This window comes from Micromonospora sp. NPDC005553 (genome assembly GCF_042871765.1).
Lineage (GTDB): Bacteria > Actinomycetota > Actinomycetes > Mycobacteriales > Micromonosporaceae > Micromonospora.
This window is the reverse complement of record NZ_JBIAJD010000002.1, coordinates 446280-503950: the sequence shown is the minus strand read 5'-3', so window position 1 is coordinate 503950 and position 57671 is coordinate 446280. Positions and strand designations below refer to the sequence as shown.

46 protein-coding genes and 1 tRNA gene (2 of these 47 cut by a window edge) are annotated in these 57671 nt (G+C 69.9%); 31 read left to right on the top strand and 16 right to left on the bottom strand.

The window, feature by feature from the left end:
* The 15 genes from ACFYPG_RS09630 to ACFYPG_RS09560 form a co-directional block, all read left to right on the top strand.
* Positions 1 to 124: the final stretch of an NADH-quinone oxidoreductase subunit A gene (locus tag ACFYPG_RS09630; protein WP_074316036.1), read on the top strand. Its footprint begins 242 nt before the window's first position; only the last 124 of its 366 coding nucleotides appear in the window; the start codon falls outside the window, past its left edge; the stop codon is at positions 122 to 124.
* Positions 125 to 138: 14 nt separating this feature from the next.
* Positions 139 to 816 carry a NuoB/complex I 20 kDa subunit family protein gene (locus tag ACFYPG_RS09625; protein WP_387351324.1) on the top strand — a complete coding sequence of 226 codons (678 nt, stop codon included), beginning with the start codon at positions 139 to 141 and terminating at the stop codon, positions 814 to 816.
* Positions 813 to 1550, top strand: coding sequence for an NADH-quinone oxidoreductase subunit C (locus ACFYPG_RS09620; RefSeq protein WP_355004846.1), 738 nt, complete (start codon positions 813 to 815; stop codon positions 1548 to 1550). Before ACFYPG_RS09625 ends, ACFYPG_RS09620 begins: the two co-directional genes overlap by 4 nt.
* Positions 1547 to 2872 carry an NADH-quinone oxidoreductase subunit D gene (locus ACFYPG_RS09615; RefSeq protein ID WP_387351322.1) on the top strand — a complete coding sequence of 442 codons (1326 nt, stop codon included), beginning with the start codon at positions 1547 to 1549 and terminating at the stop codon, positions 2870 to 2872. Before ACFYPG_RS09620 ends, ACFYPG_RS09615 begins: the two co-directional genes overlap by 4 nt.
* Before the next feature lie 52 nt (positions 2873 to 2924).
* A complete protein-coding gene (gene nuoE / locus ACFYPG_RS09610) occupies positions 2925 to 4088 on the top strand; it encodes an NADH-quinone oxidoreductase subunit NuoE (protein ID WP_387351321.1) in 1164 nt (387 codons plus the stop codon).
* Entirely contained in the window at positions 4085 to 5401 is a 1317-nt protein-coding gene (gene nuoF, locus ACFYPG_RS09605) for an NADH-quinone oxidoreductase subunit NuoF (RefSeq protein WP_238668747.1), read from the top strand. Before nuoE ends, nuoF begins: the two co-directional genes overlap by 4 nt.
* Positions 5401 to 7908, top strand: coding sequence for an NADH-quinone oxidoreductase subunit G (locus ACFYPG_RS09600; protein WP_355004849.1), 2508 nt, complete (start codon positions 5401 to 5403; stop codon positions 7906 to 7908). Before nuoF ends, ACFYPG_RS09600 begins: the two co-directional genes overlap by 1 nt.
* Positions 7905 to 9257: an NADH-quinone oxidoreductase subunit NuoH gene (gene nuoH, locus ACFYPG_RS09595; RefSeq protein WP_355004850.1), complete on the top strand. Its 1353-nt coding sequence runs from the start codon at positions 7905 to 7907 to the stop codon at positions 9255 to 9257. Before ACFYPG_RS09600 ends, nuoH begins: the two co-directional genes overlap by 4 nt.
* A 1-nt stretch (position 9258) precedes the next feature.
* Positions 9259 to 9900: an NADH-quinone oxidoreductase subunit NuoI gene (nuoI, locus tag ACFYPG_RS09590; protein WP_355004851.1), complete on the top strand. Its 642-nt coding sequence runs from the start codon at positions 9259 to 9261 to the stop codon at positions 9898 to 9900.
* Positions 9897 to 10667, top strand: coding sequence for an NADH-quinone oxidoreductase subunit J (locus ACFYPG_RS09585; RefSeq protein ID WP_355004852.1), 771 nt, complete (start codon positions 9897 to 9899; stop codon positions 10665 to 10667). The genes nuoI and ACFYPG_RS09585 overlap by 4 nt, the downstream gene beginning before the upstream one ends.
* Positions 10667 to 10984, top strand: coding sequence for an NADH-quinone oxidoreductase subunit NuoK (gene nuoK / locus ACFYPG_RS09580; RefSeq protein ID WP_355004853.1), 318 nt, complete (start codon positions 10667 to 10669; stop codon positions 10982 to 10984). Before ACFYPG_RS09585 ends, nuoK begins: the two co-directional genes overlap by 1 nt.
* 12 nt (positions 10985 to 10996) lie before the next feature.
* Positions 10997 to 12922, top strand: coding sequence for an NADH-quinone oxidoreductase subunit L (nuoL, locus tag ACFYPG_RS09575; RefSeq protein ID WP_355004854.1), 1926 nt, complete (start codon positions 10997 to 10999; stop codon positions 12920 to 12922).
* Between the two features lie 64 nt (positions 12923 to 12986).
* Complete coding sequence (locus tag ACFYPG_RS09570) at positions 12987 to 14522, top strand: NADH-quinone oxidoreductase subunit M (RefSeq protein ID WP_355004855.1); 1536 nt, start codon at positions 12987 to 12989, stop codon at positions 14520 to 14522.
* Entirely contained in the window at positions 14519 to 16072 is a 1554-nt protein-coding gene (gene nuoN, locus ACFYPG_RS09565) for an NADH-quinone oxidoreductase subunit NuoN (protein ID WP_355004856.1), read from the top strand. Before ACFYPG_RS09570 ends, nuoN begins: the two co-directional genes overlap by 4 nt.
* 90 nt (positions 16073 to 16162) lie before the next feature.
* Positions 16163 to 17248: a polyprenyl synthetase family protein gene (locus ACFYPG_RS09560; RefSeq protein ID WP_355004857.1), complete on the top strand. Its 1086-nt coding sequence runs from the start codon at positions 16163 to 16165 to the stop codon at positions 17246 to 17248.
* On the opposite strand, the gene ACFYPG_RS09555 is transcribed toward ACFYPG_RS09560, so the two are convergent.
* Entirely contained in the window at positions 17224 to 18453 is a 1230-nt protein-coding gene (locus ACFYPG_RS09555; RefSeq protein WP_387351316.1) for an MFS transporter, read from the bottom strand. The two genes, ACFYPG_RS09560 and ACFYPG_RS09555, sit on opposite strands and share 25 nt — an antisense overlap.
* Before the next feature lie 154 nt (positions 18454 to 18607).
* Between ACFYPG_RS09555 and ACFYPG_RS09550 the strand changes: the two genes are divergently transcribed.
* Positions 18608 to 19390 carry an IclR family transcriptional regulator gene (locus ACFYPG_RS09550; protein ID WP_238679885.1) on the top strand — a complete coding sequence of 261 codons (783 nt, stop codon included), beginning with the start codon at positions 18608 to 18610 and terminating at the stop codon, positions 19388 to 19390.
* 91 nt (positions 19391 to 19481) lie between these two features.
* On the opposite strand, the gene ACFYPG_RS09545 is transcribed toward ACFYPG_RS09550, so the two are convergent.
* Positions 19482 to 21608: a PhoX family protein gene (locus ACFYPG_RS09545; protein ID WP_387351315.1), complete on the bottom strand. Its 2127-nt coding sequence runs from the start codon at positions 21606 to 21608 to the stop codon at positions 19482 to 19484.
* Between the two features lie 215 nt (positions 21609 to 21823).
* Here ACFYPG_RS09545 and ACFYPG_RS09540 point away from each other — a divergent pair, with 215 nt between their 5' ends.
* Together ACFYPG_RS09540 and ACFYPG_RS09535 are read left to right on the top strand one after the other, a co-directional pair.
* Positions 21824 to 22339 (top strand): sigma-70 family RNA polymerase sigma factor, encoded by a 516-nt coding sequence (locus ACFYPG_RS09540; protein WP_051708644.1) that lies wholly within the window; start codon positions 21824 to 21826, stop codon positions 22337 to 22339.
* The gene (locus ACFYPG_RS09535; protein ID WP_387351313.1) at positions 22336 to 23043 is read left to right on the top strand and encodes an anti-sigma factor family protein; all 708 of its coding nucleotides are present in this window, start codon (positions 22336 to 22338) and stop codon (positions 23041 to 23043) included. The genes ACFYPG_RS09540 and ACFYPG_RS09535 overlap by 4 nt, the downstream gene beginning before the upstream one ends.
* Before the next feature lie 96 nt (positions 23044 to 23139).
* On the opposite strand, the gene rarD is transcribed toward ACFYPG_RS09535, so the two are convergent.
* The 4 genes from rarD to eccE form a co-directional block, all read right to left on the bottom strand.
* Positions 23140 to 24057, bottom strand: coding sequence for an EamA family transporter RarD (gene rarD / locus ACFYPG_RS09530; RefSeq protein WP_355004861.1), 918 nt, complete (start codon positions 24055 to 24057; stop codon positions 23140 to 23142).
* On the bottom strand, positions 24054 to 24551 hold the full coding sequence (locus ACFYPG_RS09525; protein WP_387351312.1) for a GNAT family N-acetyltransferase: 498 nt from the start codon (positions 24549 to 24551) through the stop codon (positions 24054 to 24056). Before ACFYPG_RS09525 ends, rarD begins: the two co-directional genes overlap by 4 nt.
* A gap of 128 nt (positions 24552 to 24679) precedes the next feature.
* Positions 24680 to 25066: a phage holin family protein gene (locus ACFYPG_RS09520; RefSeq protein WP_091395522.1), complete on the bottom strand. Its 387-nt coding sequence runs from the start codon at positions 25064 to 25066 to the stop codon at positions 24680 to 24682.
* Between the two features lie 62 nt (positions 25067 to 25128).
* Positions 25129 to 27090: a type VII secretion protein EccE gene (gene eccE / locus ACFYPG_RS09515; RefSeq protein WP_387351311.1), complete on the bottom strand. Its 1962-nt coding sequence runs from the start codon at positions 27088 to 27090 to the stop codon at positions 25129 to 25131.
* Positions 27091 to 27382: 292 nt separating this feature from the next.
* On the opposite strand from eccE, the gene ACFYPG_RS09510 reads away from it, so the two are divergent.
* Entirely contained in the window at positions 27383 to 27703 is a 321-nt protein-coding gene (locus ACFYPG_RS09510; RefSeq protein WP_387351310.1) for a WXG100 family type VII secretion target, read from the top strand.
* Positions 27704 to 27724: 21 nt separating this feature from the next.
* Positions 27725 to 28018, top strand: a complete 294-nt coding sequence (locus ACFYPG_RS09505) for a WXG100 family type VII secretion target (RefSeq protein ID WP_355004864.1) — start codon at positions 27725 to 27727, stop codon at positions 28016 to 28018.
* A gap of 106 nt (positions 28019 to 28124) precedes the next feature.
* Here ACFYPG_RS09505 and mycP read toward each other — a convergent pair whose 3' ends face one another.
* Complete coding sequence (mycP, locus tag ACFYPG_RS09500) at positions 28125 to 29351, bottom strand: type VII secretion-associated serine protease mycosin (RefSeq protein ID WP_387351309.1); 1227 nt, start codon at positions 29349 to 29351, stop codon at positions 28125 to 28127.
* Positions 29352 to 29503: 152 nt separating this feature from the next.
* Here mycP and ACFYPG_RS09495 point away from each other — a divergent pair, with 152 nt between their 5' ends.
* Both ACFYPG_RS09495 and ACFYPG_RS09490 read left to right on the top strand, forming a co-directional pair.
* Positions 29504 to 32371, top strand: a complete 2868-nt coding sequence (locus ACFYPG_RS09495; RefSeq protein ID WP_387351307.1) for an SseB family protein — start codon at positions 29504 to 29506, stop codon at positions 32369 to 32371.
* Positions 32368 to 32733, top strand: coding sequence for a hypothetical protein (locus ACFYPG_RS09490; protein WP_355004867.1), 366 nt, complete (start codon positions 32368 to 32370; stop codon positions 32731 to 32733). Before ACFYPG_RS09495 ends, ACFYPG_RS09490 begins: the two co-directional genes overlap by 4 nt.
* Positions 32734 to 32737: 4 nt before the next feature.
* On the opposite strand, the gene ACFYPG_RS09485 is transcribed toward ACFYPG_RS09490, so the two are convergent.
* The 4 genes from ACFYPG_RS09485 to acs all read right to left on the bottom strand — a co-directional run bounded on the left by ACFYPG_RS09485 (position 32738) and on the right by acs (position 41673).
* Positions 32738 to 33670, bottom strand: coding sequence for an alpha/beta hydrolase (locus ACFYPG_RS09485; protein WP_355004868.1), 933 nt, complete (start codon positions 33668 to 33670; stop codon positions 32738 to 32740).
* A gap of 209 nt (positions 33671 to 33879) precedes the next feature.
* Positions 33880 to 36312, bottom strand: a complete 2433-nt coding sequence (locus ACFYPG_RS09480; RefSeq protein WP_355005185.1) for an immune inhibitor A domain-containing protein — start codon at positions 36310 to 36312, stop codon at positions 33880 to 33882.
* A 333-nt stretch (positions 36313 to 36645) separates the two neighbouring features.
* Positions 36646 to 39441 (bottom strand): immune inhibitor A domain-containing protein, encoded by a 2796-nt coding sequence (locus ACFYPG_RS09475; RefSeq protein ID WP_387351305.1) that lies wholly within the window; start codon positions 39439 to 39441, stop codon positions 36646 to 36648.
* A gap of 267 nt (positions 39442 to 39708) precedes the next feature.
* Positions 39709 to 41673 (bottom strand): acetate--CoA ligase, encoded by a 1965-nt coding sequence (gene acs / locus ACFYPG_RS09470; protein ID WP_387351304.1) that lies wholly within the window; start codon positions 41671 to 41673, stop codon positions 39709 to 39711.
* A 433-nt stretch (positions 41674 to 42106) separates the two neighbouring features.
* On the opposite strand from acs, the gene ACFYPG_RS09465 reads away from it, so the two are divergent.
* Entirely contained in the window at positions 42107 to 42853 is a 747-nt protein-coding gene (locus tag ACFYPG_RS09465) for an oxidoreductase (RefSeq protein ID WP_387351303.1), read from the top strand.
* Positions 42854 to 42871: 18 nt separating this feature from the next.
* Here the strand turns inward: ACFYPG_RS09465 and ACFYPG_RS09460 are convergent, their stop codons facing one another.
* Positions 42872 to 43675, bottom strand: coding sequence for an HAD-IB family hydrolase (locus ACFYPG_RS09460; RefSeq protein WP_355004872.1), 804 nt, complete (start codon positions 43673 to 43675; stop codon positions 42872 to 42874).
* Between the two features lie 1419 nt (positions 43676 to 45094).
* On the opposite strand from ACFYPG_RS09460, the gene ACFYPG_RS09455 reads away from it, so the two are divergent.
* From ACFYPG_RS09455 to ACFYPG_RS09445, 3 genes are read left to right on the top strand one after another with little or no spacing between them, the layout of a single operon-like run.
* On the top strand, positions 45095 to 45538 hold the full coding sequence (locus tag ACFYPG_RS09455; RefSeq protein WP_387351301.1) for a helix-turn-helix domain-containing protein: 444 nt from the start codon (positions 45095 to 45097) through the stop codon (positions 45536 to 45538).
* Between the two features lie 57 nt (positions 45539 to 45595).
* Positions 45596 to 46318 carry an XRE family transcriptional regulator gene (locus ACFYPG_RS09450; protein WP_387351299.1) on the top strand — a complete coding sequence of 241 codons (723 nt, stop codon included), beginning with the start codon at positions 45596 to 45598 and terminating at the stop codon, positions 46316 to 46318.
* Between the two features lie 24 nt (positions 46319 to 46342).
* On the top strand, positions 46343 to 46810 hold the full coding sequence (locus ACFYPG_RS09445; RefSeq protein ID WP_387351297.1) for an NUDIX domain-containing protein: 468 nt from the start codon (positions 46343 to 46345) through the stop codon (positions 46808 to 46810).
* 1388 nt (positions 46811 to 48198) lie between these two features.
* Here the strand turns inward: ACFYPG_RS09445 and ACFYPG_RS09440 are convergent.
* From ACFYPG_RS09440 to ACFYPG_RS09425, 4 genes are all read right to left on the bottom strand, one after another.
* A complete protein-coding gene (locus tag ACFYPG_RS09440) occupies positions 48199 to 49173 on the bottom strand; it encodes a hypothetical protein (RefSeq protein ID WP_387351296.1) in 975 nt (324 codons plus the stop codon).
* A gap of 1924 nt (positions 49174 to 51097) precedes the next feature.
* Positions 51098 to 51922 carry a hypothetical protein gene (locus ACFYPG_RS09435; RefSeq protein WP_387351294.1) on the bottom strand — a complete coding sequence of 275 codons (825 nt, stop codon included), beginning with the start codon at positions 51920 to 51922 and terminating at the stop codon, positions 51098 to 51100.
* Between the two features lie 87 nt (positions 51923 to 52009).
* Positions 52010 to 52885 carry a hypothetical protein gene (locus ACFYPG_RS09430; protein ID WP_387351292.1) on the bottom strand — a complete coding sequence of 292 codons (876 nt, stop codon included), beginning with the start codon at positions 52883 to 52885 and terminating at the stop codon, positions 52010 to 52012.
* A gap of 84 nt (positions 52886 to 52969) precedes the next feature.
* Positions 52970 to 53037: transfer RNA gene (locus tag ACFYPG_RS09425), tRNA-OTHER, on the bottom strand.
* A gap of 405 nt (positions 53038 to 53442) precedes the next feature.
* Between ACFYPG_RS09425 and ACFYPG_RS09420 the strand changes: the two genes are divergently transcribed.
* From ACFYPG_RS09420 to ACFYPG_RS09400, 5 genes are all read left to right on the top strand, one after another.
* Positions 53443 to 54633 carry a serine hydrolase domain-containing protein gene (locus ACFYPG_RS09420; RefSeq protein WP_387351291.1) on the top strand — a complete coding sequence of 397 codons (1191 nt, stop codon included), beginning with the start codon at positions 53443 to 53445 and terminating at the stop codon, positions 54631 to 54633.
* A gap of 110 nt (positions 54634 to 54743) precedes the next feature.
* Complete coding sequence (locus ACFYPG_RS09415) at positions 54744 to 55298, top strand: RNA polymerase sigma factor (RefSeq protein WP_387351289.1); 555 nt, start codon at positions 54744 to 54746, stop codon at positions 55296 to 55298.
* Entirely contained in the window at positions 55298 to 56308 is a 1011-nt protein-coding gene (locus tag ACFYPG_RS09410) for a CU044_5270 family protein (RefSeq protein ID WP_387351287.1), read from the top strand. Before ACFYPG_RS09415 ends, ACFYPG_RS09410 begins: the two co-directional genes overlap by 1 nt.
* Positions 56309 to 56526: 218 nt before the next feature.
* Positions 56527 to 57630 (top strand): septum site-determining protein Ssd, encoded by a 1104-nt coding sequence (ssd, locus tag ACFYPG_RS09405; protein ID WP_355004894.1) that lies wholly within the window; start codon positions 56527 to 56529, stop codon positions 57628 to 57630.
* On the top strand, positions 57627 to 57671 hold the 5' portion of the coding sequence (locus ACFYPG_RS09400; RefSeq protein ID WP_355004895.1) for a TadA family conjugal transfer-associated ATPase. The gene runs 1167 nt beyond the window's last position; only the first 45 of its 1212 coding nucleotides appear in the window; it begins with the start codon at positions 57627 to 57629; its stop codon lies off the right edge, out of view. Before ssd ends, ACFYPG_RS09400 begins: the two co-directional genes overlap by 4 nt.

Below are 57671 nucleotides of genomic sequence, written 5' to 3'. Positions count from 1 at the left end.
CCCCTGGGCGGTCTCGTTCGACGCTCTGCCGATCTTCGGCTTCGTGGAGATGGTCCTGTTCATCGTCGCGGTCTTCGTTGCGTACGCCTACGTGTGGCGGCGCGGCGGCCTGGACTGGGACTGAGGAAGGAACGTCAGATGGGCATCGAGGAGAAGCTTCCCGCCGGCGTCCTGCTCACCTCGGTGGAGAAGCTGGTCAACTGGTCTCGGAAGTCGTCCGTGTGGGGCGCCACCTTCGGCCTGGCCTGCTGCGCCATCGAGATGATGGCCGCCGGTGGTCCGCACTACGACATGGGCCGCTGGGGCATGGAGGTCTTCCGGGCGTCGCCCCGGCAGGCCGACCTGATGATCGTGGCCGGCCGGGTGAGTCAGAAGATGGCCCCGGTGCTGCGCCAGATCTACGACCAGATGGCCGAGCCGCGCTGGGTGCTCTCGATGGGCGTCTGCGCCAGCAGCGGCGGCATGTTCAACAACTACGCGATCGTGCAGGGCGTCGACCACGTGGTGCCGGTCGACATGTACCTGCCCGGCTGCCCGCCCCGGCCGGAGATGCTCATCGACGCGATCCTCAAGCTCCGCGAGAAGATCATGTATGAGCCGCTGGGCCCGAACGGCCGCAAGATGCTGGCGGCCCGCCAGGAGCGCGGCGACGTTCCGATCGTCCCCTACGGCTCGATGCCCTCCTCGTACCGCAGCGACAAGTCCCGGCGCGCCGAGTGGACCCGGGCGGTCCGTGAGGGCCGCGAGGAGCAGCTGCGCATCGAGAACTGGATGAACGCTCAGAACCACCTCCACCCGCAGGCAGGCCCGAAATGACGTCACCCACGGACAAGCCAAACGACGGCGGGGTGCCGGTACCGGTCACCCCGGTCGGCGCCAGCAGCACCGCCCCGGCGGAGTACCCGCCGGCCAGCCCGGCGGGGCGCGGCATGTTCGGCAACCAGGGCACCGGCGACGTGTCCGGCTACGGCGGCCTGGTCCGCCAGCGCCAGCCCATCGAGGAGGCGTCCCGGCCGTACGGGGGCTACTTCGACGAGGTCCGCGACGCGCTGGAGGAGGCGTACCCGGCCTTCAACGACGCCATCGAGAAGGTGGTGGTCGACCGGGGTGAGCTGACCCTGCACGTACGCCCGGAGCGGATCGCCGAGGTGTGCCAGGTGATGCGGGACGACCTGGCGCTGCGCTTCGAGCTGTGCTCCTCGGTGTCCGGTGTGGACTACCTCGGTGCCGACGAGCGCCGGCTGCACGTGGTCTACCTGCTCACCTCGATGACGTACCGGCGGCGGGTCCGGCTGGAGGCCGCGGTCTCCGTCGAAGCCCCACACCTGCCCAGCGTGACCGCCGTCTACCCGACCGCGGACTGGCAGGAGCGCGAGGCGTACGACATGTTCGGCATCGTCTTCGACGGCCACCCCAACCTGACCCGGATCCTCATGCCGGACGACTGGGAGGGCCACCCGCAGCGTAAGGACTACCCGCTCGGCGGCATCCCCGTCGAGTACAAGGGCGCGGAGATCCAGCCGCCGAGCGAGCGGAGGTCGTACCAGTGACGACGTCGAACTACGCCAGCGAGCGCGAGACCGACGAGGGCCGGGTCTTCACCGTCACCGGTGGGGACTGGGACACCATCGTCTCGGGCACCGACCCGATCAACGACGAGCGGATCATCGTCAACATGGGTCCGCAGCACCCGTCCACGCACGGGGTGCTGCGGCTGATCCTGGAGCTGGAGGGCGAGACGGTCCGCGAGGCCCGCTCGGTCATCGGCTACCTGCACACCGGCATCGAGAAGAACCTCGAATACCGCAACTGGGTCCAGGGTTCGACGTTCGTGACCCGGATGGACTACCTCGCCCCGATCTTCAACGAGACGGCGTACGCCCTCGCGGTCGAGGAGCTGCTCGGCATCACCGACGACATCACCGAGCGGGCCACCACGATCCGCGTGCTGATGATGGAGCTCAACCGGATCTCGTCGCACCTGGTCTGGCTGGCCACCACCGGCATGGAGCTGGGCGCGATCTCGATCATGTTGTACGGCTTCCGCGAGCGGGAGTACATCCTCGACATCTTCGAGACCATCACCGGCCTGCGCATGAACCACGCGTACGTGCGGCCGGGCGGTGTGGCGCAGGACGTGCCGGACGAGGCGATCGTCAAGATCCGCGAGTTCCTCAAGATGATGCCGAAGAAGCTCAAGGAGTACGAGGACCTCCTCTCCGGCCAGCCGATCTGGACCGAGCGGACGAAGGGCGTCGCGGTGCTGGACGTCACCGGCTGCGTGGCGCTCGGCATCACCGGCCCGGTGCTGCGCTCCGCCGGCCTCGCCTGGGATCTGCGCAAGACCATGCCGTACTGCGGCTACGAGACGTACGAGTTCGACGTGCCGACCCACCCCGACGGTGACGTGTGGGGTCGCTACCTGGTCCGGCTCGCCGAGATCCGGGAGTCGATGAAGCTGGTCGAGCAGGCGCTGGACCGGCTCCGTCCCGGCCCGGTGATGGTCGCCGACCGCAAGATCGCCTGGCCGGCGCAGCTCGCCATCGGCGTGGACGGCATGGGCAACTCGCTGGAGCACGTCGCGAAGATCATGGGTCAGTCGATGGAGTCGCTGATCCACCACTTCAAGCTGGTGACCGAGGGCTTCCGGGTCCCGCCCGGCCAGGTGTACGTCGCCATCGAGGCGCCCCGCGGCGAGCTGGGCGTCCACGCGGTCTCCGACGGCGGCACCCGGCCCTACCGGGTGCACTACCGGGAGCCCAGCTTCGTCAACCTGCAGGCCCTCCCGGCGATGGCCGAGGGCGGTCTGATCGCCGACGTGATCGCCGGCGGCGCCTCGTTGGACCCGGTCATGGGCGGGTGTGACAGGTGAGTGCGAGGAGTGAGCTTGCGAGCCCCGCAGTCGCGAACGGAAGGCGGCTCTGATGACGACGACTTTCACTGACGAGACCCGGGAGCGGGCGCGCGACATCATCGCCCGTTACCCGGCGGACCGGTCCCGCTCGGCGTTGCTGCCGCTGCTGCATCTGGTGCAGGCCGAAGAGGGGTACGTCTCCCCGGCCGGGGTCGCGTTCTGCGCCGAGGTGCTGGGGCTGAACAAGGCCCAGGTCGGCGCGGTGGCCACCTTCTACACGATGTACAAGCGCAAGCCGACCGGTGACTTCCTGGTCAGCGTCTGCACCAACACGATGTGCAACGTGCTCGGTGGCCAGGAGGTCTACGACACCCTCGCCGAGCACCTGGGCGTCGGGCACGACGAGACCACGACGGACGGCACGATCACGCTGGAGCACGCCGAGTGCCTGGCGGCGTGTGACTACGGCCCGGTGATGACCGTCAACTACGACTTCTTCGACGGCGTGGACGCCTCCACCGCTGTCGGTGTGGTGGACGAGTTGCGGGCCGGCGGTCGGCCGATGCCGACCCGGGGCGCCCGGCTCTGCACCCTGAAGGAGATGGCGGTGCAGCTCGCCGGTTTCGCCGACGAGCGCGACGGTGCGGTCGCCGACGGCGGCCCGGGCGAGCCCACCCTGCGCGGGCTGCGGCTGGCCCAGCAGCACGGCGTCTCGGTGCCGGGCTTCGACCCGAACACCCCGATCCGCAGCAAGGCCGAGGCCGACAAGGCCGCCGCCGAGGCGAAGGCGAAGGCGGAGGCCGCCAAGCCGGCACCCGTCGAGGCCAGCGCTGCGCCGGTCAAGGGCGGCGACGGGGCGTCCGCCCCGACCGGGATCGCCGAGCCGGCAAAGCCGGAGACCGCCACCGGCAGCACCGCACCGGACGTCAAGGCACCGGACGACAAGTCGCCGCAGGTGCGTACCGCCGAGACCCGGCAGCCGGACGCGGGCACGGCAGTGCCGGACGCCCCCGGCACGAAGGTCCCGACGGACGGCACCGGCACCGCGCCCGAGGCTGGCGACGCGCGGTCGGCCGAGGCCGCCGGCGTGGCGGCCAACGCGCCGGCCAGCGACGGCAAGCCCGCCGGCGACGAGGCCGGGGCGCAGGAGCGCAACCTCACCGAAGCGAAGGCTGGGACGGACGCCGACGGCGCCGGACCGGCGGACGCGAACGAAACGGGGGCCCAGAAGTGACCACTCCCCGCCCGGAGACGCTGGCCAAGCTGACGCCGGTGCTGACCAAGCGCTGGCTCTCGCCGGACGCCTGGCGCATCGGCACGTACGAGCAGTTGGACGGCTACGCCGCGCTGCGCAAGGCGCTCAAGGCCCACCCGGACGACCTGATCCAGCTGATCAAGGACTCCGGGCTGCGGGGCCGGGGCGGCGCAGGCTTCCCGACCGGCCTCAAGTGGGGCTTCATCCCGCAGGGCGACGGCAAGCCGCACTACCTGGTGGTCAACGCCGACGAGGGCGAGCCGGGCACCTGCAAGGACCTGCCGCTGATGACCCACGACCCGCACGCGCTGGTCGAGGGCGTCATCATCGCCTCGTACGCGATCCGGGCCGCCCGCGCCTACATCTACATCAGGGGCGAGGCGGTGCACGCCGCGCGCCGGCTGCGCAACGCGGTCCAGGAGGCGTACGACAAGGGTTACCTGGGCCGGAACATCCTGCGCAGTGGCTACGACCTGGAGCTGGTGGTGCACTCCGGCGCCGGGGCGTACATCTGCGGCGAGGAGACGGCGCTGCTGGACTCGCTGGAGGGGTTCCGGGGTCAGCCCCGGCTGCGCCCGCCGTTCCCGGCCACCCACGGCCTGTACGCGAGCCCGACGGTGGTGAACAACGTCGGCACCATCGCCAGCGTGCCGCCGATCGTGCTCGGTGGGGCCGACTGGTGGAAGAGCATGGGCACCGAGAAGTCCTCCGGGCCGATGATCTACTCGCTCTCCGGCCGGGTCGTCAACCCGGGCCAGTACGAGTGCTCGATGGGTGTCACGCTGCGCGAGCTGCTGGAGTTGGCCGGTGGCATGCAGCCCGGCCACAACCTGCGGTTCTGGACCCCGGGCGGCTCCTCCACCCCGCTGCTCGCCGCCGAGCACCTGGACGTGCCACTGGACTTCGAGGGGGTGGCGGCGGCCGGCTCGATCCTCGGCACCACGGCCACCCAGATCTTCTCCGACCAGGACTGCCCGGTCTACGCGACGTACCGGTGGCTGGAGTTCTACCACCACGAGTCGTGCGGCAAGTGCACCCCGTGCCGTGAGGGCAACTACTGGATGGTCCGGGTCTACCGGCGGATCCTCGCCGGTCAGGGCACCCACGAAGACCTGGACACCCTGCTGGACACCTGCGACAACATCCTCGGCCGCTCGTTCTGCGGTCTGGGTGACGGCGCGACCAGCTCGGTGACCTCCTCGCTGCAGTACTTCAAGCAGGACTACCTCGACTACATCGAGGGTCGGACCGCACCCAAGCTGTCGGAGAAGACCCTGGTAGGGGCGCACTGATGACCGACGTAGCCAAGCAGACCGAGACCGTCACCCTCACCATCGACGGCGTCGAGGTCACTGCCCCCAAGGGGACGCTGCTGATCCGGGTCGCCGAGCAGATGGGCACCGAGATCCCCCGGTTCTGCGACCACCCGCTGCTGGCCCCGGCCGGCGCGTGCCGGCAGTGTCTGGTCGAGGTGGAGGGCCAGCGCAAGCCGGTCGCCTCCTGCACCCAGACCGTCGCCGACGGCATGGTCGTGCGTACCCAGATCACCTCCCCGGTCGCCAAGAAGGCGCAGGAGGGGGTGATGGAGCTGCTGCTGCTCAACCACCCGCTGGACTGCCCGATGTGTGACAAGGGCGGCGAGTGCCCGCTCCAGAACCAGGCGATGTCCACCGGCCGCACCGACTCGCGCTTCCACGAGCACAAGCGGGAGTACGAGAAGCCGATGGCGATCAGCAGCCAGGTGCTGCTGGACCGCGAGCGTTGCGTGCTCTGCCAGCGGTGCACCCGGTTCTCCGAGGAGATCGCCGGCGACAAGTTCATCGACCTGATGGGCCGGTCGTCCGCCGAGGAGATCAACATCTACCGGGACGACGCGTACGGCGAAGAGGGCGACGCCGGGGACGTCCCGTTCAACTCCTACTTCTCCGGCAACACGGTGCAGATCTGCCCGGTGGGTGCGCTGACCGGTGCCCAGTACCGTTTCCGCGCCCGCCCGTTCGACCTGGTCTCCAGCCCGAGCGTCTGCGAGCACTGCTCGGCCGGCTGCGGGCAGCGCACCGACTGGCGGCGTGGCAAGGTGCTGCGCCGGCTGGCCGGCGACGAGCCGGCGGTGAACGAGGAGTGGAACTGCGACAAGGGCCGTTGGGGCTTCCAGTACACCCGGGCCGCCGACCGGCTGACCACTCCGCTGGTCCGGGACGAGAGCACCGGTGAGCTGCGGGAGGCGTCCTGGAGTGAGGCGCTCACCGTCGCCGCCGAAGGGCTGCACATCGCTCGGGAGAGCGGGCAGGGCACCGCAGTGCTCACCGGCGGCCGGCTGACCGTCGAGGACGCCTACGCCTACGCCAAGTTCGCCCGGGTCGCGCTGAACACCAACGACATCGACTTCCGGGCCCGCCCGGTCTCCCGCGAGGAGGCCGACTTCCTGGCCAGCTCGGTCGCCGGGGTCACCGACGTCACCTACACCGACGTGGAGAACGCGCCGGCGGTGGTGCTGGTGGGCCTGGAGCCCGAGGAGGAGTGCCCGATCCTCTTCCTGCGGCTGCGCAAGGCGTACCTGAAGAAGACCCTGACCGTGTACGCGCTGGCGCCCTTCGCCACCCGCGGCCTGGAGAAGCTCGGTGCCAAGCTGGCCCGGGTGGTGCCGGGCGAGGAGGCCAGCGTGCTCGCCGAGCACGCAACGGTCAGCGAGGCGCTGAGCGCACCGGGTGCGATCCTCATCGTCGGCGAGCGGCTGGCCAGCGTGCCGGGCGGACTTTCCGCCGCGGCCGACGTGGCCCGGCGTACCGGCGCGAAGCTGGCCTGGGTGCCGCGGCGCGCTGGTGACCGCGGCGCTGTCGACGCGGGCTGCCTGCCCAACCTGCTCCCCGGTGGTCGCCTGGTCACCGAGCCGGCCGCCCGGGCCGAGCTGGGTGAGGCGTGGGACATCCCGGCCGGGGTGATCCCGAGCCAGGCCGGTCGGGACACCGACGGGATCCTGGCCGCGGCCGCCAACGGGCAGCTCGGCGCGCTTGTCGTCGGCGGTGTCGACCCGGCCGACCTGGCCGACCCGCGACTGGCCGAGTCCGCCCTGGACGCGGTGCCGTTCCTGGTCAGCCTCGAGCTGCGGGCCAGCGCGGTGACCCGGCGGGCGAACGTGGTGCTGCCGGTCGCCCCGGTGGCCGAGAAGGCCGGAAGCTTCCTGGACTGGGAAGGCCGGCTGCGCCCGTTCGAGGCGGTGCTGAACACCTCCGCGATGACCGACGGCCGGGTGCTCGACGCGCTGGCCGCGCTGCTCGACGTACGCCTCGGCACGGCCGACGTGCTGAGCGTGCGTCGTGAGCTGGGCACGCTGCCGGCGACGCGGATGTCCCGGCCGGCCGCGCCGTCGGTCGCACCGGGCCGGGTGCCGCAGCCGAACGCCGGGGAGGCCGTGCTGGCCACCTGGCACCAGCTGGTGGACCTCGGCACCCTGACCGAGGGCGACGAGAACCTCGCCGGGACCGCCCGCCCGCCGGTGGTCCGGCTGGGTAAGGGCACCGCCGAGGCACTCGGTGTGGTCGACGGTGACGCGGTCACGGTCGGCACCGACCGGGGGGCGCTGACCCTGCCGGCGGAACTCACCGAGATGCCGGACGGCGTGGTCTGGCTGCCGACCAACTCACCCGGCTCGACCGTGCGGCGCAGCCTCGGGGCGACGTCCGGCGCGGTCGTCCGGATCTCCGTCCCCGCACCGAGTACGGCCATCCCGGCCGGACGCGTGGCGGCCGACGAGACCGGTCTCCCGGGTCCGCTCCTCAACACCGGGGGTAACCAGTGAGCCCGATCTACCTGGCCCAGGATCCGACGCTGGCCGACTTCGGCCGGGATCCGTGGTGGCTGGTCCTCGGCAAGATTGTCTTCGCGTTCGCCTTCGGTCTGCTGGCCACCCTGCTCGGTGTCTGGTTCGAACGGCGCGTGGTCGGTTACATGCAGGTGCGGCCCGGCCCCAACCAGGTCGGCCCGTTCGGCCTGCTGCAGACCCTCGCCGACGGCCTGAAGATGGCCTTCAAGGAGGACATCCTGCCGAAGGCGGCCGACAAGGTCGTCTACTTCTTCGCCCCGACGATCTCGGTGATCTGCGCGGTCACCGCCCTGTCGGTGGTGCCGTTCGGCCCGATGGTGAGCATCTTCGGTCACCACACGCCGTTGCAGGTCACCGATGTGCCGGTGGCGGTGCTGCTGCTGCTCGCCTGCTCCTCGATGGGCGTCTACGGCATCGTGCTGGGCGGCTGGGCCTCGGGCTCGACGTACCCCCTGCTGGGTGGTCTCCGGTCGAGCGCCCAGATGATCTCGTACGAGGTCGCGATGGGGCTCAGCATCGTGGCGGTCTTCATGACCGCCGGCACGATGAGCACCAGCGGGATCGTCGCCGCTCAGGGCGACGGCACCGAGCTGACCGTCTTCGGCCAGACCATCCCGGCGCCGGGCTGGTACGCGATCCTGCTGCTGCCGAGCTTCATCATCTTCTTCATCGCCACAGTGGGTGAGACCAACCGGGCGCCGTTCGACCTGCCCGAGGCCGAGTCCGAGCTGGTCGCCGGCTTCATGACGGAATACAGCTCGCTGAAGTTCGCGCTCTTCATGCTCAGCGAGTACGTCGCGATGGTGACCATGTCCGCTGTCACCACCACGCTGTTCCTGGGCGGTTGGCGGGCACCCTGGCCGATCACCATCTGGGAGGGCGCCAACTCCGGTTGGTGGCCGATGCTCTGGTTCTTCGGCAAGGTGATCGCCCTGGTCTTCGTCTTCGTGTGGTTGCGTGGCACGCTGCCCCGGCTGCGGTACGACCAGTTCATGCGGCTCGGCTGGAAGGTGCTGCTGCCGATCAACCTGGCCTGGATCCTGGTCCTGTCGGGCCTGCGCTCCATCGAGGACTGGGACACCCGCGGCAAGGTGATCGCCGTCGGCATCCCGGCCGGCATCCTGCTGATCGCCACGATCTTCTGGCCCAGCCGGCGCCCGACGCCGACGCCGACGACGCAGGAACAGGTCGACAACCGGCCGCACGGGAGCTTCCCGCTGCCACCGATGGATCTTCAGGTACCACCGAGCCCGCGCATCACGCGCGTGGTCGCCGAGCGGGAGCCGGCCAACATCGTTGCCGGCTCGGACTCCAGGGAGGTGTGACGTGGGCGCGATCACCGGAACGTTCAAGGGATTCGGTGTCACCTTCTCGCACATGTTCAGGAAGGTCGTCACGACCGACTACCCGTTCAAGCCGCCGGTGTCGGCGCCGCGCTACCACGGGCGGCACATCCTCAACCGGCACCCGGACGGCCTGGAGAAGTGCATCGGCTGCGAGCTGTGTGCCTGGGCCTGCCCGGCGGACGCGATCTACGTCGAGGGTGGCGACAACACCGACGAGGAGCGCTTCTCGCCGGGTGAGCGGTACGCCAGCATCTACCAGATCAACTACGCCCGCTGCATCTTCTGCGGGCTGTGCATCGAGGCCTGCCCGACCCGGTCGCTCACCATGAGCAACGAGTACGAGTTGGCCCGGGACAACCGGCAGGACCTGATCTTCACCAAGGAGCAGTTGCTCGCGCCGTTGCTGGAGGGCATGGAGCAGCCTCCGCACCCGATGCGGCTGGGTGACAGCGAGAAGGACTACTACGTCGGCGCGCTGGACAACCCGGGCACCTCCGCCGGTGCGGAGACGTCACCGATGGGCCCCGGCCGCTACCAGGTCGAGGAGCACCCCGGCGTGACGTTCCCGGGCGCCGAGCAGGCCGCCCAGCGCGTGGCGGCCGGCAAGGGAGAGGGAGCATGACCACGTCTACGGTGCTCGCCGCGGCGGGTTCGGTCTCCACCGGTGAGGCGGTCACCTTCTGGATCCTCGCCCCGCTCGCGCTGATCGGCGGGATCGGGATGGTGGCCGCGCGCAACGCCGTGCACTCGGCGCTGTGGCTGGTGCTGACAATGCTCTGCCTGGGCGTGTTCTACGTGCTCCAGGCCGGCCCGTTCATCGGCATGGTGCAGATCATCGTCTACACCGGCGCGATCATGATGCTGTTCCTCTTCGTGCTGATGCTGGTCGGCAGGGACTCCACGGACTCGCTGATCGAGACGCTGCGCGGCCAGCGCGTCGCCGCGATCGTGCTCGGCCTGGGCTTCGCCGGTCTGGTCGGCACCGGCCTCTACCAGGCGCTGGACCGGACCAACACGGTCGGTCTGGAGCAGGTCAACGCCGAGGGGAACGTGCAGGGCATCGCCCGGCTGCTGTTCACCAAGTACGTCTTCGCGTTCGAGCTGACCTCGGCGCTGCTGATCACCGCGGCGGTCGGTGCCATGGTGCTGGCCCACGTCGAGCGGCGGAAGCAGGACAAGGTCGACCAGGTGTCCACCATGAAGGCACGCTTCGCCCCGGGCAACTACCCCGGCCCGAAGCCGGGCCCCGGCGTCTTCGCGACCTCCTCCTCGGTGGCCACTCCGGCCCGGCTGCCCGACGGCCGCCTGACCGACCGCAGCACCCCGGCGATCCTTCCGCAGCGCGAGCTGACCGCCGAGGAGACCTCGCTGAAGGGGACGGACAAGTAATGGGATCGTTCTTCTCGGTCGAGCCGACCTACTACCTCGTGCTCGCCGCGGTGCTGTTCACCATCGGCGCCGCCGGGGTGCTGGTCCGGCGCAACGCGCTCGTGCTGTTCATGTGCGTGGAGCTGATGCTCAACGCGGCCAACCTGACGCTGGTCACCTTCAGCCGGATCAACGGTGACCTCAACGGCCAGATCATGGCGTTCTTCGTGATGGTGGTGGCGGCGGCCGAGGTCGTGGTCGGGCTCGCGATCATCATGTCCATCTTCCGGACGCGACGCTCGGCGAGTGTCGACGACGCCAATCTGCTCAAGTACTAGAGGGGTCCACCGGTGGAAGAGACTGTGGAATACGCCCAGGCCACGGGGCTGCTTGGGGGCGTCTGGCTGCTGGTGGCGATCCCGCTGCTCAGCGCGGCAATCCTGCTGCTGCTCGGCCGCCGGGCCGACCGCTGGGGGCACTGGTTGGGCGTCGCCGCCATCGGCGCCGCGTTCGTGCTCGGCCTGAGCTTCTTCTTCCAGCTGCGTGGCCTGGAGAACAAGTCCGTCGAGCTGAGCCTCTGGGACTTCATCGCCGTCGGTGATCTGCGCGTCGACTTCGGCCTGCTGTTCGACCCGCTGGCCGCGGTCTTCGTACTGCTGATCACCGGGGTGGGTTTCCTGATCCACCTGTACGCGGTGGAGTACATGTCGCACGACGCGGGCCGTCGTCGGTTCTTCGCGTACTTCAACCTGTTCGTCGCGGCGATGCTGCTGCTGGTGCTCGGCAACAACTACGTGATGCTGTACTTCGGCTGGGAGGGCGTCGGTCTGGCGTCGTACCTGCTGATCTCCTTCTGGACCGAGCGGCCGAGCGCGGCCACCGCCGGCAAGAAGGCGTTCCTGATGAACCGGGTCGGCGACGCCGGCCTGGCCATCGGCATCTTCATCATGTTCGCCACCCTGGGCACCACCCAGTACGACGAGGTGTTCAACGGTGTCGGCGCGCTGACCGGCACCACGGTGCTGGTCCTCGGCCTGTTGCTGCTGCTCGGGGCGGCCGGCAAGTCCGGTCAGTTCCCGCTCCAGGCGTGGTTGCCGGACGCGATGGAGGGCCCGACCCCCGTGTCGGCGCTCATCCACGCCGCCACCATGGTCACCGCTGGCGTCTACCTGATCGCCCGGTCCAACCCGATCTTCTCGGCCAACTCGACGCTGCAACTCGTGGTGGTCAGCGTCGGCGCGCTCACCCTGCTGATCGGCTGCATCATCGGTGCGGCCAAGGACGACATCAAGCGGGTGCTCGCCTGGTCGACGGTGAGCCAGATCGGCTACATGTTCCTCGGTGTCGGCCTCGGCGGCGCGGCGTACGCGCTGGCCATCGTGCACCTGCTGGCGCACGGCTTCTTCAAGGCCAACATGTTCCTGGGCGCGGGCTCGGTCATGCACGGGATGAAGGACCAGGTCGACATCCGCCGCTTCGGTGGGCTGTCCAAGTACATGAAGATCACCTGGTTGACCTTCATGATGGGTTGGCTGGCCATCATCGGCATGTTCCCCTTCTCGGGCTTCTTCTCCAAGGAGCCGATCATCGTGGCCGCCTTCGAGCGGGAGGACTGGACCGCCTGGCTCTTCGGCGGTGCGGCTCTGCTCGGCGCCGGGCTCACCGCGTTCTACATGACGCGGCTGTTCGTCCTCACGTTCCACGGGCCGCAGCGGTGGACCGAGGACATCGAGCACCCGCACGAGTCGCCAAAGCTGATGACCATCCCGCTGATCCTGCTGGCGGTCGGGTCGGTCGGCGCCGGCTTCCTGCTCGCCACGTCCGTTCCGGACTGGCTGACGGAGACCGCCGGACTGGGCGGCGAGCACGCGGAGCACGAGGCGGTCCTCTCGCACACCGTGATCACCATCCTGTCGCTGCTGGTGACCGTGCTCGGTGCCGGGCTCGCCTGGTTCCTGTTCCGCGCCGGCACCGCCACCGCTCCGCAGCCGGCCGGGGTGCTGGTCACCGCCGCCCGGCGCAACCTCTACACCGACACGGTCAACGAGGCGGTCTTCGAGAAGCCGGGCATCTTCCTCACCCGGGCGCTGGTGTACCTCGACAACCGGGGCATCGACGGGCTCGTCAACGGGCTCGCCGCCGCTGTCGGCGGCGGCTCGGGTCGCCTCCGTCGGATGCAGACCGGCTTTGTCCGCTCGTACGCCACCTCGATCCTGGCCGGTGCGCTGCTGGTGATGGCGGCGTTCCTGGCGGTGCAGGCGGGGTGGTTGGCGTGATCGACCTCTTTCCGGCCGCCCCCGCCGGCGGACCACGCAGTGACGACGGAGGTAAGGCCGCATAATGTCCAACTTCCCGTTCCTCTCGGTGCTCACCGTGGCGCCGCTGGTGGGCGCCCTGGTGGTGGCCTTCCTGCCGCGCCACCGCCCGGAGCTGGCCAAGCAGGTGGCGTTCGCCTGGTCGCTGCTCGTGCTGGTGCTCTCGGTGGTGATGTGGGTCAGCTTCAACGCCGGCGGTGACCGGTTCCAGTTCCGCGAGTCGTACTCCTGGATCCCGAACTGGGGGGTCAGCTTCACCTTCGCCGCTGACGGCATCGCGCTGGTGATGCTGATGCTGATCGCGGTGCTGGTGCCGCTGGTGATCCTGGCGTCCTGGCACGACGCGGAGTCGTCGAAGCGGTCGGTGCCCGTCTACTTCGCACTGCTGCTGGTCCTCGAGTGCACGATGATCGGCGTCTTCGCGGCCGCCGACGTCTTCCTGTTCTACGTGTTCTTCGAGGTCATGCTGGTGCCGATGTACTTCCTCATCGGCAGCTACGGCGGCCACCAGCGGCAGTACGCGGCGGTGAAGTTCTTCCTCTACTCGCTCGTCGGCGGTCTGTTCATGCTGGCCGCGGTGATCGGCCTGTGGGTGGTCGGCGGGAAGACCTTCGACTGGCAGGCGCTCTCGCAGGTCGACATCAGCACCGGCACCGAGCGGTGGCTGTTCCTCGGCTTCTTCCTCGCATTCGCCATCAAGGCGCCGTTCTTCCCGTTCCACACCTGGTTGCCCGACGCCGGTGGCGCCGCCCCGGCGGGGGCGGCGGCGCTGCTCGTCGGCGTGCTGGACAAGGTCGGCACCTTCGGCATCCTGCGCTACTGCCTGCCGCTGTTCCCGGAGGCGTCGAAGTGGTTCGCGCCGTGGGCGCTGGCCCTGGGCGTGATCGGCATCGTCTACGCCGCGCTGCTGGCGGTCGGCCAGAACGACCTCAAGCGGCTGGTGTCGTACACCTCGATCGCGCACTTCGGCTTCATCGGCGTGGGCATCTTCGCCTTCACCACCCAGGCCGGCACCGGCGCGGTGCTCTACATGCTCAACCACGGGCTGGCAACCGGCCTGCTCTTCCTGGTGGTGGGCATGCTGATCTCCCGGCGTGGTTCGTCGCTGATCAGCGACTTCGGTGGCGCCGGCAAGCTCGTCCCAGTGCTCGCCGGGGTGCTCTTCTTCGCCGGTCTCGCCTCGCTCGCGCTGCCCGGCACGGCACCGTTCATCTCCGAGTTCCTGGTGCTGATCGGCACGTTCACAGTGAACAAGCCGGTCGCGGTGATCGCCACGCTCGGCATCATCCTGGCCGCCGCGTACGTGCTGTGGATGGTGCAGCGCACCACCCAGGGCACGCTCAACCCGGCTCTCACCGAGGTCGACGGGATGCGCAAGGACCTCAACCTGCGCGAGAAGGTCGTGGTCGCCCCGCTGATCGCGCTGATCGTGCTGCTCGGCTTCTTCCCCAAGCCGGTCACTGACGTGATCAACCCCGCCGTCCAGGCGACAATGGACGACATCGGCAGAACCGACCCGGCGCCGTCCGTGGGCGGCACCGTCCAGGAGGCGGCAAAGTGACCGAGTTGAAGCTGCCGTCGATCGACTACGCGGCGATCTCTCCGATCCTGATCATGCTGGGCACCGCGTTGCTCGGCGTGCTGGTCGAGGCCCTGGTGCCTCGTCGCTGGCGGCACGTGGTGCAGTTGACGCTGGCGCTGCTCGCCGTGCTCGCGGCGCTGACCATGGTGGTCCTCAGCGCCGATGAGCGGATCATCACGGCGGGCCAGGCGCTCGCGATCGACGGGCCGACGCTCTTCCTCCAGGGCGCGATCCTGGTGCTGGCGGCCATGGCGCTGCTGCTGATCGGTGACCGCTCGGTCGAGCGGGGCGGGGCGTTCGTCGCCCAGGCCGCGGTGACCGCGGAGTCGGCCGACGACCGGCGGCAGGCCGAGGGTCGCAACGGTCTCACCGAGGTCTACCCGCTGACCACGTTCGCGATCGGCGGCATGCTGATCTTCGTGGCGGCGAACGACCTGCTGACCATGTTCATCGCCCTCGAGGTCTTCTCCCTGCCGCTCTACCTGCTCTGCGCGCTGGCCCGTCGCCGGCGTCTGCTGAGCCAGGAGGCGGCGATGAAGTACTTCCTGCTCGGCGCGTACGCCTCGGCGTTCTTCCTGTTCGGCGTGGCCCTGATCTACGGCTTCACCGCCGGAATCCCGGGCCGCACGGCCGGCGTCGACTTCGCCACCATCCACGCGGCGGTGGGCGAGTCGCCGGCCAGCCCGGTGCTGTTGTTCGCCGGCATGGCGCTGCTCGCCATCGGTCTGCTCTTCAAGGCCGCGGCGGCCCCGTTCCACGTCTGGACCCCGGACGTCTACCAGGGCGCTCCGACCCCGGTCACCGCTTTCATGGCGGCCTGCACCAAGGTCGCCGCGTTCGGTGCCCTGCTGCGCGTCTTCCAGGTCGCGTTCGCCGACGCCAACTGGGACTTCACGCCGGTCCTCGGCGCGGTGGCGGTGCTGACCATGCTGATCGGCGCGGTGCTCGCGGTCACCCAGACCGACATCAAGCGGCTGCTCGCGTACTCCTCGATCGCCAACGCCGGCTACCTGCTGGTCGGTGTGTTGGCGCCGAGCCGCGACGGGCTGGCCGGCACGATGTTCTACCTGGTCGCGTACGGCTTCTCGGTGCTGGCCGCGTTCGCCGTGGTGACGCTGGTACGCGACGACGACGGCGAGGCCACCCACCTGTCCCGCTGGGCCGGGCTGGGCCGCCGGTCGCCGTTCTTCGCCGCGCTGTTCACGTTCATCCTGCTGGCCTTCGCCGGCATTCCGCTGACCAGCGGCTTCACCAGCAAGTTCGCCATCTTCGGGCCGGCGCTGGAGGGTGGCCAGGCCTGGCTGGTGATCGCCGGTGTGCTGACCAGCATGATTCTGGCGTTCCCGTACCTGCGGGTCGTGGTGATGATGTGGCTCTCCGAGCCGGGCGAGTCGACCCCGACCGTCACGGTGCCCGGTGGGCTCACCGCCGCCGCGCTGATGATCGGTGTGGTGGCGACCCTGGTGTTGGGTGTCGCCCCGGCGCCGCTGCTCGATCTGGCTACCGGAGCCGCCGAATTCGTTAGATGACCGAAGGATCGATCACCGGGGGTCGGCGCGTGTTCACGTGCCGGCCCCCGGTGCGTATCCCCGGGCCGGAGCAGGTCGAACGGGTGTGGCATGGTTGATAGCGTGGTGAATCCGGCGGGCGAGCGTTCAGGTGCCTCCGGCTCCGGCGGTCGACGGGGTCGGGCGAGCACGAGTCAGTTCGGCGCGCTTGGCCTGAGCCTCGCCGATCCCCGTGTCGAGGCGTCCGTGCTGGGTCTGCTGGACACGGTCGAGGTCGAGTTGCGGGCCAGCGTGGCCAGTGCCGACCCGTTCGTCACCGAGGCCGCCCGGCACCTCGTCGAGGCCGGCGGGAAGCGGTTCCGGCCGTTGCTGGTGGCGCTCGGCGCCCAGTTCGGCGATCCGACCGGTGCGCAGGTGGTCCCGGCCGCCGTGGTGATGGAGCTCACTCACCTCGCCACCCTCTACCACGACGACGTGATGGACGAGGCAGCCGTCCGCCGGGGTGCGCCGAGCGCGAACTCCCGGTGGACCAACTCGGTCGCCATCCTGGTCGGCGACTACCTCTTCGCCCGCGCGGCGGACATCGCCGCCGACCTGGGCCCCGAGGCGGTCCGGTTGCAGGCGCGCACCTTCGCCCGGCTGGTGCACGGCCAGATCGCGGAGACGGTCGGGCCGCGCGCCGACGACGACCCGGTGGCCCACTACCTGCACGTGATCGCTGAGAAGACCGGCTCGTTGATCGCCACGTCCGCCCGGTTCGGCGGCATGTTCGGTGGCGCCGCCCCCGAGCACGTGGAGGCCCTCGCCGGGTACGGCGAGACGATCGGCGTCGCCTTCCAGCTCTCCGACGACCTGCTGGACATCGCCTCCGAGTCGGTGCAGTCGGGCAAGACCCCCGGCACGGACCTGCGCGAGGGTGTTCCGACGTTGCCGGTGCTCTACGCCCGCGAGGCGGACGACTCCGACGCGTCGTCGGTGCGGCTGCGGGAGATCCTGGCGACCGGCCCGTTGACCGACGACGCGCTGCACGCCGAGGCGTTGGGGCTGCTCCGGGAGAGCCCGGCGCTCAAGCGGGCCCGGGAGACCGTCCGCAGCTACGCCGAGGACGCCCGCGCGCAGCTCGCCCCGCTGCCGCACGGCCCGTCCCGCAGCGCGTTGGAGTCGCTCTGCGACTACATCGCCGACCGCACCAGCTGATCCACGCCACGGCCCTCCGCAGCGCCGGCGCGGGTCAACAGTCGGCTGCCGACGAGCATGAAGGCGGCGGCGAGCAGCATCGCCACGGCCGCGACGGTCCACATCGCCGGGTAACCGAGGTGGGCGGCGAGCGGGCCCAGGCTCAGCGGGCCGAGGCAGCCGCCCGCGTACACCCCGGTCTGTGTGATCGAGGTGGCGGCGGCCGGTGACTGCGGGTGGAGTCGGACCACCGCGAAGTTCATCAGGCCGGGCCAGGCCCAGCCCAGGCCGAAGCCGAGCACCACACCGACCACCAACGGCACCGAGCCGGTCAACGCGAGCAGGCCCAGCCCGACCGCGCCGACGAGCAGCATCGCGGCGATGAGGGCGACGTGACCGGTCTCGCGGCGGTCGGCCAACCAGCCCGCGCCCACCCGGGCCGCCACGCAGACAGCGCTACCCAGGGTCAGGGTGAGACCGGCGAGGCCCGGCGACAGACCTCGGGCCGCAGAGGAGTCCACCAGGAAGGTGCCGAGCGAGTTGGCCGCGCTCGACGCCAACGTCGCCGCCGCGCCGATCACCACCAGCGCCGCCGTCGCCCGCCCCGCGCGCGTGGCTCCGGCCCGACGGGCCGGGCCAGGCAACTGTCGGGGTACGGCGGCCAGCGTCGTCAGCGCCGCCACGGCGGCGGCCACGAACGCCCAGCGCCAGCCGGCGGTGAGCGCGATGGTGGGCACCGCCGCGCCGGCCAGCAGAGTGGAGACCGGGATGGCGGCCTGCTTGACACCGAACGACAGCCCCTGCCGCCGGGCCGGCACGTGCTGGGCCAGCGCCGCGTTGCTGGCCAACTGGCCGAGCGCGTTCGCGGCAGCGCTGAGCGCCAGCAGACCGACCAGCACCGGGTACGACCTGGCGAAGGCGGCAACGGCCAGCATCGACCCGGCGGCCAGCACGATGCCGCAGCGGGCGACCACCGCCGGTCCGTACCGCTCGACCAACCGCCCGGAGGGCACCGAGGCCAGCGCGCTGACCCCGAAGTAGACGGAGACGGCAAGGCCCAGGCCGGCCGGTGAGAAGCCGAGGTCCGTGCCCATCTGCACGGCGAGACCGCCGAGCAGGAAGACGGGGAGTACGCAGGCCACCGTGGTGACGACTGCGCCGGCGCTGGCCCGGACCGGACGGGGTTGGGCAACGGCCGGATCGGGGGTGTTCGAGGTGTCGGTCATCGTTCGGCAAACCTACGCGAGCCCTGCTCACCGCACTCCCGGTGACCGGCAGGCAACAACCTGTGGATGGTGATCTGGCATCCTCGACCCGAACAGGCATTTCGCACCGGGCCTGTTTTTCATATGGTGTAAGTCCACGGCGGCGGAGGTGGTTGTGCGCGACCCCTTGGCAGAACCTTCGGACCTGATTCGCAGCGTGTCCCGAGCGCTACGGGTGCTGGAGTCGGTCGGTCGTGCCCCGAAGGGCCTGACCGTCAAGCAGATCGCCAGACGCTGCGAGCTGACCGTGGCCACCACCTACCACCTGGTTCGCACCCTCGCCTACGAGGGCTACGTGATCCGTCGCGAGGACGGCACGTACATCGTGGGGTTGGAGGTGGCCGACCGGTACCGGGAGCTGGTGACGGCGTTCCGGGGCCCGCCGGCGGTCGGCGAGACACTGCGTCGGGCTGCCCTGGACACCGGCTACAGCCACTACCTTGGTCGGTTCGTCGGCGGCCAGGTGGCCCTCACCGCCGTCGCCGAGGGGCACCGCTCGCCCTACCTGGAGGATCTGGTCCCCGGCTTCGACGAGGGTGCGCACGCGACAGCGCTCGGCAAGTCGCTGCTCGCCACCCTCACGACCGACCAGCGCTACCGCTATCTGCGCGAGTACGGCATGCGCCCGTTCACCACCGCCACGCTCACCACCACCGAGACTTTCGAGGCGGACCTGGCCGCCGGCGACCGGCGCGGCATGCAACTGGAGATGGGGCAGTTCCGCCAGGGGGTGGCCTGCGCCGCGGTGCTCGTCGCGCCGGACAAGGACATGGAACGCCGGGTCGTGCTGGCCTGCGCGTTGCCGGCCAGCGAGATGATGACCTCCGCCCGGGTGGTACGCGCCAAGCTGCTCACAGTGGCCCGCAGCGTGGCCGACGGCATCGCCAGCGACAACTGACCGCCGAGAGGCCCTCTCCCGGGCTGGGAGAGGGCCTCTCGGGGCGGTCCAACGCGGGACCGCCGGAGCAACGTCAGTGGCTGTCGTGCTGTCAGCTGCCCACCGGGCCGCCGTCGAGGCGCCAGGTGACCACCACGCCCGGCTTGGCGTAGTCACCGTCCGGCCAGTTCGAGGCCGGGTTCTCCACCGAGGCCCCGGTGATCTCGCCCGGGTGCTGCACGGCGACGAAGACCGAGCGGTTGTCACCGGTGATGAACGGGCCGCAGGTCTCCGCGCCGAGCGGCACCGTCAGGAACTGCTTGAGGTGACCCCGCTCCGGACCCTCCACGGCGGTGGCGAACAGACCGTCGTTGCTGCCCAGCGCGTTGCCGTCGGTGGAGATCCAGAGGTTGCCGGTGGCGTCGAAGGCGACGTTGTCCGGGCAGGAGATCGGGGAGACCTTGGTCTTGTCGTACCCGGCGAAGAAGGTCGACGGGTCGGTCGGGTCGCCGCACACGATCGGCAACGACCAGGCGAAGGTCTCCGAGGTGTTGTCGTTGCGGTCCTCGACCAGTTCCAGGATCTGCCCGTGCTTGTTGGCGTTGCGCGGGTTGGCCTCGTCCGGCTTCGGGTTGCTGCCGACGCCCCGGTTGGTGTTGTTGGTCAGCGCCACGTACACCTTGCCGGTGAGCAGGCTCGGCTCGACGTCCTCGGGGCGGTCCATCTTGGTCGCGCCGACCTTGTCACCGGCGAGCCGGGTGAAGGTGAGCACGTCCGCGGCGGTCATCCCGTCGACGAACGACCGGTTGCCGCTGACCAGCCTGATCCAGCGGCCCCGACCGTTGAACGCGCCGTCGGTGGGGAGCTTGCCCGTACCGTCGATCTCGGCGGCGCTGGTCTGGTCGAGCTTCGCCACGTAGAGCGTGCCGGACTCCAGCAGGGTCAGGTTGTGCTTGCGGGCAGCCCAGGAGTTGCCCTTCATGAACTTCTTGTCCGAGACGAACTTGTAGAGGTAGTCGAACCGCTCGTCGTCGCCCATGTACGCGACCACGTGGCCGTCCTTCGCGACGATCACGTTGGCGCCCTCGTGCTTGAACCGGCCCATCGCGGTGTGCTTGCGCGGGCGGCTCTCCGGGTCGAACGGGTCGATCTCGACGACCCAGCCGAACCGGTGTGCCTCGTTGGGGTGCTTCGCCAGGTCGAAGCGCTCGTCCGCGCGCTCCCACTTGCGGCTGCCGCTGGGGTAGCGGCTGGCGGTGCTGATGCCGTAGCGGTCCAGCTTCGGCTTCAGCTCGGCCGGGGCGGCGTCGGCGCCCACGAAGTACTGGTTGAAGTTCTCCTCGCCGGAGAGCACGGTGCCCCACGGGGTCACGCCACCGGCGCAGTTGTTCAGCGTGCCTACGACCGTACGGCCCCTGGGGTCGGCGGCGGTCTTCAGCCAGGCCGAGCCGGCGGCCGGGCCGGTCAGGTCGAACTTGGTGCTCAGGGCGGTGACCCGCCGGTTGTACGGCCGCGGGCCCTTGCCGACCGGCTTCCACTGCCCGGTGCCCGCGACCCGCTCAAGCTCCACCACCGACATGCCGTGCGCGGCCATGGCGGTGCGCACCTGCTCCACGGAGAGCCCGTCCAGGCCGGGGAAGCCCGGGAACATCAGGTCCTCGTTGGTGTACTCGTGGTTGACCACGAGCAGCGCCCGCTTGCCCTGCTTGTCCAGCGGCAGCACGCCCACGAAGTCGTTGTTGTAGCCGAACTGCCTGGACTGCGCGGCGGCGGTCTGGTGGTGCAGGTCGAACTCCGGCGCGCCCGGCAGCACCGGGTCACCCCACTTGATCACCACGGCGTGGTCGTAGCCGTTCGGCACGACCAGGGTGTCCAGCTTGTTCGGAGGGATCGGCTTGAAGGTCAGCGCGCCACTGCCGATCCCGGTGCTCGGACGACCGAACCCGAAGTTCTCCGGAACGTCCGGGGCGGTCGGGGCCGCCATGGCCGGGGCCGCCCCGGCGAGCGCGCCGGCCGCCGTGCCGCCGAAACCGAGCACCAGCGCGCCCACCGCGCCGGCCCGGACCACGCCACGCCGCGACACCTCGGCGTTCACCACGTCACCGAAGTACGCGTTGTCGGAGGTGTTCAGGACCGGGTGGTCACACGCGTTTCCGCACCGGTACAGACAGGTCATGGCATCACGGGTGCCATGACGGGTGCCGTTCAACAGGGGGAGCAGCCGGGGACGGTCGCTCATGGGGGAGGCCTCCAGAGAAGTCGGTGGCACGACAAGCGGCGTACCAGCCGGACGCTAGGAGGACGTGGTGAGCGCTCGTCAGCCGCGATGTGAACCGGGCATGAACACCTCTCCGGGCGGCACCCGTCTGACCTCGGGCTGAACCGATCGGCGTGACCGCACGTATTCCCGAGCGGACGCACCGCCGGACGCGCGCCGGAAGCGAGGAGACCGCCATCAGCGACCACGACGCCCAACTGCTCCGCGCGCTGCACGACGAGCACGCGGAGGCGCTGTACGCCCATGCCCTGCGGCTGGTCAACGGGGACCGGCAGCGGGCCGAGGACCTGGTGCAGGAGACGCTGCTGCGGGCCTGGCGACATCCGGAGTCACTCGACCCGAGGCGCGGATCGGTGCGGTCCTGGCTGTTCACCACCGCCCGTAACCTGGCCATCGACGCTTGGCGGCGGCGATCCACCCGGGTCGGCGAGGTGTTCACCGACGATCTGCCCGAACCGCCCGAGGTGATCGACGAGGCCGAACGGGCGGTGGAGGCGTGGACCGTCGCCGAGGCGCTGAACCGGCTCAGCCCGACCCACCGGGAGGTGCTGGTCGAGTGCTTCTACCAGGGGCGGTCGGTGGCCGAGGCGGCGTCCCGCCTGGGCGTACCGCCAGGGACCGTGAAATCCCGCACCCACTACGCGCTGCGGTCTCTACGGTTGGTCCTGGCCGAGATGGGGGTGACGGGATGACCCGGTGCGAGTTCGCGTACGACGACGGCGCGTACGTGCTGGGCGCCCTGGCCCCCGCCGAACGGGCGGCCTACGAGCGGCACCTCAGCGGCTGCGCCTCGTGCCGGGAGGCGGTCGCCGAGATCGCCGTCCTGCCCGGGTTGCTCGGGCGCCTCGACCCGGCCGGGTTGGAGCAGATCCTGCCGCCGCCGGCCCCGCCCCGGGTGCCCGCGCTGCTCGACGAGGCCCGCCAGCGTCGTCGTCGGGAACGCGCCGCGGACCGGCGACGGTACGCACTGACCACACTGGCTGCCGCCGGGCTGGCGTTGCTGGTCGGTGTCGGCACCGCAGTGGCGCTGCCTCGACCGGTCGACCCGCCCAGCGTGCAGGGCAAGCCCGCCCCGCAGGTGTCGATGGTGGCCATGCGACCGGTGGTGGCCGCCGGGCCGGTGCACGCCGACCTCGGGTTGACCGGCACGAAGTGGGGCACCGAGGTGAGAATGCGTTGCGGGTACGACGCGCGGACGAGCTACGGCAAGGCGTATCCGTTCCGGCTGGTGGCGCGGGGCCCGAACGGCGCCACCGAGCAGATCGGCTCCTGGCTGGCGGCTCCCGGCGACGACCTGAGCTTCACCGGCACGACGAGGTTCACCGACGCCGAGCTGGTCAGCGTGGAGCTCCAGAAAGCCGACGGCACCCCCCTCCTGACCTACGCCGTCCCGTAACCCACCCCGCCCCTTCCGCGATCTTGCACTTTGTGTCCTTCCACAAGGGGCACGGAGGGCATATCGGCGACAGAAACTGCAAGATCGCGGGGGTTGTCAGGGGGTTGGGACGGGCGTTGGGAGAGGGGTGGGCCGGCGGGTGCGGCGGGAGGCTCGGACGGCGTCGGCGGTGAAGACGATCAGGGCCAGCCAGACCAGCGCGAAGCCCGCCAGCCGGGCCGGCGGCATCGGCTCGTGGAAGATCAGCACCCCGCAGCCGAGCTGAAGGATCGGCGCCAGGTACTGGACCATGCCCAGGCTGCTCAAAGGCAGCCGGTTGGCCGCCCCGGCGAACAGCAGCAGCGGGATCGCCGTGGCCGCGCCGGCCAGCACCAGCAGCGCGGTGTGCCCGGCCGAGACGTGCCCGAAGGTCAGGTCGGCCTTCGCCGTCAGCCAGCCCAGGTAGCCCAGCGCCGGCAACGCCAGCACCGCCGACTCGACGAACAGCCCCTCCGCCGCCGGCAGCCCGAGCCGCTTCTTCACCAGGCCGTAGCCGGCGAAGCTGAACGCCAGGGTCAACGCCAGCCAGGGCAGCCGTCCGTAGTCCACGGTGAGCACCGCGACCGCCGACGCGCCGATGCCCAGCGCCACCCACTGCGCCGGGCGTAGCCGCTCCCGCAGCACCGTCACCCCGAGCAGCACCACGACCAGCGGGTTGATGAAGTAGCCGAGCGCGGTCTCGACCACCCGGTCCGAGTTCACCCCGTAGATGTAGGTGCCCCAGTTGACAGCGATCAGCGCGGCGGCGGCGACGATCCCCGCCACCGCCCACCGGCGGCGCAGCAACGCCCGCAGGAAGCCGATGTTGCGCAGCGCGCCCAGCAGCAGAGCCACGAAGACCACCGACCAGACGATCCGGTGGGCCAGGATCTCCAGCGGGCCGGCGGGTCGCAGCAGCTTCAGGTAGAGCGGAAAGAAACCCCAGAGCAGGTACGCGCCGAGGCCGTAGAGGTATCCCAGGCGGAGTGGCGTCACGTCTCCACCGTAAGGGGCGTAGTGCTGCTTTGTTCCTTTCCGGTGAGCGGGGTCACCGGGGCTCGCCGGTCCAGCTGCATCCACCGTTGCGGCGCGTCCAGCGGGGTGAAGCCCACCCCCGCGTACACCTGGTGGGCGTCGTTGGTGCAGAGCAGGATCCGGCGTACGCCCAGCTCATCCAGGTGGTCCCGGACCGCGCCGGCCAGCCGTCCGCCCAGCCCACGACCCCGGGCGGCGCGGTCGACGTACACGTCGCAGAGCCAGGCGAAGGTGACACCGTCGGTGACGACCCGGGCCACGGCGACCTGGCGGCCGTCCTCCGGCCGGTAGATGCCGAACGGCAGCGAGCCGGCGAACGACCGCTCGGTGGTCTCCCGGTCCCGTCCGAGCGCCCAGTACGCGTCGGTGGACAACCAGTGGTGCACCAGATCGAGGTCGATCCGCTCCGGATCGGTGCTGAGCAGGTGGCCGTCGGAATAGGTCAGCGAGAACATGCAGCGACGCTAACCACCGAGGTGGGCGGTCAGGCCGCCACATTCCCGAACTCTGGTCATCGGCCCGCCGGGGCCCCGGCCGAGGTCGGAGCCCCGGACGGACCGGGTCGGTGCTGGCTGGTCGGCGGTCAGTCCCGGTCGAGGACGGCGCCGAGGATCCAGGTCACGATGCTCACGAAGAGGGCGCCGAGCACTGCCGCCGGCCAGAAACCGTCCACCGAGAACGGCAACCCGGCCTGGTCGGCGATCCAGCTGGTGAGCAGGAAGAGCAGCCCGTTCACCACCAGGGCGATGAGACCCAGGGTCAGCAGGTAGAAGCCACAACCGACGGTCTTGATGATCGGCTGGAGAACAGCGTTGACCACACCGAAGATCACCGCCACCAGGAGCAGCGTGGTCACCGTCTCGGTGGCCGAGTTCGAATCCAGGGAGATGCCCGGGATGAGGAGCGTGGCCAGCCAGAAAGCCAGAGCTGTGCTGGCCAGCCGAATCAGCAGACCTTTCAGAAAACCCATGGCGGGGATCGTGCCACGGACACCGCAGCGACGTAACCCGCCGGCTGGCGCGTCCGGTGGAATCAGCCGCGCGTCGGCGGGCCGATCAGTTGCGCCTCGATCGGAGTGGGGGAGAGCAGTGCCCAGCGCAGCGCCCGACGGTTGACCACCGCCACCATGTCCTCCCGGATCCGGGTCAGCCACTCGGCCGACCCGCCCAGCCCCAGCGCGGCTCCGGCCAGGGTGGCCTCGGCGGAGGTCAGTGGCTGGAGCAACGCCAGGTCGGCGCGGCTCAACGCGTCCACATCGGCCGGGGTCAGCTCGTCGCGTACCACCAGGGTGGCCCGCCACGGCGGGCCCGGCACGGCCTCGGCCGCCACCGGCCCGGCGTCGACGATCAGCAGCAACGGCCGCAGCGCGGTGCCCACCCCGTCGGCGACCGCCCGACCGGGAGGGAGCAACGGGATCGTCCCGCCCGGTGCGCCAACCCCACGGACGAACGGCTCCCAGGCCCGTGGCCGGGCGGTCTGCACCACCACCAGGGCGCCGAGTGCCAGGGCGCGCAGGGCCACCAGCTGGGCTGCCCGTACCCCGCCGACCAGCAGCACGCGGGTGCTCTCCGGCCGGAACAGTCGCACTGTGACGGCGCGGCCGTGCCGGTTGGTGCCGACCATCATTCCCGCGTCGCCCACTGACAGCTCCCAGTCGTCCACTGTCGGCCCGGGTCGCGCCCTAGGCGCCGGTGGGCGGGGCTGCGCTCCGGGTGCCGTCAGCGCCAACGGCAGCGTGGCGGCCAGCCCGCTCAGGTGCGCGCCGTCGAGCCGTCGCAGCTTTCCGCCCAGGTCGGTCACCAGGCGGACCAGCGCCTCGCTGGCCGCCGCCAACTCGGCCACCGTCCCGGCGGCCAGGCGTACGGTCAGCTCGGTCGGCACTCCGCCGGCCGTAGGCGGAGCCGACGACGTCGACATCGTCGGCGACGGGCCTGAGCAGATCGACACCGTCGTGGCCGTCGCCGGCAGCGCCAGCAGGCGGGGCACCAGCCGGCGTCCAGCCGCAACGCCCGCGTCGGGCCAGTGGAGCAGACGGAAGGTGGCCTGGACGAGACTGCCGGACCGGATCGCCGGCCACGACTCCCGGACCGGGTCGCCGTCGTGGTGGGCCAGCTCGCCCAGTACGCGCAGCGCCGCCGGCACCCCGAGCGGTCGCGCGGCCAACGGCCCGAGCCGGCGGACGATCCGGCGGACAGTGCCGGCGAGTACCCGGCGCAGGTCCTCCTCGGACCAACCGTTCACCCGCAGCACCCGGACCGCCACCACCGCCCGCTCGCGCCCGGCGAGCCGCCCGTCGGTGAGCTGCCGGTACGACGTGCCGACAGTGCCACCGGCGCTCGGCACCGGCGCCGGCGCACCGGCGAGCAGCAGTTGGACCAGCAGCGGGGGCTGGTCCGGCCCGGTCGGGGGGAGCAACGCGGCCGGGGCGGGGATCGCCTGGGACACGTCACCCAGCAGGTCGCCGGGGTCGCCGAGCTCCAGGAGCGCGACCATGCCGGTGGTGTCCTCCAGGAGGGCCGCCGGCCCGCCGGTCAACTCGGTCGAGCGGACCACGGTGCCCGGGGCGACCAGGTCGAGCAGTTCGGCCGCGTCGGCCGGCCCGGTCAACGCCCGCCGACGGGTGAGGTGCCCGACGGCGGTGCCCAGCCACTCGAACAGCCACCGGCCCCGCACCGGCACCCAGGCGGCGGCCACCAGCAGCACGGCCACCAGTACGGCTGCCGCGACGACCGGCGCGGGTCGGCCGAGGGTGACGAGCACCAGGGCCGCCGCGACCTGTGCGGTGACCAGTTGGCCGGCTCGCGCTCCGGCAGCCGCACGACGGCCGAGTGCGACCCAGTGGGCCGCCGGCGACCGGCGACGGGGGGTGCGCTGCTCGACCGGCGGCGGGCCGCTGTCGGTGGATCGGCCCGGCCCGCCCACCCGTGGGGAGGCGCCTGCCTCGGACCCGACCGGGGTCGGCGGGTGCGGCCCTCCGGTGGTGATCGCCGGCACCGTGCCTCCTCGACCAGTGGGGACCGGGGTCGGGCGGCCGGCCGCCCTCCGGCGGCCCGTCACGCGCCGCGACGTGGCTGCGGCACATCGTAAGCGACCGATGGCCGCCTCGGTTGTCCACAGGGGAAGCCGGTGGGGTAGCAGAACCGCTACGAGGTCGCTACCGTCAGCCACGAAGTCCTTCGCTGACCCGTGTCTCAGTGCTCGAAAGACCGGGCCAAGCGACGACGCGTCGCCCCGGGGTGGGCGCGTCGACGGCCAGGTGCGATCCGAGAGACGAGGTGACGTCCGGATGTCCCAAACCAAGGCAGAAGCAGCGGCGATGCAGCAGACTGCCGCGAAGTTCGAGCAGGTGGACCAGTCGTTGCAGTCCATGCTGACCGGCCTGCTGGCCGAGCTGGAGGTGTTGCAGCAGGCCTGGCGTGGCGCTGGTGGCCGGTCGTTCGAGCAGGTCAAGCAGCAGTGGTCACAGGACCAGGCGGCGCTGCACCGCGCGCTGCGCGAGACCGCCGGTGCGATCCGCACCGCCGGTCGGCAGTACCACGCGTCCGACGACGAGGTGGCCAGCCGGGTGGCCGGCACCAACCGCGGCGGCATCCAGCTGCCGCTCTGATCCCGCTGGGGAGGGAATCCGATGGACCATGGTGTGCTGGTCGTCAACTTCGCCGCGCTGCAGCAGGCCGGCGCTGACATTCAGAAGGCGTTGAACACCCTCGACGCGCAGCTCGGTCAACTCGAACGTGACGCCGCCCCGCTGGTGGCGAGCTGGACGGGCGACGCGCAGCAGGCCTACGAGCAGCGGCAGGCGCGGTGGCGTTCGGCCTCGCAGGACCTGCAGGGGATGCTGCGTGACATCAGGTTGGCGGTGAACGACTCCGCCACCGACTACCTGGACACCGAAAAGAAGAACACCGGGCTGTTCCAGTGAACGATGTGGGCTGGGAGCGCTGACCGTGTCCGGGCCAGCGCCCCGCCCGCAGCCGGTCGGCGGCGAGGGCCGTGTGCGGGCGGGCTCAGGCCCTGTGCGGGCGGCCTCAAGCCGGGCCGGCCGGTCGCCAGCGTCGACGGGTGCCCCGGGGCACCACCAGGGCGAGCAGCGCCACGGTGACCGCCGTGATGCCGACCACCGCCCCGACCAGCAGGGCTCGGTCCCGTGCGGCGACCCGACGGGCCTGATGGGCGAGCTGCGCCGGGTCGGCCCGCTCGTCGGCGAGCGCGGCGACCGGCGGCGCGCCGGCCGCACGGCCGCCGCTGGTCTCGGTGACCGCCCGGTAGGGGTTCAACACTCCGGCGCCGTACCCGCCGCCCCGGCCCGCGCCCGGAGCTGGGTCGGCGGTGGCGATGATCCGCTCCGCCACCTGGGCGGCGGTCAGCTCCGGCCGGTACTCCCGCAGCAACGCGGCGGTGGCGGCCACGAAGGGCGCCGCGTAACTGGTCCCCTCGACCCGATGGTGGCCGACACCGGGTGCGGCGGTCAGCACCTCGCTGCCCGGAGCGACGAGATCGACGTACGAGCCGGTCTGCGAGAACGCCGCCCGCCCGCCGTCCGCCCCGATCGCGCCCACGCCGAGCACCCCGTCGTAGCCGGCGGGGAACGGTCGGGGGTTCCCACTGTCGTGCAGGTTGCCGGCGGCGGCCACCAGCACCACGTCCCGGTCGACCGCGTACCGCACCGCCGACCGGACCTCCGGGTCGTCCGCGTACAGCACGACGGACAGGTTCACCACGTCGGCGTCATGGTCGACGGCCCACCGGATGGCCCGGGCGAACTCGCCGGCGCTGACCGTACGCCCCGACTCCCGCCCCTGCACGACCTGCTGTTCGCTCACCCGCACCGGCAGGATTCGGGCACCCGGTGCCAGGCCGCGGAAGGCCACGTCGGGGCGGGGTGCCGCAGCGATGATGCTCGCCACACCGGTGCCGTGCCCGGCGCAGTCCCGACCGCCGTCCCCGCCGGGGTCGAGCAGGTCGGTGCCGGCGAGCACCCTCCCAGCCAGTTGCGGGTGCACCCGGTCCACCCCGGAGTCGACCACCGCGACCGTCACCCCGTCGCCGGTGGCCAGCGGCGCGAGCCGCGCCGGGTCGTACCGTTGCTGTGGCCAGGGCCTGGCGGCGACCGGCCGGACGGGGGCGAGCGGGGTCGCGCAGGCCGGTGCCGACGCGCCGAGACCGGCGGTGGCGGCGACGGTCGGAAGGGCCGGTACGGTCAACAGGCTGGCGGCCAGACCTGCGAGGACCGGGCGCGTGATCGATCGGGACATCGACACCCTCCGTATCGTGTCGGCTCCGAAACGGGATGTTATCGCCTCCCTCGGGCCCTGGCAGGCCGCCGCCGGCCAGCCATTGTGATCTTGATACCACCTTGTAGGTTGTACGCGATACCTGTGGCCTGTTCTCGGAAGGGGAGGTGGCCGTGACCGCATGGGAACCGGCCACGGAGGCCGAGGTGGCGATGCGCGACGCGCTGCGCGCAAACGACCAGGAGCTCTACTTCCGGCTCCTGTCCCGCACCGATGTGCTGCTGCCGGTCTCCGCGCCGACGCAGCCCGGCCAGCCACCTGCCGGATGGGGCACCTGGACCACCGGCGGCCGGACCCACGTCCTGGCCTTCACCTCCGCCGCCGCACTGCGAGCCTGCCTCGGCGATCACGCCGGCAGCAACAGGCGCATCCCCTTCGCCGACCTCGCGGCCAGCTGGCCCAACCACGAGTGGTGGCTCGCCGTCAATCCGGGTCTGCCGGTCGAGGGTTACCTGCCGGCCTGGTTCGTGTCGCAGTTGTCCCGAGGTGACGTGCGGCTGCCCGGCCGTGCCATGGGTGCCCGCGCTCGCCTGGAGCGGGCCGAGACCCTGGCCCGCACCCGGCCCGGCGCGCCACCGCGGGACGCTGCGACAGCCGCTGGATCACCTCCCGTGACGGGGGTGGCCCCGTCCGCGCCCGAGAGCGCTCCGCTCGCACCCCGAAGGCCCGCGCGGAGCCCGGCCCCTCGGGTGGGTGCCCCGCCGGTGCCGGGTCCGGCGCCCCGGCCACCCGCCTCTGCTGAGCCGCCGCGCCGACCTGGCGAGGAGGACCTGCCCGCCGCCGGTCAGCGGCACCCGACCGAACCGCCTCGGCCCGGCCCAGGGGTCGGAGCACTGCCCCGCACCGGCCGGCCGTCCCGGTTCACCCCGTTGGCGACCGCCGGCCCCACCACCGACCAGGCTGGGCCGGGTGCGGGCTGGCCGGCAGCGACCCGGCCGGGCGACGTCGACGGCCCCGCCCCGACCAACGGCAACGGTGGCCCCCAGGCCGCGCCTCGGCGCTCCTTCTTCGACCCCACTCCGGCCCGCGACCCGGCCGCGAGCGGGGGACGCCCCGGTGACCGGGCGGCCCCGCCGACCCGGTTCGGTCGAGGCAGCCAGCCCTTCCCTCGCCGCCGCCCAGCCGATGCGCCGGCCGACGAGACCGCCACACGGGCCTTTCCGATGGCGGCGGACCCGGCCGCCACCCAGCCGGTACGACGGCCGGAGGGCGGCCTCGGCGCGCCCCGCGGGACGGACGCGCCGCCGTCCGGCGAGGAGATCACCCAGCCGCTGCCGCCGCGCCGGCACAACCCGCTGGCCGAGGAGCCCACCCGCGCGTTCCGGGTGAGCGGTGAGCCTCGCCCGACCAGTGCGCCGGGGCGGGCATCGGCTGAGGAGACGCAGGCGATTCCCCAGGACCGGCCGGGCCGGTTCGAGCCGGCGGAGGATCTGCCGGTGTCCGTCGCGGAACCGGTCTCCGGGCCGCCTGCGCCGCGCCGAGGCTTCACGCCCATCGTCATCGAGGGCACCATCATCGAGTCCCGCGACCTCACCGACCCGGTCGAGAGCAGCGCGCCGGTCGACGCGCCCCGGCGGCCCAGCCCCGCCGAGGCCGCCCCGTCGCCGTTCGGCTCGACGCCCCCCGGTCCGGGCCTGTTCGGTCCGTCGTCGCCCAGCCCCACCGAGGCCGCCGCGCCACCACCGTTCGGCCCGGCGTCCTCCGATCCGGGCCTGTTCACGGCGTCCCCCAGCCCCGCTGAGGCCGCCCCGCCGCCGTTCGCCAGCCCCGGTCCGTTCGCACCCCCGTCCTTCAGCCCCGATCAGCCCGCCCCTGGCCCGTCCGTCCCGCAGCCCGTGGTTCCGGCGGAGTCCGGCGCTGTCGGCGATGGCGTGGGCAACCTGGGGGCCGACGCCCCGCCCAGTGACGATCGCTCCGACAGCGGGGGCTCGTCGGGAAGCCCGGCCGGCGGCGAGAGCATGACCGCGGACGACGGCCCCTACCCGCCTGCCGACGAGCCGCCGCCGGTCGAGTTCGAGCCGGCGAACACGGTCGAGGAAGACCTGCTCAATGCCGCCGGCTCGGGCAGCACCGACACGTTCCTGTCCACCCTGTTGCTGGCTCGGGTGCTGCTGCCGGCAGCACCGGACTCGGCGCGGGGAAGCCGCCCCGGGGATCCCGGCTTCGTCTGGCGTACCGGGCAGCTCGACGGCGAGACGTACGTGGTGGTCTACACGTCGTCGGAGCGCCTCGCCGACCATGTCGAGGGGGACATCGACACGGTCCGGGTGAAGTTCGCTCAACTGATCCGGCGCTGGCCCGACGAGGACTGGTCGTTCGCCGTCAACCCGGGCACGCCGGTGGGTGCCAAGTTGCCCGGCGAGCAGATCGTCGCGTTGGCCAACTGGGCCGCCGAGGTGGGGCTCGGGGACGACCTGGAAGTGGACCAGGTGGAAGCGCCGGCCGTGGCCGAACCCGCCGCCCGTCCCCGGTACGCCCCCGCAGCGGTCGACCCGGCCCGGCCGACGGTCATGCAGAAGGCGATCGCCCCCAGCCAGCTCGCGTACTACCTGGATCGCGGGTACGACCGGGTGTCCGGGTTCGTGCACCGGGCCGGTGAGCTGTCCCACCTGACCACACCGGCTCAGCTGCACGAGGCACTGGGCCTCAGCTACCCCGGCTCGCCGTTCGCCCAGGACGCCGAGGAGATCTACGTGCTGCGCTGGCCGGCGCACCGACCGAGCCTCTACCGCATCCCGTACGGCGGTCAGAACGAGCCGGCCATGCGGGCCATGGAGGGCTGGGTCATCGAACGCCCGCCGTTCCGGGGCAACGGCTTCGCCCCGGGTGAGAGCAGCGACGTGGTGGCGGAGTTCAAGGTGGACAGCGCACGGCTGCCGCACGGCGCCCAACTCTGGCGCATCGGCGCGGACGGCAGCGAGCGGGTGGTCGCCGAGCTGGACACCGACTCGGTCACCTGGCGACGGGTCGGGGAGGCGTGATGCGCGACGGCTACGTGGCCCGTTGGCGGGGCCGGGAATACCAGGCCAGCCCGGACGGCGACGACATCCGCCTCTACCAGCCCGAGCCGGGTGAGGGCTTCGAGGAGGTCCGCGCGGGCCGCTACGTCCGGGTGCTGCCGGCGAGCGAGATCGAGGATCTGGCGTACGTGCGGACCACCTGCACCTGGCAGGGGCAGCCGTTCATAGTGCTCGGCGAGCACGACGCCTGGCTGCGGGTGGAGTACACGGGTGGTCGCTGGCCGGTGGCCGAGGCGATGCGGCTGGAGGTCTTCGACTTCGGCGTCTACCAGGGTTGGGCGCCGGCTGCCGAGGTCACCGACCTGCGGGAGCAGCGGGTCTGACCGGTCAGGTCTTCGCCCATCGCAGGATCTCACCGAGCACCAGCTCCGGCGCCTCCAGGTGCGGGAAGTGCCCCACCCCGTCGAGCAACCTCCACTCGTACGGGGCGACGACGTACCGGCCGGAACCCAGCGCGGTGCGGGGCAGGGAGGCGGTGTCCAGGGCGCCGTGCAGCTGCAGGGTCGGGGTGGACAGCGGCTTCTGCATCAGGCGGACGAACCGGTAGCCGTGCAGTCGCAGCAGCGAGCGGAACGCCCAGCGGTAACCCTCCAGCGCGCAGAACGCGGCCTGCGGGATGCACATCGCCTCCCGGCACCGCTCGGCGTACGCCTCGAAGTCCGGACCGGCCACCCACTGTGGGCCGCCCCAGCGGCGCATGATCTCGCCGACGGCCGCGGCGCCGTCGCGGGTCAGGACGTGCTCGTAGCGGGGTAGCTGGAACTTCAACGCCGGGGTGGACGCGGTGAACTGCCCGCGCGGGTCGGCGAAGATGGCGGCGCGCAGTCGCAGCGGGTGCGGTGCCCCCAGCACGACGAGCCGGCGGACCAGGGACGGGTGGAACGAGGCCACCGTCCAGGCCACCATGCCGCCGAGGCCGCTGCCGACGATCGTCGTGGACCGTTCACCGAGCGCCCGGATCAGTCCGGCGATGTCGGCGGCGAGGGTGTAGCCGTCGTACCCCCGGGGTGGTTTGTCGCTCGCCCCGTAGCCGCGCAGGTCGACGGCGACCGCCCGGAAGCCGGCGTCGGCGATCGCCGGCAGCATCTGGTGCCAGGCCCACCAGTGCTCTGGGAAGCCGTGCAGGAAGAGCACCATCGGCCCGGTGCCGCCCTCGACCACGTGGAACCGGCTGCCGTTGGCGCCGACGAAACGGTGCGTCCACGGCCCCTCGGTGAGGACACAGGACTCGTCGACGGCCCCGCCGCGCTGGTCGGTCATGGCAGACAGCCTAGGACCCGGTTGCCGCAGGCGACCCTGGCGGTCACGTTGAACAGGGGAAAGCCCCGGGTTGCCCCGGATCGGGCCCGGGGGAGTTGGCTCGACCGTCCCCGGAAACAGGGTCCGGGTCATCCGGGAGGGTTGCGCACAAAGCGCGACGCCCGGGCAGATGACCTGCCCGGGCGTCGCTGTTGGTGCGGGATCAGTGGTCAGCTGACCCGGATCTTCATCGAGGTGCCGTCCTGCTCCAGAACCTTGATCTTGACACCGGTAGCGGGGAGCTTGACGCCGTGGTTCGGCAGCTCCTCGTAGAAGTACTTCTTGGTGTCGTCGAACAGCGGCTCAGCGGCCTGGCCACGGATGTACTGCGGCTGGCTGTTGAGGTGCAGGGTGAACGAGTCCGCCTTGTTCAGGCTGAACGGTGCGTCGTACATCTGGACGCGGGCCCGCCACGGAGCCCCCGTCAGGTTGTAGATCGGGCGCGGGTGCGCGTCGATGTACAGGTTGCGACCCTCACCCGGGTGACCACCCGGGTTGGTCGGCGACGCCGGGGCGGTGTTGTTGTCGTCCCAGCGGGTGTTCCAGTACGAGATGAGCAGGCCCTCCTGGTACGCGTAGTGGTCCACCCAGTCCGGGCGGGTGTTCGCGTAGCCGAAGAAGTACGGGCCGGTCTTCAGGTACTTGTCGTACGAGACGTACGACCGGTTGCCGGCGATGTAGAAGTTGTCGAACTCGTCGGTGTAGGTGGCACCGACGACCTCCCACTCGTCGAGCGCCCAACCGGCGTCGGTCTCGGCACCGTCGCTGAGCACGGTCTGACCGTCGGCGGTCACGGTGATCGCGTCACCGAAGAAGCCGCCCTCGGAGACCCCACCGTCGGTGACGTAGTGCAGGCGGACCTGCGCCACCTTGCCGGCCAGCGAGTTCAGCGGGATGTTGATGTCGGCCCACGCGCCGTTGCTGCTGCCGTCGAGAGCCGGGCGGCCGGCTCCGTCGACGCCGATTGGCTGGCCGTTGACCGTGCCGTCCAGGTCGGCCCAGGTCTGACCGCCGTCCGTCGACGCCTCGAAGTAGAGGTAGTCGTAGGTCTCCTCGATGCTGTACTTGCCCTTGAGCGACAGCGCCGCCGCGGACTTACCGGTGAGGTCGAACGTCCTCGTCATGGTGCCGTCGAGGTTGTCCTTGTTACCGGAGAAGTACTGCTTCGAGCCCTCGAACGGCGCGCCGTAGTTGAAGGTGTACTCCCGCTTCGGAAGCACGACAACGACGGCCTGTGCCTTCTTCGAGTTGTATTCCTGCGGGCCAAGCTCCATCGTGCGCTTCTGCCCCGCCACGACCACCTCGTAGTCGAGCCAACCGAGCTGGAACTTGTTCCATGCGCCGAGGTCGCCGCCCCGGTCGCCGATGCCGACGTCGTTCTTGGCGCCGAGCCTGCTCTGGGCCATCAGGGTCCAGTGCTCATTGCTGTTGTCCGCCGGGCCGTAGTCGTCCGGCAGGCCCAGGTCGTGGCCGTACTCGTGGTAGAAGACGCTACGACCGCCGTTTTCCGGCTGGATCGTGTAGTCGCGAATCCAGACGCCGGTGTTGCCGATCTGGGTGCCGCCGATCGGGAAGTTCGGCGGGCCCACGGGCGAGCTGTTGAACGCCGACCAACGGTGGCTCCAGATCGCGTCCTCACCCTGCTGCGGGTCACCGTCGGCCTGGTCGCCGCCGGAGTGGACGATCTGGAAGTGGTCGATGTAGCCGTCCGACTCGTTGAAGTCGCCGTCACCGTCGTAGTCGAAGCGGTCCCACTGGTCGAAGGACTTCATCTCGGTGGCGATCTGCGCGTCCGTCCGGCCCTTGGCCTTCTGGTCGGCGACCCACTGGGTGGCGGCGTCGCGGATCAGGTTCCAGGTGTTCGGGCAGACGTTGTCGGCGCACACGGCGGGATCGCCGGTCGGGTCGTCGTCGGCCTTCGGGTCGTCGGAGCGGCCGTAGCGGGCTTCGTTGTACCGGACCTTGACCCAGTCGGTCACCTCACCCTCGACGGTGTAGCGACCCGAGGACTGCGCCTCGTAGTACTGCTTGAGCGACTCGTCGCCCGGGTTGGTGCCGAAGTAGAGCTGGCGGAAGTGGTCCGGGCTGAAGTCCGGCTGCCAGATGGTGGAGTTGTCCACGGCCCGGTTGGGCTCGGGGATCTTGTTGTGCAGCGGCCCATCGAACGTCGCCGGGCCGGCGACGTCCGGGTTCATGTCCTTGTCCGGGTAGGACGGGTGCCGCTCGTCACCGAACTCGGCCAGGATCACGAAGATCTTGTCAGTCCGCTCACGCTTGAGCTCGACGTACTGGTCCTTCGTCGCCTGAGCGCCAGCGGCGGAGCGCGCGTTGGCGTTGGTGGCCGTCTTGCCGACCTGGCCGACCTTGACGACAGTGCTGCCGTTGCGCTCGATCGGCTTGCTGCGCCCGCTCAGCACGTCGGCGAGACCCTGCTCACGCAGCGCGCGGCGCTTGTCCTCGAGCTTGTCGGGGAGTTCGTCCTTCAGCGCTTGTGGTTCAGCAGCGGCCGGTGCCGCTGCCGGCAGTTTGGGCTGCGGGGCGGCCGAGGCGGACGGGCCGAACGCCAGGCCTGTCGCCGTCAGTGAGAGCCCGAGCAGACCCACTGCGACTTTGCGCACGTGGTACCTCCGGTGTGAGGGAACCGGCCCAACGGGGGTACGGGCCGGTGGGAGATCGATCCCACTAGTGGGACCATTGGTGAACATAGTTACTGGCGGGACAGGTGGGAAGACGAACGCGTCGATTTGTTGCAAGATTTTGTTGGGAATGCTTTTCAGCGTCACACCCCGCCGGTTCATCAGCCGCGCTGAGCAGCGCGGGTGCGGCCATGACCGTATACAACGACATTTCTCGATCAATCTGACCGCGCGCAAGACAGTGGGGCCGGCAGCGTCTCCGCCACCGGCCCCACAGTCAGTTGTCGAGCAGTGAAACAGTTACTTCTTTGCCGGGGTCACGTAGATCTGGGCCGACGAGTTGTCCCCGGCAGCCTTCTTGATCGTCAGCGAGACGCCGTAGTTCACGCCGGCGTCGCCCGGGTTGCCGGTACCCAGCACGATCGCGCCACCGCCCAGGGTCACGCCGTAGAACTCCGGCGCAGGGCTGCCGTCCGGGTTGGTGACCCGGGTGGTGTACGGCGCGTTGTTACGCGACGGCAGGACCACCGACGCGTCGTTGTCGCGGGCGTAGGCAGCACCGTCGCGCATCTCGATGCCCGGGTACCAGCCCTTGGCGTCGGTGAACGCCTTCACCGGCGGCAGCCCCTTGAACTTCGTGCAGTACGCGCTGTACGGCTCGTCGGCCGCCTCCAGGCACTCGGTGAACGGGTACGTCCGGTTCAGCGTGAACGCAGCGTTCGACGACTGCGGGCGGCTGGGCAGGTTGTCGGTCACCGACGGGTCCTTCACCGCCGCCTCGCCGGTACGGCGCAGCGGGTCGAAGTGCGAGTCGACGATGAGCAGGCCGCCCTTCGCGCCGTAGCTGGGCAGCGCGGTCATCTGCCCGGTGACGTGGTTGACGTCGCCGAGCGCGGTGTCCCGGTACCACACCAGCATGCCCGGAGCGTTGTAGGAGATCCGGTCGACCTTCCACGCCTCGTGCGAGTAGATGGTGTCGTAGGCGTACTGCAGGCCCTTGTCGAAGCCGTCGAAGTTACGCCACTCCGCCAGGTAGTACTGGGCGTGCACCTCGGTGCCGCTGGAGACCTTCCAGCCCGCGCCGGTGGTGTCGACGAAGGTGCCGCCGGTGGCCGTCCAGCCGTTGGCGCCGCCCTCGACGTCGTCACTCCAGGTGGTGGCGCCGCCGCCGGTGACCGAGAAGTCGTCGACGAACCAGTTGCGCTCCTCGAACGCCTCGTCGGTGGCCAGACGCAGCCGCACCTGAACCGTCGTCCCGGCGTACGCCGACAGGTCGACGTAGTCGTGCCGCCAGCCGTCGGTGCTGCCGGTGAGGCCGTACTTCTTGCCGCCGAAGTCGTTCATCCGGCCGTTCGGGTCCGGGTAGCCGTCCGGCGTGGTGACCACAGTGCCGCCCTCGTCGTACACCTTCTGCTCGGTCCAGGTCGTACCGCCGTCGGTGGAGAGCTCGACGAAGCCGTAGTCCCAGTCCTCCTCGATGATGTAGTTGTTCCACATCCAGAACTTCGAGTCGGCGGCTGCCGGCACGTCGACCGAGCGGCTCAGCTTGACGTCGGCCCACTCCTGGTCGTTGTTGCTGTGCCACATCTTCGTGCCGCTGTGCGGGGTCGCCAGCGTCGTCACCTTGTCCGGCAGGTCGACCTTGATGCCGTCCTCGGAGTCGATCGGGGTGCGCGACGTCTGGCCGAGCTTCACCTCGCGCGGGTTCGACCCGGGGCGGATGGTCAGCGGGTCGGCCCAACCGAGCACCCACTTGTCCCAGATGCCCATGTGTGTGGGCAGCGCCTGGAAGATCTCACCGGAGTGCGAGCCCGAGGCCATCAGGTCCCAGAAGTCCACGTCGGAGTCGGCGTTGCCGGACGTGTCGTAGAGGTCCGGCAGACCCAGGTCGTGGCCGAACTCGTGGGCGAAGACACCAACGCCGGCGTCTTCCGGCTGCACGATGTAGTTCGACGCCTTCAGGTTGGTGCCCGGGATGGTGTAGCCACCGGCGACCGTGGAGGAGTGCGCCCACACCGCGTACACGCCCTGGTCGCCGCCGCCACGGGACTTGCCCTGGCCGGCGTGCACCAGCACGAGGTGGTCGATCACGCCGTCCGGCTCGAAGACGTTGCCGTCACCGTCGCGGTCGGCCTGGTCCTCGATGTCGTAGTCGGCCCACGGGAAGTTCGGGTCCTTCGCGACGAGCGCGTCGATCGCGTCGGTCGCCAGGCGGCCCGCGCCGGCCGGGTTGTCCGGGTGGCCGTTCATCGACTGCTCACGGCCGGGAACCCACGCGCCGGTCTCGTCCTGGAAGCAGCGGTTGGCCGCGTACCAGCCCTCCGAGTGCGGCACGGTGATCCACGGGCTGGCCTGCCCGTCCACCGTGTACGCGTTCTTGGACATCTCCAGGTACATGTTGTGCATGGTGCGACCGGACAGGTCGATGCCCTTCTTGCCGTCCGGGCCCTTCAGGTCCGTGCGGACCCGCTCGGTGATGCCCTTCTTGCTGTAGAGCATCTTGTTGTAGTGCTGCGGCGAGAAGTCCGGCACCCACATCGAGTTGTTGTCCTCGTGGGGCAGGCGCGCCGGGTCCGCGATCTTGTTGTGCTTCGGGCCGTTCTGGACCGAGCCGGGGACGCAGGTGCGGTCCTCGAACACCGTCTTGGGGACCATGACGTTCGTGAAGTCGTCGTTGGCCTTGTCGTTGAACTCCACCAGCAGCGTCAGCAGCTTCGCCGTCTGGGTGGTCGGGGCCTTCTTGAACTTGCGGGGGTTCTGACCCGTCTTCAGCGACTTGGCCTCGTCCTTGGCCAGCTGCCGTGCGGTCACCGGGTTGCCCCGGGCGTGCTTCTGGTCGAACGCGCGCGCGGAATCCGCGGCAGGGGTGTAGATGCCACCCTTGCCCTTCACCTCACGGCCGGTGGTGTCCGGCTGCACCTCGGGCTCGGCGTAGTTGATGTAGTGCTCGTCCGCGCCGATCACCGCCTGGGGGGTGCCGGACGACGGCTGGGCTGCCGCACTGCCACTCACGGTCAGTGACGTGGCCGCGAGGGCGATGACGGGCAGCGCGACGAGTAGTCGTCGCCGCGCCCTGGACTGCGGTTTGTGGTTCATGCCGCTCCGTTTCTCGGGCATGGGGAGGAGGACGTTGGCGTGGTCGACCATCGAAGTGATGCGTGTCGAACTCTTCCAACCTGCGTGAACCTAAAGCACAACCGGCCGAAAGGACAGTGGTGGCCGATGCCTGTGCCCGTTCAGCTTTCCCCGACTCCCCCGACCGACCGATGTGACACCAGCAGTGCCGCGCAACCCGCACCCGTAAGACATGACAGAGGGTGGCGGCCCGAACGGACCGCCACCCTCCAATGAGTACGCCTACCGTCAGTCCTCGTCGGACTTCGTACCGCTCATCCCCGAGGAGATCAGGTCCATCACCGAGGAGTCCTGCAACGTCGTCACGTCGCCCAGCGAGCGGTTCTCCGCCACGTCCCGCAGCAACCGTCGCATGATCTTGCCGGAGCGGGTCTTCGGCAGCTCCGGCACCAGCATGATCTGCCGCGGCTTGGCGATCGGGCCGAGCGTCTTCGACACGTGGTTGCGCAGGTCGGCGATGAGCTGCTCACCCGCCTCGCCGGCGATGTCCGTGCTGCCCCGCGGAATGGCGAACGCGACGATCGCCTGACCGGTGGTCGGGTCGGTCGCGCCGACGACCGCCGCCTCGGCCACCGACGGGTGCGACACCAACGCCGACTCCACCTCGGTCGTCGAGATGTTGTGCCCGGACACCAACATCACGTCGTCCACCCGGCCGAGCAGCCAGATGTGCCCGTCGTCGTCCTTCTTCGCACCGTCGCCGGCGAAGTACATGCCCTGGAAACGCGACCAGTACGTGTCGATGAACCGGTCGTCGTCACCCCAGATGGTGCGCAGCATCGACGGCCACGGCTCGCGCAGCACCAGGTAGCCGCCACCACCGTTCGGCACCGACTGGCCCTGGTCGTCCACCACGTCCGCCACGATGCCCGGCAGCGGCGTCATCGCCGAGCCCGGCTTGGCCGCGGTCACCCCCGGCAACGGCGAGATCATGATCGCGCCCGTCTCGGTCTGCCACCAGGTGTCCACCACCGGCAGCTCGCCCCGGCCGATGTGCTGCCGGTACCACATCCACGCCTCCGGGTTGATCGGCTCGCCGACGCTGCCCAACAGGCGCAACGACGACAGGTCGAAGCCCGCCGGGAGGTCGTCGCCCCACTTCATCATCGTCCGGATCAGGGTGGGAGCGGTGTAGAGGATGCTCACCCCGTACTTGTCGACGATCTCCCAGAACCGGCCCTTGTGCGGCGTGTCCGGGGTCCCCTCGTACATCACCTGGGTGGCGCCGTTGGAGAGCGGGCCGTACACGATGTAGGAGTGCCCGGTGACCCAGCCGATGTCGGCCGTGCACCAGTAGACGTCCGTCTCCGGCTTCAGGTCGAACACCGCGTGCGTGGTGTACGACGCCTGGGTGAGGTAGCCGCCGGTGGTGTGCAGGATGCCCTTCGGGCGGGCCGTGGTGCCGCTGGTGTAGAGGATGAACAGCGGGTGCTCGGCGTCGAACGGCTGCGCGGTGTGCTCGGACGACGCGGTCTCCACCGTCTCGTGCCACCAGTGGTCCTTCTCCGACCACGCCACGTCCTCGCCGGTGCGGCGGACCACGAGCACGTGCTCCACCGACGGGGAGTTCGCCACCGCCTCGTCCACAATGGGCTTCAACGCCGACGGCTTGCCCCGCCGGTAACCACCGTCCGCGGTGATCACCACCTTGGCGCTGGCGTCCTGGATCCGGTTGCTCAACGAGTCGGCGGAGAAGCCACCGAAGACCACACTGTGCGCGGCGCCGATCCGGGCGCACGCCAACATCGCCACCGCCGCCTCCGGGATCATCGGCAGGTAGATCGCCACCCGGTCGCCGGCGGTCACCCCGAGGTCGGTGAGCGCGTTCGCCGCCCGGCAGGTCAGCTCGTGCAGGTCCGCGTACGTGATGGTGCGGGTGTCGCCCGGCTCGCCCTCCCAGTGGATCGCGACCTTGTCGCCCCGGCCCGCCTCGACGTGCCGGTCCAGGCAGTTGTACGCGACGTTGAGCTGCCCACCCACGAACCACTTCGCGAACGGCGGGTTCGACCAGTCGAGCACCTCATCCCACTTCTTCGACCAGGCCAGCCGATCGGCCTGCTTCGCCCAGAAGGCCAGCCGGTCGGCCTCAGCCTCGGCGTACGCGTCGATGGTGACGTTGGCGTGCGCGGCGAGTTCGGCCGGCGGGGGGAACTGGCGCGTCTCGTTCAGCAGATTGGCCAATGCCTCGCTCATGCCGTGACTCCTCATCCTCGGGGTGACCTGGGTCTCGATGGCACGAGGGTAGTCGCGGGGCCTGCGCCCGGCCACGGCTGCCCACTGCCTCGCGCCGAGCGGCCCCCGGGGCGCGCCCGGCGGCCCGTCCCACCTGTCCCCGCCGCGCGGGAGGCCTTGATCAACACGGATTCACGGAAATCGCGGTGTCCAAGCCAGGCGGACACCCCAACTTCAAGGAACCCGTGTTGACCTTGCCGGAAGTGCCGCAGCGGGTCGGCTGTGCGGCCGGGCAAGGCGCGCAGGCCCTCCTCGGCCGTGGCCGCGCCGAGGCGGCTCGCGGCGGGTGGGGGCGAAGCTGCGCCGGGTGAGGTGCCGCGCCGGGCGGGTGGTCCGGGTCGCGTTGCGGGCGGGTGCGGCCCGACGCGCCGGGCCGGGTCGTTAGCGTGGCGGGGTGACCACCGACCCGCTCGCCCCGTTGCTCGCTCTCGCCGACATCGCCGCCGCCGTCGAGCAGGCCCGCGCGCAGTTCGACCAGGCGCTCGGGCACCGGGCGCTGCGCCGGCACGGCGGACAGGTCGCCGCCGAGGTCAGCCTGCGCTCCGCTGTCGCCAGCGCGGCCCTCGAAGGGGCCGGGCACGAGCGGGAGGCGGTCCGGGCCGGCACCGTCACCGACCCGGTGCTCCAGGGGGCGCTGCGGGTCGCCGGAGCGCTGCCGGGCCTGAGCGAGCTGTGGCCGAAGGCACCCCGCCAGGCGCTCGCCAAACTGCACGTGCTCGCCGCACGGGACCTGGTGTCGGAGGCCGAGCTGGGCCGCCCGGTCGCCGACCCGGTGGTCGCCACCCGACTGGACGGGCTGGCCGGCCTCGTCGCCGGCGGCACGAAGGTCTCCCCGTTGGTGCTCGCCGCTGTCGTACACGGGGAGTTGTTGAACCTGCGCCCGTTCGCCGGGCCGTCCGGCGTGGTGGCCCGGGGGGCAGCCCGGCTGGTGCTGCTCGCCAGTGGCCTCGACCCGCGTGGCCTGCTCGCCGTCGACGTCGGGCACCGCGAGCGGGAGCCCGAGTACGTCGGCGCGGCCGGTGCCTTCGCCACCGGCACCCCCGACGGGCTGCGCTCCTGGCTACGGCACTACATGGCCGCCGTCGAGGTCGCCGGCGACCAGCTCACCGCCATCGGAGACGAGATCCTCGCCGCCGCCTGAGCAGCTGGACGGGTGGTGTCAGGCGGTGGTGGCGGCTCGGGTTCGGCGGTGGCGGCCGTACCAGGCGATGCCGATGGCCACACCCACCCCGACCCCCAGAGCCGCCGCGGCCACCGGGACGGCGGGCCGTTCCCGCAACCGCCGGCCCAGCGGGATCGGGTGCCGGAACTCCAGCACCGGCCACGCGTTCTCCGAAGCCAGCTTGCGCAACTGCCGGTCCGGGTTGACCACACTCGGGTGGCCCACGCACTCCAACAACGGGCGATCGCTGTACGAGTCGGAATAGGCGTACGAATCAGCCAGGTCGTAGTCCCGGGCGGCGGCCAACTCGGTGACCGCCTCGACCTTGCTCGGGCCCGCAGCGTAGAACTCGACCTCGCCGCTGTACCGGCCGTCCTCCACCGTCATCCGGGTCGCGATCACGTCGGTCACCCCGAGCAGCTCACCGATTGGCCGGACCATCTCCTCGCCGGACGCCGACACCAGCACCACGTCCCGCCCAGCCGCCTGGTGCTCCACGATCAGGGCGGCTGCCTCGGCGTACACGTAGGGGTTGATCAGCTCGTGCAGCGTCTCCGCGACGATCTGACGGACCTGCTCCACCTGCCAGCCCTTGCAGAGCGCAGCCAGGTAGTCCCGTGTTCGGGCCATGGTCTGCTCGTCGGTGCCGCCCAGCCGGAACATCAGCTGCGCGTACGCCGACTTGACCACGTCACGCCGGGTGATCAGCCCATCCCGGTAGAACGGCCGACCGAACGCCAGGGCGCTCGACTTGGCGATGACGGTCTTGTCCAGATCGAAGAAAGCGGCACTTCGGCCCACGGCGCGAAAGTCTAGCCGGATGGTCTATCGTCGGCGGGTGCCCGGGGTCATGCCACCCCTCAGACCTGCGGGCTCTCCGCTCCGCGTGATCACGCTCACACTCTGCGAGGAGATTTTCGCAGTGAGTGGAGGCAGCACCACTCGACGTGACGGGTCCGCTCAGGCAGACTTGTCCCTACGACGAGCTTTCACATCCCCGAAACAGGCAGACCCTCAGCGGTTGCACCCCCCGTGACCGCTGAGTGGTTCGGCTCGACCCCCCCGGAGCCGAACCTCCGACGACCCCCGTCTCCCCCCGACGGGGGTCGTCCCTTTCCGGGGAGCGCTCCCGACCTGCTGAAGGCACATCTCCCAGGTCAGCCGGTCGAGGCGACGGGCGGAAAGTCAGCGAATCGTCAGCGAAGGTCAGCCGGGCGGTCGGCGTAGTGCTCGGGCCTGTGCGTGTACAGGTGCCGAACGCGCCGCCGTCGCCGCTTCGGTCGGCAGGGTCCACCCGCTGTTCCCGGCCGTACCGATTTGGTCACGCCGACGGGGACGCTCCGTGGACTGAACCCTCCGGTGAAAGCTTGCTCGCGCGTACCAGGATCTGTGCCTGAGGGCCGCGGCGGCCCGACGGACAGAGCCTGATGCCCTCGACCCAGATCCACTCATCGCGTGGCGGGCGGTTGGCCACCAGTCGTACCCCGGTCACCCACAACCGCACCGGCCCGTCCGAGGGCAACAGACGATCGACCGCGCCGATGTCCAGCACCTCGCCGAGTTGTACCCGAACGTCAAACACCGCATCTCCTCGTGGTTGGCGCCGCGTTGTGAAGCGGTGGCGCGCTGTCAGTCGTATGTCGCTGGATCTGGAGGCCGGCGATCTGGGCGAATACTTCTCGTCGTGTCCGGGCCTTACCTGTGGCCAGGTCGATGGAGTAGCCGGTCAGCCACACCCAGCCGTGGTAGGTCGGCTTGTCGCAAAGCGAGGTCACCCGCAGCCAGAAGGCCCGATCACCGCCGAACTGCACCGACGCCCGAGCGTCAATCAGCACCAGGTCACCCGGAACGGGGACGGGGACACCCGGCCGAGGCGTGGCTGTGCGAGGCACCGGGGCGGGCGGACCATTCACGGGCCGTCGTTCGGGTCGCGGTCTCACACCAACACCCACCCCTGGCCAGCCTCAGCAGGCTGCCGCGCGACCAGAACCCGCGCAGCCCAGCCACGATCGACGCGCGACGGCGCGGCTCCACTCCGCACCACTCCCGACTGCCCGGACCGCCGCGCGGGCAAGGCGTACTTCCAGCCCGCGCCCGAGCAGGATTGACAGTCGGTCGATGCGTTCAGCCCCGTCATGCAGACAGGTTGTGGCACAAACTGCCCAGCTACCCGGAAAATCCTTCCGGGGTGGCAGCCGACCGAGGGGAGACGGTGAACGGGTGCGCGGAAGATTCAACAACCTGACCATCGGCGAACGCGTCGCCTGGTACCGCTACCGACGCGGCCTGTCCCAGGAAGTCCTGGCCGGGCTCATCGGCCGCACTGCCGACTGGTTGGGCAAGATCGAGAACAACCGGATCGAGCTGGACCGGCTCTCCGTCATCAAGTCCCTCGCCGAAGTCCTGGACGTCTCCCTCAGCGACCTGCTCGGCGAACCCTCGATGCTCGACTGGACCGGCGACAGCGGCACCGCGACCGTCCCCGCCCTCCGCGCCGCCCTGATGGACTACCGCGTCCTCGGCCCTTTCAGCAGCGGCACGGACGCGGAACCCACGAGCGCCGCTGTGCTCAGGAAGGAGGTAGCCGCCCTCTGGGATGCCTACCAGGACTCCCGTTTCGGGTACGTGACCGGCCGTCTGCCCGAGCTGCTACACCGCGCCTAGGCGGCCGCCGACCACCACGACGGCGACGACCAGGACCAGGCTCGTCGGCTCCTCGGCTTGGCGTACCAACTCGCCGCCACCCAGCTCACCAAGCTCGGAGAGTGCGACCTCGCCTGGATCGCCGCCGACCGCGGCTTAGCCGCCGTCCGACCCACGGGTGACCCACTCATCACCGGCTCCCTGTTCCGCTCCGTCGGACACGCTCTGCACGCCACCGGCCGCTACACCGAAGCTGTACGCCTCACCGAAGACGCCGCCGGCTACCTTGAGCCCCACCTCACGCACGCCACACCAGCGCTGCTCTCCGTCTACGGGACGCTGTTCCTGTCCGGCTCGATGGCTGCCGCCCGATCCAACGACGCCACCACCACCCGCACCTTCCTCGCCGCCGCCGACCACGCCGCCGGCCGACTCGGAGCCGACGCCAATTACCTCTGGACCGCGTTCGGCCCGACCAACGTCGCCATCCACCGCGTCGCCACGGCCGCCGAGCTGGGCGACCTACAGGTCGCCATCGACCTCGGCCCGCGCGTCGACACCGCCGGGCTACCGATGGAGCGTCGGGTACGGCACGCCCTCGAAGTCGCCCGCGCCTACAGCTCGTGGAACCGCGTCGACGATGCCCAGGACGTCATCCTCGACGCCGAACAGATGGCGCCCGAGCAGGTTCGGCACCACTTCCTCAGCCGCCAACTCGCTCTAACCTGGATCCGCCGCCAACGCGGCAAGCCTTCGGCCAAACTGGTCGGCTTGGCCCAGCGACTCAAGGTGCTCGACTGAATCCATCCCAACTAGGCTGCCCTGGTGACGGCCAACGAGATGCCACCCATGGCAACCCCACGCGTCGCCGCCGGCGCCCTCTTCTTCGACCGCGAAGGCCGCGTGCTCCTCGTACGCCCCAGTTACAAGAAGCACTGGGACATCCCCGGAGGCTACGTCGAACCCGGCGAGTCACCCCGAGCAGCATGCATACGCGAAATCCAAGAGGAACTGGGCCTCACTCCGACAGTCGGGCCGATGCTGGTCGTGGACTGGGCACCCGCCGAACACGAAGGCGACAAGCTCCTCTTCATCTTCGACGGCGGATCACTCGGCGCCGAGCAGGAGCGCGACATCCGCTTCGCGGACGGTGAGTTGACCGAGTGGCGCTACGTAGGCGCAGAGTCCTTGGAACAGCACGGCCCACCCCGGCTCGTCCGTAGGATCCGCACCGCTATCGCAGCGCGCAGTAACGGCGTGTCCGTGTATGCGGAACACGGCAGCGCAATCTAGACCGCAGTTTCAATACACAATCAAGGCGGCCCCTTCTAGGGCCGCACGCGCCGCCGCCTAGGCGCGCGCCGGCACGCCGCTAGACGTATCACCGACAGCTTGTAGCGACGCGCTCCTGGCTTGCTGAGGGGCAAGACGAGCAGCCAGAACACGCGATCGGCAGCCGAGGATCGCGACTTGGACAGCACATCGGGATGATGATCCAGGACGTGGACAAGCAGCGGGAACGACTCACCGATGCCGCGTGGCGCCGACGATCCTGCGCCTGCACCGCGTCAGCCAATCAGGACCGTCATCGGGAAGCCGATCATTGGCAACCTTCGAATAGAAGTAGTTCCGCCTCGAGGGGAGCACCTGCAAGCTGCCCAGATCCGTCGTCCGTACGACCCAGAGACGATCGCCGCAGCCTTGACAATGCTGAGCCCAACGGGCGTTCGGATCGTTGTCGGCTGGTTCGATGGGCCGAAGCTGAGCGCGCAGATCCCACTGGTCTCGCACGCCGTAGTCCTGGCCGTCATCAGAGGTGACTGAGCCGACATGCAGGTGCTCCGACCCGGAGTAGATTTCTGCCCACTCGCGGACCGTGTGCTCCACGGGTAGCCGGAATAGGCCCCTTTCACCAGGCCCTAGGACTATTTGACCAACCAGCTTGGCGGGTAGTTGAAGCACCGCGAGGTTGCCGCCGGTGGTCCCCGTCGGGTTGGTAACTAGCTCGCCTGAAGTGATTGTGACGTGTCGAGAAGAGTGGTTAACGACTTCTACGTCGAGAAGCACCGTCCAACGAAGGTCACCGTCGTCCGGGCGTGTCTTGGAGTGCTGCGGGGTGGGCGGTGGTGGCTGCGCTCCAGGCTTACTAAGGCACCAGGGTCTTACGAAGCGGCCGTCCTCGAACGAAGCCAGCGACCAGCCGAAGTCGTCGGCAGGGTCTGTTCGCTGACGTACCTCGGGGACGACAGGCTTGAAGACAACGGTGACCTCTGGGGCTCGCTGGTCCAGCACATTGCGAGTGGCTGCCTTACTCGCAGCCCTACTCGCGATGATCGCCGCCCAAGCAGCCACAATCGCAACTATCGCCGACAGGGCAGCCGCAAGGGCAGAAGCGATGTCCCACACAGTCGATCACCGTACGTCCTGACCGCTCGTCTGGGGAACTGGGAGCGTCCAGTGCCCAGATATCCATACCTCCACCTCGCCTGGGCAGGGCCTTGATCGAGCGTGGAAGGCAAGTTGCCTGGACTAGCAAGATCGTTGGGCACACGCCGGGCACAACTGAGGTCGACACAGGCCCATCGCAGACGCTGGCGGGTGTCGCCTGTACGTGCACGACCAGCGGCCATCACGCTTCGGGCGTCGCTCAGCCCGATTCCCAAGCTGATGCTCGGCACCCGTCAACTGGTGCTTCCGCTAGATGTTCGCGATTGGCGCTGGGCGGGACTCGGTTGGGCAAGATCTTGAGGACTGAGGCCTCGCGCAGTGCTGGAGGCCTGACCGGGCGGACTGGGTGTCGGCTTCGTTCCTTCGCTCGACGCCCTTGCGCGAGCAGTCGCGATGTAGCGCCCGTGCTCCTCGGGCCGATCTGGGTCGATAAGGGCGAAGAACGGCTTTTCGTAATCGAGCAGCGGGCGGCCGCCATAGGTTGCTATCGCCTCCGCTTCCGGCGCTCTCCGCCAAAGCACCCCGAAGGACTCCGCGTTCATATGCCGGTAGACCTTCATAATCTGCGGCGCTCCTCCGATTGATCGATAGCTCCCGGAGCGGATCATGTCTCGCAGGACTTCGAGGGGCTCCATGTTGAGAGGATCGACTCCGGTTAGACCTCGACTCCTTCGCAACAGGGCGAACTCTCGCAATGCGTCTTTTTTGACATCGCCAGTAACGAGCAGATGGACGTTGGGATTTCTGTGCCGATCGGGGCTGCTCTTGCGCCGGTAGTAGCGTCCGGTAGCCCGGTCGAATGTGTATAGCCACATTCGGAACTGCTGCCACCTCCACGACCAGCCGCCTAGAATGAATGTGGTCTGGGATTTATCCGCGAGGGCACCCTCTAGCAGTCCTCGCTCCACTATTCGCTCATCCAGCATTTGATTAAGCACTTCCTGAACGGCATGCGCCAATTGAGTTATGTCATATCGGCGTTCGATGCTGGCTGGATTTGCTTCTATGGCTCTAACTATCTGAAGCATTGCGGGATATGCAATGTCCGTCATGCCTGCAAAGGCGAGGATGGCATCTGATCGCGGGAGCGAAACAATCTTCGGGCAACAGTTCCACAGGGCACCGCCGCCCGTGAGGCGGCTGTCGGAGGCCATAACCATCTCGCGTTGATCGGAGTAGTTGCGCACCCAGGCAAGGACCAGCGTCATGGACGGAGCCTAGGGCAGACAAAGGGTCGATGCGACGCTCGCCAATGGCTGACCGGCGGCAAGGGGTGAGGCGGCAAACGATCAGAGCCTCCAGACCGGGGTCATTGAGGTAGAACCTGGCACGAGCACCCAGTCGTCGCTCTTAGGGCGTGGGTCGGCGGGCAGATGTTGACAGCAACGCTGACAGCAACCGCACCGGACCGTGGCGCACCAGCGAGTGCGGAGACGGACGGTGCTCCGAGTTAGCGACCGAACCCGGACGAGCGCGGACGTGTTGCACAGAGCTTGTAAGCGAGACGTCGCCTAGACCTGGCACGCAACGTCTGATCCGGCGGGTAATCGGCGGTACCACTGCCGAAACAGTCTCTTTAGGATCAAGGCGGCCCGCAAGCGGGCCGCGCCGGCCGGCCACGCTTGGGAGTCACAGGATCGGAAGACCTCGGGGCACCGCCCCGAACCCCGACCCTCCTCAGAGATCAGCCGCGGATCCCCTCATCGGGCACCCAACGGGCTGGACGGTCAAAGACTGCCCGACGAGGAGATCCGCTGTGGCGCGCGGCCTGCCGCCTACCGGCGAGCTTTCCTTCTTGCTCGGAAAGCAGTCACTCGACATCTGTTTGAGCAGTAGACGGCGGTGATCGGCCGCAGGCGTCTTCGCGAATGAACCGGCATCTCTTGGCCGCAGTAGTCGCACGACTCCCGGTAGGTCACGCGATGGAGGTATTCGTCTAACCATCGTTCCCTGCGCCAGATCCGCTGACGGCAGGCGGTCGAGCAGAAGACTGCCGTCGAGGGCCGGTCCTCCGCGAGCTTCCCTCCACAGGCTTCACATCGACGCGACAGCTTCCGAGGCACTACCAGATGCTAGCTCCGGACAGCAAGTGAACGGCTAACTGCGACGGACGATGGCAAGTATCGCCTGGTCAGGCCACGTGAAGTCCGAATTGCCCTGTGACACTTTCCCGCAGTTGGTCCAAGGTGGTGCTTACGATTTTCTCGACCGCCTCACCGGGCGGTTGCTCGGTCCCGAGAAGGATTCCTCTGCAGGGTGAGCGTTCGTCGGTCACCCGCGCGGGTCGATGAACGCCGACCCCACGGCTGCGGCCGTGACACCGAGGAGGAGAAGATCTTGGACCGAGTCCGTAAAGATCGAACCGTGCGGCCATCCCGCCGGCGAGATCAGGAGCGGAGACAGCAGAGGCTTAGCCAGGCTTGGATGCTCTCACGTGCGGCGCTGCAGCTCATTGGGCTGTTTGTGGCAAGCGACGAGGGCCTGCACCTGGCGGCACAGGCCCTCGTTGTCCTCGGAGATTTAGCGGTAAACGCCCTGCACAAGCGAACTCGCCGCTAGCTCTTCCCAAGGGCCGGGTTGGTGACAGCCGACCCGGCCCTGACGGGACTGTGTTGACTCATTCCCGTCCTCGCATTGTGGCCCTTGACAACTAAGTTGCCAACCCGGATTGGGATTTCACACAAGATTCCTGCGCTTTGCACGGACCATGCGCTCGTTCGGCTGTACAGCCGCCCGTACAGCCAGGCCGGTCGACGGGTAGCGGTCGTGAGCGACAGCAGCCGACAAGCCGAGCAGGTCAGCGGCGCCGGCCGACGCTGGCCGACAGCGGTCTTGATCTTTGCAAGGGCAGCGGCTAGCACCTGCCGGCGAGCAGTCCGCATCCAGTCCGCAAGAGGTCGACGGACGGTAGGGGAGTGGTGAGAGATGTCGAGAGGTGTTTCCGCTGGTAGGAGCACACCCAGGCAGGTCACCGGGTCGCCCGTCTTGATCTCATAATCCCTCGGTCGCCACGCCGAGCCTTGACGACCACCATTGAGACTCGTCCGGTAGGGCGCTCCACCTTGTCCCCGTCTGCGAAGGCTGGACGGTCTGGCGACTGCCCGACGAGGAGATCCGCCCACACATCCTCCGTCACTCAACGGCCTGAGCATCGGGCTGCATCGACTCAGCGGAGAGAGCTTCGAGGGCGGACCGAGACATCCACTGTTCGCAAATCCAGAGAACCCCTTGATCGTCCACGGCCGCCCCGATCCCTCGTAAACGGTCCCCAGCATTCTTGGGGCCAGGCGCCTTGGCCAGCCGCGGGGTAGGGCTGGCTAGCGCCGACCGATGCACGATGACGGCCGTGAGGTATTCGCCAGACTTGCTCTGCAACGGCCCAAGGCACGCCTTGTCCTGCCTTGCTTGGCTCTCGTTCGGCCAGTACGGGTGCCTTTGGGAGACGAACACGTCCACGTCAACGACGTAAAGGTGACGCTCAGGAGGCGGGATCAGGCCAGCAAAGTCCCTCGCCTTGACCTCTGCCGGAGCGGGCGCAGAAGGCACGCCGGGGATGAAGAGGTCGTAGGGAAAGCGAAGCCGGAGAACATGGGTGTCGTCCTCGGAAACCGCGTACCCGGTGAACCACCGGGGGAGCCAGCCGGGCGTGGCCACAAGGAGGGCGTTTGGCTCCCCTTCGCCCTGCTGGAACGAGGAATCGTATCCGATTTTGAAACCAGGGCCCGTCTCCGCGTGTCGCTCGTCCGGGCCGTGCAGGCTCACCTTCAGCTCCGCAAGGTTAGCCTCGCGTGCCTTCAAGTAGAAAGAGGTTTGACCCCACCAGAGCCGCCAGGAATAGCTACAGATGCCTGTCTGTCGGCTACCAACGCAGAAGTAGATGGCACCCTTGCCCTGAGGGCCACCCGGAAGCATGCCGACTGCCCCGCTGGTTTTTGTCGGGTCGTCGCCACCGTCCATGTAGCATCCTCCCACGCTCAGGCGTACATGACGACCGTATGCCTTCAACCTGGAGTGATGCCACCTCGATTCCAACGAGGAGTTCCGCTAACGGTGATTCCACTCCCCCGACTCGGGATCGAAGGACATCAGTTGAGGTCGGTCAGGAGACGACTCAACAGACCCTCTCGAGACCCGGGCTGCTTTAATGGCGGCGTTCATGGTTCCGAGAGCGAGTTTCAGCACCTCGGGGTTCTCGGTCCGAAGTTGGGCGGTTGCCCTGAAGTCATCGGCGCCGACGAGGTCGAACTCAAAGACGGGCGGAGGGATAGGAACATCCGGCTCTTGGCGGGCCAACGCGCCCTTCTTCTCCTTGAATCGCAGGAGTAGCAGCTTCAGCCCGTCCCAGACGGCGGACGCCGCCAAGTTCGGACCCATCGCAGCCACAACAGGTAGGGCAACCTCCAGGATGATCCTCGCCGGAGGCAGCGCCGACAGTTGGAGGAGATGACTCCCCCGAACGCCGAAATCTCGGCTCATGAGACGGAGCGCTGCCACGAGGTCCTCTGGCGGAAACCAGCCCAGGTCCGCTGATACTCGGAGCGCCGCCTTCGGCTGCGCCGGCCAATGTTCCTCGGCGAGGTCCATCCGGCCGCCGACGGAAAACCCGCCAACTTCTCCTAGGGCCGTCCACTCCGCCTTGTCGGCTTCGCCCTCAACCCACAATCCGCCTCCGCCCCTCGGCGTGGGTCGCAACTCCGCCTTGACGCTGCGGGTCCGGACCGGCAGGAGGCCATCGTGGTGACCGGTCATGGACTGGCTGCCGCTATTGAGCCGTTCCATGAGGTTTCGCAGCGACTGCTCGGGAACGCTGATCCCACCGTATGCGTCGAGGGGATCTGTAGTGGCTACGAAGCCACTGAAGCCCACCCATGCCACGGGCACCCCCTTCGTGCCCGCTACGTGCCCGATTGGCAGGTCCACGAGGGGCAAACATGGTCAACATTGCCACGAGACGACAAAGGCTCCTGACAAATGTTTCCGCAGTTCAGAGGCCTTGCCATTGCCTGGTGGCGAATAGAGGATTCGAACCTCTGCCGCTTCCGCGACTGATTGACAGCTCGGCCCTATCCGCCTGAGCACGGTACAACAGTGTCGCCGTGCTCGCGGCCTGCCCTGCGGGCGGCCTCCGGCCGTCCTCGGGCGCCCGCAGCGCGTCATCCGGAAGTCAGCGGATCGTCAGCGAACGCCGTACCGCGCGGCGACTCTCGACCATGCTCGACAACACGGCCGGTACCTCTGACCATGCGGCACGGCGCTTGATCGCAATCGCTGCTACGTCAGGTCACTTTCCCCCCCAACGAGGGTCGTCCCTTTCCGGTGGGAGCGCGCCACCCGGCACCACCCGGCACCGTGAGGCTCGCGCGTGCCCTGGAAGCGGGGGTCTGCTGCTCGGCCGGCTCTCCGCCCCACGTCGTCGCGGGCCGTGCGACCGCCGCCTGGCGTGTAATTTCCCAGCGGGGAGAGCTGAGGAGGAACGCGTGGCTGCTGGTGGCTTCTCGTCGAAACGGCTGGCCCGGGTGCGGGGGTTTCTTGAACACCACGTCGAGTCCGGCTTCGTCCCGGGCATGGTGGTCGTCCTCGCCCGGCACGGTGAGGTGCACATCGAAGCGACGGGTCAGCTCGCGTTCGAGGGTCCCGGGTCGCAGATGCCGATGGCGGCCGACACGATCTGCCGCCTGGGCTCGATGTCGAAGCCGATCGTCGCCGCGTGTGCGATGACCCTCGTCGAGGACTGCACCCTCCGCCTCGACGATCCGGTCGACGATCTTCTCCCGGAGTTGGCGGACATGACAGTGCTCGCCGATCCTCACGGCCCGCTGGACGACACCGTCCCGGCGGAACGCCCGATAACGCTGCGGGACGTCCTGGACGGCACCCTTGGCACCGGCATGGTCCCCGCCGAGCCGGGCACGGTGCCGATCGCCGACGCGTTGGGCGCACTCGAATATCAGTCGCCGGACGCGTGGATCCGCCAGCTCGGTGACCTTCCGCTCGTCCACCAGCCAGGTGAGCGCTGGATGTACGACACCGCCGCCAACGTGACCGGCGTGCTCATCGCCCGGGCCACCGGCATGTCCTTCGGGGACGCGATCCGTGAGCGGGTCTGCAAGCCACTGGGGATGGTCGACACCGCCTTCAACGTGGGTAGCGAGAGCATCGACCGGTTCGCTACGGCGTACGAGCAGGACAACGCCGCCAGCGGCGAGCCGGTTGTCGAGGACGGTCCCGACGGGCGGTTCAGTCGACCGCGCCTGTTCGAGTCCGGTGGCGGCGGGCTCGTCTCGACCGCCAGGGACTACCTCGCCTTCGCCTCGGCGCTGCTTGCCGGAGGTGTCCACGGCGGCGAGCGGGTGCTGTCGCGGCCTGCGGTGACGCTGATGACGAGCGACCACCTGACCGCGACCCAGAAGGCCGTCTCCGGGTTCTGGCCCGGCTACTTTTACGCCATCGGCTGGGGTTTCGGAATGTCGGTCCGGACCCGCCGCACACACCTCGGGCCCTCGGTCGGCAGCTACGGATGGCCCGGCTTCTACGGCACGGCCTGGTACAACGACCCCGCCGAGGACCTGACGGCGATCGTGTTCATGCAGCGGGCACACGCTGGCGACCAGCGGCTGCCGATGTGGCACGACTTTTGGACCACCGTCTACCAGGCGATCGACGACTGACCGCAGCGTTCGTTCCCCGGTTGGCGGCACCCGCCCGAGGCCGCGCGGTAATCCCGGGGCCCTCAGCGACACAAGCCATTGTGAGAGTCGCCGAGGCAATGGGGGTTCGGGTGGGTCCACCGAAGAAGCGGGACGAGGGCTGGTTCACCAGGCTCTACGCCGCCGAGTACGAGCACATAGTTCGATACGGCCTGCGTCGGCTCGCTGACCGGGATGCCTCGGCGGAGCTTGCCCAGGAGGTCTTCGTCGTCGCCTGGCGTCGTCGCGCCGAGGTGCCGGAGCGCAGCCTGCCCTGGCTCTACGGGGTGGCTCGACGCCTTCTGGCGAACCAGTGGCGGTCGCGACGCGGCGCACCGGACCTCCTCCCGATCACCGATGTCGACCTTGAGCGACTGGCCGGATCGTCGGGTGCCGACACGAGCGTCGGGGTCGCCGACATCTGGACCGCGCTGGCCAACCTCAACGACCTCGACCAGGAGATTCTCCGGCTGGTCGGCTGGGAGGAGCTGACGGTGTCCGAGGCGGCCAAGGTTCTCGGCTGCACCGGGGCGACCGCGGCAGTGCGCCTGCACCGCGCCCGCCGTCGCCTTGCCGAAGCGATGTCGGCCCGGCCCGCGCAGACCGGGCATCGACCGGTGTTGGCGACCATTCGAGAGGATCTGTGATGTTCGGAGCAGAGCGAACCCGTACTCTTCTCGGCCCGGCCGACCCGGCCCGCAACGCCGCCGTCGGGCCACCGCCGGTCTCGGCTCGCGAGCTCATCGACCGCGCGAGCGCTACCGAGACGGTCGCCGGGCGTCGTCGCGTACACCCGACCCGTCGGCTGGTCCTGACGGCCGGGACGCTGGCGGTCGCAGCCGGTGCCGTGGCGGTGCTCCAGCCGCTCGGCGAGCGCGCACCGGAGGCCCCGCGCGGGCCTGGAGACGCAGCGGGGTTGGTGCTCGTGCCGGTCGCGTACCAGTTCGACGCGGATCCGCCGGCCGCCGGCCCGCAGCTGCGCATGCTGGCCGACAAGATCAAAGATGCGGCGTACGACCACCAGCGCGGCCGCTACATGTATCACCACACGAAGGTGTGGGGCGATCCGGTGATGACCTCCGCCGACGGTCGCCACCACGTCGCCTTCGCCGGGGCCTCCAAGGTCTGGCAGGCCGCAGACGGGACCGGCAGTCAGATCAACACACAGCTGGAGCCGCAGTACCCCGACCAGGAGTCCCGGGACTACTGGCAGCGAGCCTTCGATTCGCGTCCGGCGGTCGAGGGCACCCCTGCTCCGGCCATGATCCCGCTGCCGCCGCAGGAACTCAGGCCGCCGTCGGCCGTCCCGGCCGAGCTACGGGAGCTGCTGAAGGTCGAATACGGCGCAGGGGCGGCGAGCAAGGAGGTCAGCACGCTCTACGGCCGGTACGTCGTACCGCGTGCGACCCGAGCGGCGGTCCTGCGGGTCCTCGCCGACGTGCCCGGCTTCCGCTGGCGGGGGCAGGTCACGGACCGCGCCGGTCGGAACGGGGTCGCCGTCACCTTCGACGACCGCGAACACGACGCGCAATCTCTTCTGGTCTTCGATCCGACGACGGGCGAACTGCTCGCCGATGAGCGGTTGACGCTGTCACCAGTGCGGATCAGCTCGTACCAGGTGATCCTCGATGCCGGCTGGACCGACCGGGTCGGCTGACCGCGACCTGCGGGGCCGCTCCTTTCGGGAGCGGCCCCGCTGTTTTTCCGCAACGGCCGTAGCTGCCGCGATGCCCGCGCCCGTAGCAGATCAACCGTCTCGGTGGCGGTTTTCCACAGGCCACCAGGTTGTCCACAGGCGACGACATCGGGACGGCTCGTGGGGTGGATTCCGAGCACTGTCGACGGCATACCAGAGCCCGACCGCTGGAGGCCGCGATGCCACCCCGTACCACGGTTCCGCCGATCCGCCGGCTCCCGCTGGTCGTCACCGGCGACGACGACCTGCTCGACGATGTGCTCCGGCTCGCCGCCGTCGGCGGCACGGAGGTGGAACTCGCCCGCGACCCAGCGGCTGCCCGCACCCGGTGGCTTACCGCGCCCCTGGTGCTGCTCGGCGCCGACCAGGCGCAGGCCTGCCTGCGCGCCCGGTTGCCGCAGCGCCCTCGGCTGGTGCTGCTCGGCCGGGCTGGTCAGCTCGACCCTGGCTGGCAGATCGCCGAGCTGATCGGGGCCGAGCACGTCGCCACGCTGCCGGCCGCAGAGCCGTGGTTGGTGGATCGGTTCGCCGAACATCATCCGGATCGTCCGGCCGGCGTCGGCGCCCGTGTCGTCGCGGTCCTCGGTGGTCGGGGCGGTGCGGGGGCGAGTGTGTTCGCCGGTGGTCTGGCGGTGACCGCCGCCCGGGCCCGGTTGCGCACCCTCCTGGTCGACGCCGACCCGCTCGGTGGTGGCCTCGACCTCGTGCTGGGCTGGGAGCAGTTGGAAGGCCTGCGCTGGCCGTCGCTCACCAGCGCCGACGGACGGGTGGACGCCCCTGCGCTGGTGCAGGCCCTGCCCAGCCGGGGTGACCTCGTGGTGCTCTCCTGGGACCGCGGCGAGATGCTGCCGCTGCCGGTGACGGCGATGGCGGCGACGGTCGACGCGGCCCGGCGTGGGCGCGACTTCGTGGTGATCGACCTGCCCCGACAGTTGGACGAAGCGGCTGTGGTGGCGCTGCAAGCCGCGGACCAGGCGTTTGTTGTCGTGCCGGCCGAGTTGCGTGCCACCGCGGCGGCCACTCGGGTGGTGGCCGCGGCCGCCCCGCACTGCGCTGCACTCTCGGTGGTGGTGCGCGGGCCCGCACCCGGGCGGTTGCGGGCGTCCGAGGTGGCACGGGCGCTGGGCCTCCCCTTGGCCGGCACGTTGCGCCCCGAGCCGGAGCTCTGCCGTCGGCTGGAACGGGGCGAGGCGCCGGCAGCCGGGGGCAAGGGCCCACTCGCCGTGCTCTGCCAACGGATCGTCACCGACCTCACCGGCGCGCCGGCTGCGGGTGCGGCGTGACCGCCGGGCCGGAGGACGGCACGCTCGCCGCCCGGGTACGG

Coding starts and splice junctions, on each gene's coding strand:
- ACFYPG_RS09625 (WP_387351324.1), top strand. CDS start 139: ATGGGCATCGAGGAGAAGCTTCCCGCCGGCGTCCTGCTCACCTCGGTG.
- ACFYPG_RS09620 (WP_355004846.1), top strand. CDS start 813: ATGACGTCACCCACGGACAAGCCAAACGACGGCGGGGTGCCGGTACCG.
- nuoE (WP_387351321.1), top strand. CDS start 2,925: ATGACGACGACTTTCACTGACGAGACCCGGGAGCGGGCGCGCGACATC.
- ACFYPG_RS09600 (WP_355004849.1), top strand. CDS start 5,401: ATGACCGACGTAGCCAAGCAGACCGAGACCGTCACCCTCACCATCGAC.
- ACFYPG_RS09585 (WP_355004852.1), top strand. CDS start 9,897: ATGACCACGTCTACGGTGCTCGCCGCGGCGGGTTCGGTCTCCACCGGT.
- nuoK (WP_355004853.1), top strand. CDS start 10,667: ATGGGATCGTTCTTCTCGGTCGAGCCGACCTACTACCTCGTGCTCGCC.
- ACFYPG_RS09570 (WP_355004855.1), top strand. CDS start 12,987: ATGTCCAACTTCCCGTTCCTCTCGGTGCTCACCGTGGCGCCGCTGGTG.
- ACFYPG_RS09560 (WP_355004857.1), top strand. CDS start 16,163: ATGGTTGATAGCGTGGTGAATCCGGCGGGCGAGCGTTCAGGTGCCTCC.
- ACFYPG_RS09555 (WP_387351316.1), bottom strand. CDS start 18,453: ATGACCGACACCTCGAACACCCCCGATCCGGCCGTTGCCCAACCCCGT.
- ACFYPG_RS09545 (WP_387351315.1), bottom strand. CDS start 21,608: ATGAGCGACCGTCCCCGGCTGCTCCCCCTGTTGAACGGCACCCGTCAT.
- ACFYPG_RS09535 (WP_387351313.1), top strand. CDS start 22,336: ATGACCCGGTGCGAGTTCGCGTACGACGACGGCGCGTACGTGCTGGGC.
- ACFYPG_RS09525 (WP_387351312.1), bottom strand. CDS start 24,551: ATGTTCTCGCTGACCTATTCCGACGGCCACCTGCTCAGCACCGATCCG.
- ACFYPG_RS09520 (WP_091395522.1), bottom strand. CDS start 25,066: ATGGGTTTTCTGAAAGGTCTGCTGATTCGGCTGGCCAGCACAGCTCTG.
- ACFYPG_RS09510 (WP_387351310.1), top strand. CDS start 27,383: ATGTCCCAAACCAAGGCAGAAGCAGCGGCGATGCAGCAGACTGCCGCG.
- ACFYPG_RS09505 (WP_355004864.1), top strand. CDS start 27,725: ATGGACCATGGTGTGCTGGTCGTCAACTTCGCCGCGCTGCAGCAGGCC.
- mycP (WP_387351309.1), bottom strand. CDS start 29,351: ATGTCCCGATCGATCACGCGCCCGGTCCTCGCAGGTCTGGCCGCCAGC.
- ACFYPG_RS09485 (WP_355004868.1), bottom strand. CDS start 33,670: ATGACCGACCAGCGCGGCGGGGCCGTCGACGAGTCCTGTGTCCTCACC.
- ACFYPG_RS09475 (WP_387351305.1), bottom strand. CDS start 39,441: ATGAACCACAAACCGCAGTCCAGGGCGCGGCGACGACTACTCGTCGCG.
- acs (WP_387351304.1), bottom strand. CDS start 41,673: ATGAGCGAGGCATTGGCCAATCTGCTGAACGAGACGCGCCAGTTCCCC.
- ACFYPG_RS09440 (WP_387351296.1), bottom strand. CDS start 49,173: ATGACGCTGGTCCTTGCCTGGGTGCGCAACTACTCCGATCAACGCGAG.
- ACFYPG_RS09435 (WP_387351294.1), bottom strand. CDS start 51,922: ATGGACGGTGGCGACGACCCGACAAAAACCAGCGGGGCAGTCGGCATG.
- ACFYPG_RS09410 (WP_387351287.1), top strand. CDS start 55,298: ATGTTCGGAGCAGAGCGAACCCGTACTCTTCTCGGCCCGGCCGACCCG.
- ssd (WP_355004894.1), top strand. CDS start 56,527: ATGCCACCCCGTACCACGGTTCCGCCGATCCGCCGGCTCCCGCTGGTC.